The organism is Streptomyces sp. AC602_WCS936, from assembly GCF_019049125.1.
In the GTDB taxonomy this organism is placed as follows: domain Bacteria; phylum Actinomycetota; class Actinomycetes; order Streptomycetales; family Streptomycetaceae; genus Streptomyces.
Genome location: NZ_JAGMUF010000035.1, coordinates 1 through 55,491 on the forward strand (window position 1 = coordinate 1; position 55,491 = coordinate 55,491).

Sequence of the window (55,491 nt, forward strand, 5' to 3'; positions counted from 1 at the left end):
CGGCATCGCCCGCCTGCACAACCTCACACTGACCGGCTGAGAAGCAACAGCACTGGTCGACCGGCATGCCGGAGATCATTTACGGGACAACACTTAGGTCGTGAGGGAGGGACCACGTAGGGTCTCGGAAACCACTCAGGGGCCCGACCCGCTCTCGCGGATCAAGCCCCTGAACTGGTACTTCTCTGTCGGGGTGGCGGGATTTGAACCCACGACCTCTTCGTCCCGAATGAGGTTCGACCATGATCCCCATCTTTGCCGTCTTTAGATGTGCAGGTCAGGGCGTTGTTCTGAGGTGGTGTGGCGGGGCTTCAGCGGGCCTCAAGAGGAAGATCATCTCCCAGGATTCTCCCAGAAGCGGGCTGCCCGTCCACAGAGTGTCTGGGCGCCTTAGGGCAGGTCGTATAGACCCTCTTCATCTTCTTCCAGATCCTCTTCATCAACCAGTTCATCGAACGCTCGCAGTAGTGGGTAACCCACGTCTGGCTCGACTGCGGCGATATAGCATGCCCAGCCCAACAGGCGACGCCGAAACATCTCATCGCCCTCGCCGCCGAACTCTGTCATATAGGCGGCGTAACCAAATTTCGATATCACGTGCAAGATCCATCGCATTTTGCGCTTTACCCTACGTGGAATCCGCGGCCCGTCCGATTCTCCGACATACAAACCGGTAACGTATTGCGGACCGCCGCGGCGCATGAAGACGGTCTTGCGCGTGTTTATCGACCAGCCAGCGTCGTCGAGAATACGAGCGATATCCACCGAGTGGCGGGTAGTGACACCTCCAGAGAATGTCAGATCGTCCACGTAGCGCGTAAAAGAAAGACCCTCCGACCGTGCATACTCAGCGAGGGAGCGGTCCGTGCTCAGGAAAGCCAAATTAGACAAGAGGGGCGACGTACTCAGCCCGATTGGCAGCTTGCCACCGATAGTAACAAGATTGACGGCAAGTTCCGCAGCCTTCTCTTCGTAGCCTTGCTCTCGCAACAAATGTCGTATCGTTGCGGCACCAATGGACGGAAAGAAGTCCTCAAGATCCATGCGCAAGACGCACCTCTTTGCAAGGTGCTGACTGGCATTGCTGATCGTGGAACGTCCGCGAACGAACCCGTGAACATGGTCGGGAGCTTCATACGAGAACCGGCTCGTAAAGCTTCGATGCAGATTCTTGCTAATGGTATTGAATGGCGACTTCAGCTCGAATACTTCTCGTATCCCGCCGTGCTTCTTGCGATGCCTCCGCTGGACATAGAAGATCCCTTCACCTGCAGGAAGATGTGCGGATAGCCATTCCAGATCCTTGACCGACAGGAAGGCTTGCTCCGCCAGGTGATCAACCGAAAAAGCCACTGGTCCCCCTGCGGTGGCACGTCAAGAGGTAGGGCCACACTCCCGTGCAAGGACTATCATGCAACGCACGCGAACTCGCGCACAACGTTGACCGCAGCCCTACCTCGGGCGGTATTATATCACACATCAATGAAGTGGGTCCTTTCGGCTGGAAATGCGGCCGTGCTCGAACGAATAGAGCATAGAAATGGACGGCTCAATCTCGCGGAATCCCCTGTAAGGCCGGCCTTTCGGGTCCAAGGTGCGGCCGGCTTGGAGCCATCTACTTACGGCTGCCATGACATAGTCGATGATGGCGGTAGACATGTAATCGCGCTTGGCGACCATTGCGAGCTTCAATTTTGGCAGCGGTGCTGTTTTGCCGATTGTTTTGTGGGCCTGCTTGGTTACGGTATTCGGTAGTCGGCCAATGATCGACGTCATCTCTTCGCTCTGTTCTATGTAGCAAAGTAGCTCAGATTCATTGCGATGTCGGACCAAAAGATCACTCAACAACTTTATATACATGAACTCGATTCTCTCGGATTCCGTGCCGCCAGGGACGCGCGTTCGATCAGTGACGAGCATGTACGTCTTGAAGAAGGTGGCCCGCATCAGTTCTAGAAATGGAACAGAAACCTCTACCGGATCGTTCGAACTGTGAAAGCCATCCTTGCGGAAGTCTTCGAAACTGCCAAATCCGGTCAAGCTACTCCTTGCGTCTAGGCGTTTGTGCAAATCACGAATTCTCGCCTCAACATCTTCTGCATCCTCACCCAGTTCAACCGCGCCGACAATCAATGGCTGGGAGGCATTTCCGTTTCCTGACTCGTCCATAAAAATTTTCACTAAATAGCCTTTCGTGTGGCCTGCCGCAGCGCCCGCCAAGCTATCCGCACCATCGCGCTTCGAGGGGTAACGGCGTCACCAGGCCATGCTCGGCGTTTCCCGGTCTCACAACCTAAACTTCACCGGATAACCCACACCCTATACGGGGCTGCCTGCGAATTGCATGGCGGAGCAAGTTTGCAAGATTCTGCAGGCGAGACGGTATCTGTGGGGGTAGAGCGATTTAGACCTTGGCCTTGCGCCACGGTGCGGTGGGGTCCGACAGGGTGTCGAGGATCAGCTCGCACCAGGTGACGGCAGCGTTGACCGTGAGTCGGGCGTGGCGCACTCCAAGCCCGGACGGTGCGCTCGCCTGGCCGTGACCGCTGCCGAAGCCCTGGTTGCGTAGTTCGGCGACCCCGACGGCGATGTTCACCGAGCCCGAAAGGATCTTCTTCACGGCCTTGCTGCCGTCCGGTCCGTCAGGTGCCGAGCCGGCGTCAAGCTTCAGCGCTCTCTGGACAGTGCTGATCAGAGCGGGAAGTGCGGCGTTCTTGTCGACGTCGATGCCGAGTTCGTTGAGAGCCGTCTTCGCGGTCGCCTCGATGAGCTGCTTGGCTGCGCCAATGGCACCGTGGGGATCTGTGGTGAGATCTCTGCGGATACGCTCCAGCTCGATCGTGATGCCTGAGGCGTCGCTCAGGCCGCTCAGATCACGGACTAGCACCGGCGGGTTGGACCAAGAGATCCTGCCCTCCCGATCGAGAGCGAAGCCGTCCCGTTCCAGGCGCACCCTGATGTCGTCCAACCACTTCGGTGTGCCCTGATCGCCCGGGTCGCGGTACGCGCGAATAAAGTCCTCGAAGACCAGGAGCGCACGCCGCACCTGGTTAGGGTCTGACCAGTCGACACCTTCCGCGTAGAGCATGAACTCGGTTCGACGCTGGCCCGAGTCCTGGTACTTCAGCTCGTCTGGAGGGACGGGAGCGAACCCGTGGTCTTCCCACAGCTCGGCCACGATGCGAATGGTCAGGTCCGTGGCCAGAGAGCGAAAGGCATTGCGGGTCGCGGGGCTCACCAGATCCCGCCGTGCGGTGACGGTCATAGTCTGAAGATAGGAGCAGACGCTGGCGCCCGTCTCGGTCTTTTCGCAGCGGGACGTCTGTCGCTGACGAACGTCGCCCCCTCTGCTGTTACTGGGCCTACGCCCCTCTGTGGAGTACGAGCCTGAACGCAGCGGCCCGCTTGGCCATCCCCTGCTTCCACGGCGTTGGATCCTCCTCGGCGATCTCCCGCCACAGCACCGCAGATGCGGAACCGAATGCCGTCAGTGCCTCCGGATCGGTGTTCCGCCACGACGGGAAGCGGCCTGCGAACATGATCGCGTCCTCCGCCGGGTGGCCGGCGTCCATGAGCCTCAGCGCCAAGGCGCCTGGATCGATCCACGCCGCACCGCGCGTTGGCCACGCCCAGTCGATGAGGCGAGCCCGCCCGTCGGCGATCAGGACGTTGTGCGGTGCGAAGTCGGTATGCAGCAGGGTGTTGCCACTGAAGTGCTGGAGCGTTCCGGGCGGAGCGTAATCCGCCCAGCGGTCCACCGCGTCCTTGATCTCGATGTCGGCCGGAGCGGTGACCCCTTGCAGTTCGGTGAGCGCGGCTTCTACGAGCACCAAGTCGGCTGAGCCGGGCCTGTAGTCGGCCTGGCGACCGCTCAGAACCTCGTATCCGAGAAGGCTCCATCCACCGACTTCCAGGTGCCAGTACAGGCGGGGACAGGACGTGGGCAGGTGGGGAGCGATCTCCGCCTCGCGGCGCTGTGCTGTGACCTGCGGATGATCACTCGCGATGCCCTTCACGAAAACGCTGCCGCTCTCGGTCTCCAGGACGGAGGCGACACCGGAATTCATGCCGCCGGTCATGGTCACCGCCTGATGCACGGCGCCGGTCTTGTCGGTGACAGCTTGGCGGACGTCGGCGGGGAGCTGATCGAAGGGAATGCGAGACATGGACACGCGCGGTTCCTCATGGGGCTCGGAGACAGGGGAGTGCCGCCCCAGCCAGGGTATGACCGGGGCGGCACTCATGGGATGCGTACGCGAGCGGTGCGGCGCCCGCCTGCGGTGTATCTAGTACGGCTGGTCGTCGCCGGCCGAGCAGCTGCACTCGGCGCCTTCGGCGGCCTCGTCCAGGTCGGTGATGATCTGGATCTCGTCGTCGCGGATGGCCGCGGCTGGCAGGGGCACGGGCAGGGTGCCGACGGCTCCGTCGGTGGGGCGCTGGCCGAGAGTGAGCAGCACCGGTTCGCGCGGCGGGGTGAGGGTTGTGATGGGTGAGGTCATGATCCATAGCCTCCGTGTTGGCAGTAGAGCTCTCGTCGGTCCCCCGCCTCCTGGTAGAGCTTGGCCAGCGGCCGGCAGGTACGGCAGGCGCCGACCTTCGTGCAGCCGGAGCATCCACCGGTGCGGAGCTGTAGGTACTCGGCGATGGCGCCGAGCCGGGTGAGGGCGGAGACGCCCTCGGTCACGAGGTTCACGCTCGGGTCGCGGCCGACCTTGCAGACGGACGCGATGCCGTGCGGGTTGACGTGGAAGAACGTCCGGCCGGCATTGCAGCCGGTGAAGATGCTCCGGGCCTTGACCTGGCCCTCGGCCTGCGTCGCGAGCGGGTTCGCCTCGCCGTCGATCGTCGGCGACATGTTGGTGAAGACCTGGTGCGGGAAGCCGTAGCGCTCGCACAGGGCGGCCATCGCGTCGAGTTCATGGACGTTGTCGTCGGACACGATCACGTTGAGCCGAACCGGCAGCCGGTCCTGGTGGGCCGCGTCCAGGCCCTGGATGAACCGGCCGAACGCGCCGCGGTTGCGGGTGACCTTGTCGTAGGTGCCCGAGGTCGCGCCGTAGACGCTGAGGGTGAGCCGGTAGGGCCGGTGGCGGGCGAACAGCTCGCGGATCGGCTGCTTGCGCAGGGAGGAGCCGTTCGAGGAGACCTGCACCATCATCCCGAGCTGGTGGGCGTATTCGTAGGCGGCGCCGAACTCGCGGTCGATCAGTGCCTCGCCGCCAGTGATCTGAAGCCAGAGCACGCCCGCGTCCCGCATCGTCCGCAGGAGCTGCTGTTTGCCCGTCCAGTCCAGGCCCTCGAAGCGCTTCTCGCCGAGGTAGCAGAACTCGCAGTCGTAGTCGCAGCCGAGGTTGATCTCCCAGGATGCTTTCGCGTACCCGTACGGCGATCGCTCGCGGACGAGGACGGTATCGCCGACCGGCCCGTCAGGCAGCTCGGTGCCCCACGCCTGCCGCGCGGCATCGACAAGCCAGGTCGGCAGAGGGTCTCCCCTGTGGCTCGCGGCGTGCAGCTCCTCGTAGCGGATCCCAGAAATGCGCATGCCGACTGCACGGCCCGGCTGAAGGAGGAGGTGCTGGGCGAGGAACGGGCTGGCTACGAGACGCGTATGTGATGCAGCAGGCGTATCCCGAGCCGAGGTGCCGGTTGCGGTCATGGGATCTCCACAGGGCGGTCATCGTGGTCTGGGCCGGGAGGGCTGATCGGCTGTGCGGCGTCGCCCGCGGTCTTGAAGCAGGACCAGGTGATCTTCCCGAGCGGGGTACGGTCCTTGACTCCCCACTCGTCGGAGAGCGCGGCCACCAACGTCAGGCCCCTCCCGGAGAGATCCGTGGCGGTCGGCTCACGCAAGACAGGTCGTTGGCGACGGCTGTCGTGTACTTCCAGACGTACGCAGCCGTCGTCGATGTCGAGCCGGACGAGGAAGCCGTGTCCGGGGGCGGTGCCGTGGACGACGGCGTTCGTGGCGAGTTCGGAGACGCACAGGCGGATGTCCTCGGTGCGGGTCCGTAGGCCCCAGCCGTCCAGCGTTCGAGTGGCGAACTCCCGTGCCTGACGTACGGACTGGTGTCGAGCGTCGAAGAACTGCTGAAGCGACTCGGGCATGACGTGCCTCATGACTCCCCGCCCAGGACGCGAACTTGTGCCCGGAAGCTGCGGTGGGCGGGCTCGTGACGAAGAGCCGAGGGACGCGTGGTGCGGGGTCGGCGAGCCAGTAGGAGGCGGGCGCCGGTCGTCTCGATCCAGCGAGCGCGTTCGGCCGCGACGTGCTTCGGCCCCAGGTGGGAGAGGGCCGGCGCGACGACGCCATAGACGTCCGGAAGAGCCAGCGCGTCCAGCAGTCCCGTGAACGCGGCGGATCTGGGTTCGGTTGTCACGTATCGGTCCATGAAGACGCCGAAGAGCTGCAGTTCGTGGGTGCGGCAGTAGTCCACCAGCGACGCGCGCAGGGCCGTCTGACGGGCTGCGGAGACGCCGACCAACCGCAGAAAGCCGTATACGAGGGGACCGCTGACCGGGCGATGCTCCGTGAGGGGTTCCATGCTTGCGACCGTCCAGGAGACTCGGTGAAGTGGTGACCTCTTGAGCGTGGCTGTTGCCCAACGTTGTTGGAATCACCGACTGTTCTACTTGCGTTCCACTTCCGACCCACCGGCCGCACGCTTCTGCTTCCATGGCTAGTGGAAGGGAGCGACGCGTGGCGACCGTGCACCACTGGACCGGCCTGGAGGCCAGAGCTCTACGGCTCGCCCTCCGCCTGAGCGTGCGGGCTTTCGCCGAGCGCCTCGGTCTCGCCGTCGCGACCATCTCGAAGTGGGAAAAGCTCCGGTCCGCGACCGAGCCCCGCCCCGACACGCAGGCCATTCTCGACACTGCGCTCGGTCGCGCCGATGCCTCCGTGCACCTGCGCTTCGAAACGCTCCTGTCGGAGATGGCCGGCCCCGGGCAGGTGGCAGCCGGACGCCGGGTGACGGCTGCCGGGCCCAGAGCCTGGGAGTACGAGTCGTGGACCGACGACCTGGACCGTGCTGTCGTCGCCTTGTCCCGGCAGAACTTCACCTTCGCCGACAGCCTGCTGGGCCGATGGCTCAACCGTTTCACGGCCGCCGAACTCGACGACAAGGGCCTGTACCTCTACGCCCGCTCCACCGCGTTACTCGGAGACCTCAAGCGCGATCAGGGCGCCGTGCTCGGACCACTGTCCGCACGCCATTCCTACGCGGGCGCGCGCTCGATCTTCACCCAGCTCGACATTCCCCGTCGCGTCGCCCAGCTCGATCTGTCCCTCGCGGTCGTCGCGGAGATGTCCGGTGACCTGGAGACGTCGGCCCGTACGTACGAGACGCTCGCCGTCGACGACCGGCTCTCTCGCCGTGACCGGGCCAGGGCCCGCCTGTGGGTGGGCACCGCACTCAGCAAGGACGGCAACCATGACTACGCGACCCGCGTGATGCAGGCCGCGACCCGTGAATTCGAAGACCTCACCGAACCCGACGACTGGTCGGTGGCCCATCAGAAGCTCGCCCTGGCCCGCCGGGGCGTCGGAGACCTCACCCAGGCCCTGCACTTCATCGACATCGCCCGGAGCAGTGGGAGCACCGACTCACCGATGCAACGCGTACGACTGGACACCGCTCACGGCCACATCCTGCTGTCCGACGCGGCGACCCGCGAAGATGGGCTACGCGTTCTCGGCCAGGCCGCTCGGACGGCCGCGCAGTACGGCCTCGTGCACCAACTGCGCAGTATCGAGAGCGTCAAGGCCAGCAGTGAGGGGCCGCCCGGGGCCCCGCGAACGGTGATCAGGGAGACGAACGCATGAGTGACAACCAGCAGGTCATCACCGAAGACCAGTGGCACCAGGCCAAGGCGATCTGGGACTACCACCAGATGCACCACCAGGCCCACCCTGCGGACGTGGCGATCGGCCTGGGCAGCCACGACCTGGGGGTGGCCACGCGCGTCGCCGAGTTGTACCACGCGGGTCTCTTCCCCACGCTGGTCTTCACCGGCGGCAATAGCCCGACCACCGCCAAGGTCTTCCCACGCGGCGAAGCGGTCCACTTCCGCGAGCACGCCATCGACCTCGACGTCCCCGCATCAGCGATCCTGCTGGAGCCCCACGCCGCGAACACCGGGCAGAACATCACCCTCGCCCGCGAGGTCCTGGCCGACGCCGGCATCACCCCGAAGAAGGTGCTGCTGGTCTCCAAGCCCTACATGGAACGGCGGTCGTACGCCACCGCCCGCAAGCTGTGGCCCGAGGCCGAGATGGTGTGCGCCTCGGAAACCCTGGAGTTCGACGACTACCTCAAGTCCATCGGCGACGAGAAGCTCGTGGTGGACATGCTCGTCGGCGACCTCCAGCGGGTGATCGAGTATCCGAAGCTCGGGTTCGCCATCGAGCAGGAGGTCCCGGAGGACGTGCATGCCGCGTACGAATCCCTCATCCACGCCGGCTTCACCAGCCGCCTCATCGCTTCCTGAACTCACCTCCCCGGGCAGCCTGTGCGCCATCCACCAGCCCAACTTCATGCCCCGGCTGACCACGCTGGCCAAGCTGTTCGCGGCAGACCACTGGATCGTCCTGGACGACGTGCAGTTCGCCCGCCGCGACTACCAGCATCGCGCCCGCGTCGCCACACTCGACGGCCTCGGCACGAACCGATGGCTGACCATCCCCACTCACCGCCCCTCCGGGCGCGCCACCCTCATCAGAGACACCTTGATCGCCGCCCCTGCCACGGCCCGACGCAGAGCCTCATCGATCCTGCGCCAGCAGTACGGGACCAGCCCCCACTGGCCCGCAATTGACCGCGCCCTTCAGCCAGTCTGGAGTGCGTTCGACACAGAAAGGGTCGCGCCGGTCGCCACGGCCTCGACCCGCGCCCTGCTCGAACTGCTCGGCTGGCGGGGACAGATCTTTACCAGCAGCGCCCTGCCCGCACGCACGGGTCGGTCCGAGCGGCTGGCCGACCTGGCCGACGCCACCGGCGCACGCGCGTACCTGTGCGGCACCGGCGGCATGACCTACCTGGACCCTGCCCCCTTCACCGAGCTGGGCGTAGCCGTCGTCCCGTTTCTCTCGCCGGCCACTGGTCTGTGGGCCTCGGGGCGACAGGTCAGTGCTCTGCGGGCGTTGGCCTTCCGCGGCCCCGACGCTGTGGGAGCTCGTCTCCGGGCTCTCGCGTTCGCCCACGATGCGCTGGGGCGCGCGGCCTGACACCCGCTTCGGGTACGGAAGCGGGTGTGATCAGCGTCGACGTGCCTGTGGCAGCTGTGGCGGCTGTGGCTGCGAGGCCGCGACCGCTGCCGGGCTGACCGATGTGCCTTGCCGCCGTGCCGCGCTCCGCATCCGTGCCACTCGTGCACGGTCGCTCGGAACCGGCCTGGTGCTGAGCCGCTCGATGCGCCAGGTCAGTACCCGTGCAGGGCTGCGGGCGTCGTTGAGCGCCCGTTCGTCGGTGGCCTGCTGCAGTAGCTGCTTCGGATCAGGCCCGGCCTTCTCGGCGGTTGCGAGGGCGGCGGTGAGGGCGTCGAAGGCCGGGTCCTCGACCACCTGCTCGGCGTGGGCAGGCATGGCCTGTCGGATGAGGAGGATGTGCCGTTCCACGATCTGCTGGGGTGGCCGGCGCTGGGCGAGGGCGGTCAGGGGTGCGGTGGCTGTCTGCTCGTAGGCGGCTTGCAGGTGGATCAGGGTCTGGTGGGCTGCGGCCACCTGTTGGTCGTGGTGGCGGAGCTGGTGCCAGCGGGCGGCGGCGATGACGGCGAGGATCGCGGCGTCGAGTTCGTCGCCACAGTCCTCAAGGGCTACACCGGCAAGCGGTGGGGCGAAATCGTCGGCCTGGAAACGGAGTTCGTCCGACGCGACTCCTTCCGTGTCGAGTGGCAGCTGTACGAGCTGGACACCGGCGAGCTGGTGCGCTGCCCGCCCAAGGACGACAGCTATCGCGACATCGACTCGACGGAGTGGCTCTCGGCCCTGGTCTTCAACCACATCGCCCGTACGAAGCCGACACCCTGCCCCTGCCACGGCAGGACGTACGTCTTTCGAGGCCAGGGCGCCGCGCGTACCGGCGGCCACCAGGGCGCGAGGCTCGTCGACGTCGCCCGCCGCGCCGGGGTCTCCACGGGAACGGTCTCCAACGTCCTCAACCGCCCCGACCGCGTACGCGAGGACACCCGAGTTCGAGTCGAACTCGCTGTCGCCGATCTCGGGTTCGTACGCGGCGGCACCACGTTGGAGCACGCGGCCCACTGGCGTCGAAATGGCTTCGCCACCTGGCTGTTCACCCCGGCGGTCTCAGGCTGGTACCCGAAGAAGGCCCCGCAGGAGGCCCGCCCGGTACCAATCCTCGGCGAGCCCTGGCCCGGCATCCCGGCACGAGGCCGAGGGGCAGCTGCTCGGGCGGACGCCTGCTGGCTCCCGATCGCCAAGGGCCTCACGCCGCACGGCCTGCGCCACACGCACCGGACGATGATGGAGGACCTCGGCACCGAGAAGGTCCTCATGGACGAACGCATGGGCCACATCGACGGCTCGGTCTCCGCGCGCTACGCCCACGTCACGCCCGGCATGCGCCGGCGCCTCATGGCTGGTCTGACCGAGCGGTGGGAGGCGGCACTCGATGTCAGGCTTGCGATGTGCCGAACGTCGCCGGTGCGCGTGCTCGATGACTTCCTGCGCGCCCGCGCCATGACCACGGTCTAGTGCCAGATCGTGGCTACGGTTGCTGAAACCGAGCCGTGACCATCCTCAGAGGTGACGACGCATCATCGCGATGCAGGTAGCTCGCGCGGCGATTGATTGGTCCCGCGGGTACGGCACTCCGAGGTTCATCCCCACGTCGGTGGTGATGGGGGGTTGCTGCCAGGCGAGACTCATCTGCGCGCCAGCCTCCGCTCGGGCCGTGGCAACGAGGGCCGCGTAGGGTCCCGCAACGGCCGATGCCTCGATCTGGAGCCACGCTTGGTGGAAGGCCATTCGGGCGAGTAGGCCGCTGACTTCGTCGGTGAGCTGTTGCCGCACGGACGAGGAGGACTCGGGTCGGCGCCGTATGCGGTACGGCATCTCCAGGTACTCCTCGACCGTGGTCAGCGCTTCCGCGAACGTCTTGGCCCGGCGTTCTCTGCGCGCCGCCCGCTGATTGAAGTTGTACGCGAGGTAGGCACCGAAGAGTGCGATGCACGGGACGATCAGCGCGGCCGTCTGGGCCCAGGTCCAGCCGCTGTCCGTCGTTTCTGCCGACGTGATGACCTGCACACGTTGCTCCCCTGCATGCCGTGAGGGGCGTCCTCCACCACCCACTGGCCACCATGCTCACCGCCAGTGAGCCGCCAGTAGTGTTCGAGGAACAAGTGTGTGCGGACTATCTCGATGAGGTCCAGCAACCCTTTCGAACTCGTCCAGCGACGTTCGTCCGGATCGAGCGGGTACCAGAGGCAGAGGGCGTCGTCATGCGAGTACCGGTGCTTCGATGCGGCTCCGGCTTTCGCGTGGACGCGTGGGAAATCCTGGGCTAGTTGGCCGTAGGTCGGATAGGGCGGATCCGCATGGAAGCGGATCCGAACGTCGATTGGGTCGGGCTCGCCTATGACATCGAGCCCGGCGAGCTCGTATGTCAGCGAATCACCGCGGTACGTGTGACGGAGAGCATCACCGAAGTGTCGCCGTGCGTCACGTTCGAGCGGGGCCCACCAGACGGGCTGGGTTGCGTACCAGCGAGGCACGGGCTCAGTCTCCCCAGGCCCGGGTCGGCGTGGCGAGCCCGGTGGCGAGCCCGAGACCGGAGGCGGCTGGCCCACCCGACCGGACCGTTCGCGCAAGGCGGTCGGCTTCTTCTTTTGTGGCGTCAGGCTTCGCGACGAGTTCCGGGAGAACTTGGTGCAGAGCATGCTGGGCCAAGACTGGCCGCCCTTCATTTTCATGCTCGATCGCGAGGTCGATGTACTTCCGGGCGGTGCAGAGCCTCTTGTACACGTCGGCGCGCGCCATATTGAGGGGGATCGGGCCCGCTACTTCGGCCGGGTCGGGCGTCGGGCCCTTGTCGATCTCGTCCGCCGCGTAGGTAAAGAAGGACTGGAGGGCGTTGATCAGCGGCATTGGCTCATCGAGGCAGGTGAGGCATAGAGCCTTGATGTTCCAGGAGCACATGGGCTTGCTGTGGGTGCCATTCCAGTGTTTCAGGAGCCGGACCGTACGGGCGAAGACGACCTTCGTGTCCTCGATGGCCTGCAGCACCATCCGGGTGTGGGCGATCGGATCAGCACGGTCCCACTGCGCTGCGATCTTCGTGTTCGGGATGTACAGGCCGCGTCCCGAAGGGTGAGGAATCGCGGTCATGACGTCCGCCGTGAAGTCGTCCTGGCCCGGGGTGACTGGGTCGCCGAAGCGTACAAGGACGGCGCGACGGCGGCCTTCGACTTCGATGGTGAGCTTGGGGAACTCGTCGTCGAGGTCCTCGTGGATCGCGGCGCGGGCGATCTTCATCAGGGCCAGGGCGCTCTTCTTGTTGGGGCCGTAGGGCACGGCGTTCGTTTCCGTGAGGACGACGCCGAGGTCGACGTCGGTCAGGGGGGTGTTGGCGTCGCCGTGTGCAACGCTGCCGTTGAAGTAGGTGGTGGAGCCAGGGAAGGCTCGGCGTACAGACGCGGCGAGGAGTCTGCGACGGCGCTTGGCCTCGGCGAGCTCCTCGTCGGTCACCTGGATCTTGCGGCGCCCGTCATCGAGGAGCTGCGCAAGAGACTCTTTTTCGACCATCGGTACCTCCTTGGTGGCTGGTGGGAGGCGTAACGTCGGCCTCCCGCTAGCCGTGGCGTTCTACTTCTCCTGGCGGACGCCCTTGAACGGCGTGCCGCCTGACTTCCCACCCATGAAGCGGCCGTTCTCACCTCGCTTCGTCCACGTGCCGGTTCGGGGATTGAGGACCTGGCTCCGACGGGAGACGCTGCCGCGACGGAAGCCCTTGCCGGTGTTCGTAGCCATGTGACCATCACCCTTCGTGATCGAGGCTGGACGATTGCAAGATCCGAATCGATACCGATCTTGCAATTGAGAGGGTAGGGGCACGGTTCGACTTTCGCAAGTGATACCTGATATGCAACCATGCGTCAGAGAGAGGAGGAGATCGTGAGCGAGCGGATTGCAGCAGGACGGTTTGACGCGGTCGCGTTTCACGCAGCCCTGGATCGCACGCGTCAGGAGCGCGGCCTTCTCTGGAAGGACGTAGCTCAGCAAGCCGGTGTAAGCGCTTCGACGTTGACGAGGCTGGCTCAGGGGCGCCGGCCCGATGTGGATGGACTCGCGGCCCTTGTCACATGGGCCAATCTCAGTGCGGATGATTTCGTTCGCCGGACCGACGAGCCGCGCAGTCAGGACACGTTGACCAAGGTAGCTACGCATCTAAGGGGCGATCGCAACCTCACGCCGGAGGCTGCGGAAGCCCTCGAAGCTCTGATCACTGTCGCCTACAACCAGTTGGTGAACGATCAGCCGGAGTAGGGGAGCTCCCTATGTCGTTGCGTCATGGCTTCAAGGCTGAAGCCAACCGCCTCGCGGTGCAGATGCGGAAGGAGTTGGGGCTCCATCCCGCGTCGCCGCTCGCACCCGCCCGACTCGCCGAACACTTGGCGATCCCGGTCAAGACGTTCAGCTCGGCGATAGCCCATGACGCACGGATCGGTCGACTCCTCGCCGGCGAGCGGGAAGCCGTGAGTGCTCTGACCGTACACGCGGGGGCGCGGCGAGAGATCTGGGTGAACGACTCTCACGATCCGGGGCGGCAGAACAGCTCAGCCGATCACGAAATCGCGCATGCGCTCCTGATGCACCCGCCGGGACCTGCGCTCGACCTTCACGGTTGTAGGCACTGGGATGGGGAGATCGAAGAGGAGGCCGACTGGCTGGCAGGCAATCTCCTCATCACCAACGAGGCGGCGTGGTCCATCGCCAGGCGCAGCACCGGCCCTGAGGAAGCAATGCTCCAATACGGAGTTAGTAGGAGCATGTTGACCTGGCGCATGAACATGAGTGGTGCGCGCGGGCGGCGTATCCGATCGGCCAGTTGAATCGATAAGCGTTGGCCCGTTGCGCTGCGCGCAGCCTCTACGGCTTCGCTGCCGGGCACTCTGTGACACGGTCTCCGGAGTGCCCGGTTCGCGGTTGTGCACGTGACCAAGATGCTGTGACCCAGTGATCAAGCTGGCGTGGCTACAGCGGCTTGGGAGACCTCGACCAAGATCTTCTCTCAGATTTCTCCCAAACGATCACCGGAGACGCAGGAAGGGCCTGATCCGGAATCCGGATCAGGCCCCTGACCTGGTGTTTCAGCTGTCGGGGTGGCGGGATTTGAACCCACGACCTCTTCGTCCCGAACGAAGCGCGCTACCAAGCTGCGCCACACCCCGATCGCCGCCGCTCTCGCGGCGACGTCGTTTACTTTAGCCCACCCGGAGCCGGAGACGAAATCCGGTTTTACCAGCGGCGGCGCAGTGGGTTCGGGCGGATGTGGTCCAGGGCCACGAGGAGGACGCCCAGGGCGTAGAGGGAGAGGCCCAGGAGGAGGGCGTTGCCGAGGACGCCCTTGTAGCCGTGCTGGTCGACGTCGAGGAAGGGGTAGAGGTAGCGGTCCTCGGTGCCGGGGAGGAGGAGCTCGCCGCGGGCCAGGGAGAAGGTCAGGTAGGCCAGCGGGTAGAGGAGCCACGCGGCGGCCTGGCGTAGGTGGAGGCGGCCGGGGGTGGTGAGGAGGAGCCAGTCCAGGGCCGCGGCGGCGGGGACGGCCGTGTTGAGGATGTGGGTCGCGGTTGCCTGCCAGCCGGTCCCGGCGGCCGCCGCGTCGGTTGCGAAGGGGCTCGACGCGTTGGTCAGGAGCAGGTGGTGCACGAGGCCGGCGGCGACGACGTAGAGCAGGGCCGCGCCGGTCAGGGCGCCCGACAGGGGGCGGCGGGCGGACCAGGCGCGGCGGGCGGAGGCGAGCATGACCAGGGTCAGCAGGATGCCGCTCTGGAGCGTGAAGTGGCTGACCGCCCGCGTGGCCGGGCCGCCCGTCACCAGTTCGAGCGTCACGCCCGTCAGGGCCAGTAGCGCCGTGAGGAGACGGAAGGCGGCGACCAGGGGGCGGCGTACCGGGGTGAGCACGGCGGTCGCCGGGACGGGGGAGGGGAGCAGGGTGGGCGGGCCCGGGACCGCGGGGAGGTCCGGGATGTCCCTGGGTATCGGGGCTGTCATGGCCTCAAGCTAGGCAGGCCGGACACAACGGGCTATGTGGGTGGGCCGTGTGGGTGACCCTCGCCCTTCCCCCTCCGCCGGCCCGCCCGGGAACCCGCCTCGCTACTCCCGCCCCACCATCGTCAGCAGCGTCGCCTCCGGTGGGCAGGCGAAGCGGACCGGGGTGTAGCGGTTGGTGCCGCAGCCCGCCGAGACGTGGAGGTAGGAGGTGTGGCCCTCGGCCGTGTGCGTGGACAGGCCCTTCACGCGGTCCGTGTCCAGGTCGCAGTTGGTGACCAGGGCGCCGTAGAAGGGGATGCAGAGCTGGCCGCCGTGGGTGTGGCCGGCCAGGACCAGGGGGTAGCCGTCCGCCGTGTAGGAGTCCAGGACGCGCAGGTACGGGGCGTGGACGACGCCCATCGAGAAGTCGGCGGTGCCGGACGGGCCGCCGGCCACCTCCGCGTACCGGTCGCGCTTGATGTGCGGGTCGTCCAGTCCCGTCAGCTCGACGGAGACGCCCTCGACCTTGAGCGTGCCGCGCGTGTTCGTGAGGTTCTGCCAGCCGGCGGCGTCGAAGCCGTCGCGCAGGTCCTCCCACGGGTTGTGGACGGCGCCCGCTGCGGGCGCGTTGCCGTTCAGGCCGTGGCGGCCCTGGGCCTTCTCGATCAGGTACCGGGCGGGATTGCGCAGCTTGGGACCGTAGTAGTCGTTGGAGCCGAAGACGTAGGCGCCCGGGAACTCCATCAGGGGGCCCAGCGCGTCCAGGACCTCCGGGACGCCCTCCGGGTCGGACAGGTTGTCGCCGGTGTTGATCACGAAGTCGGGGCGCAGACCGGCCAGGGAGCGCAGCCAGCGCTGCTTCTTGCGCTGGCCGCCGACCATGTGGATGTCGGAGACCTGGAGCACGCGCAGCGGGCGCATCCCGGAGGGCAGGACGGGGATGGTCACCCGTCGCAGGCGGAAGGAACGGGCCTCGAAGCCCGCCGCGTAGACCAGACCGGCGGCGCCAACCGCCGTGATTCCCAGGGGTACTCCGTATCGCGCGCGCATGTGTCCATCGTGTCAGAAGCGGGGGCGGGAGCGAGGGCGGGAGCGGGGGCGGGAGCCCGCCGGGTGGCTGTTCGCCGGGGCGCCATTAATCGGCAGGCGTCCTTTCCCCGGTACCTGCGACAATCATCACCATGACCACGCTCAAGTCGAAGCTGCAGGACGACCTCAACGCCGCGATCAAGGAGCGCGACGAGCTCCGCTCCTCGACGCTCCGGCTGACGCTCGCCGCGATCACCAAGGAGGAGGTCGCGGGGAAGGAGAAGCGGGAGCTCTCCGACGACGAGGTACAGAAGGTGATCACCCGCGAGGCGAAGAAGCGCCGCGAGGCCGCCGACGCCTTCGCCCAGGGCGGTCGCGCCGAGAGCGCCGAGCGGGAGAAGGCGGAGGGCGAGGTACTCGCCGCCTACCTGCCCAAGCAGCTGTCCGACGACGAGCTGAACGCGATCGTCGCGCAGGCCGTCGAGGAGGCCAGGGCGGCGGGCGCCGAGGGGCCGCGGGCCATGGGCGCCGTCATGAAGATCGTGAACCCGAAGGTGGCCGGGCAGGCCGAGGGCGGCCGGGTCGCCTCGGCTGTCAAGAAGCTGCTGGCGGGCTGAACGCCGGCCGCACTTGGCGGTGGATTGCAAGGAGAAGGCCGGTGGCCCCCACCCGAAAGGTGGGGGCCACCGGCCTTCTCGCGCACGGGGACGACCTCAGTCGCGCCGTCCGCCGATGCCGCCGTTGCCCTGGCCCTGGATGAAGTTGCCCCAGCCGCCGTCGTTGCCGCCGTTGCCCGTGCCGCCGTCGATCAGGCCGCCGATGACGCCGCCGGGGTCGCCGGCACCGGGGTCGCCGTCGCCGTTGCCTCCGTCGTCCCGGTCGCCGTCGTCGTTCCCGCGGCCCTTGTCCTTGTCCTTGTCGGCCGCGTCCGGGATGTGGACGATGTTGAACTCGTCCGCGGGCTTGCCCTCCAGGGCGCCCGACATCATGTCCCGCCAGATCGGTCCGGGAACCGCGCCGCCGAAGACCTTGGCGTGCGGGACACCGCCGATGGTGATGTCGATCATCTTCCGCTCGTGCTTCGGGTCACCGACCCACACGGCGCCGGCCAGGTTCGGCGTGTAGCCCACGAACCAGGCCGCGAAGCGCTCGTCGGTCGTACCGGTCTTGCCCGCGCTGTCGCGGCTGTCGAGGCCGGCCTGCGTACCCGTACCGTCCTCGACGACACCCTGCAGGAGCGTGTTGATGGTGTCGGCCGTGGTCTCCGACATCGCCCGCGAGCAGGTGGACTTCGGGACCTCGAGCGACTTGCTCTTGTTGCCGATCCGCTGGGTGATCGACTCGATGGCGATCGGCGTGCAGTGCATGCCGCGCGAGGCGAAGGTCGCGTACGCGCTCGCCATGGTCAGCGGGGAGACCTCGGTGACGCCGAGGGCGATGGACGGGGTCTGCTCCAGCTTGTTGCCGTTGGCGCGCTCGACGCCCATCTTGTCCGCCATCTGCGTCACCGGGCAGATGCCGATGTCGCTGATCAGCTGTACGTAGTAGGTGTTGACCGAGAGAGCGGTCGCCTCCTTCATGTCGTACGGGCCGACCTCGGTCTCGTTCTCGTTGGCGAGCTTCGAGCCCGCGCTGTTCACCCAGTTCTTGCCGCCGCAGACCGGGACCGGGCTCGGGTACTCCATCTCGTACGGCGACGAGTACGTCTGGGTCGCCGGGGTGCCGCCCTCGAGCGCGGCGGCGGCCACGATCGGCTTGAACGTCGAGCCGGGCTGGTAGCCGGCGCCGCCGCCCATGTCGTTGTTGACCGACAGGTTGAGGGTCGTCTCGCCCTTCTTGATGTCGACGCCGTAGGGGCGCGACTGGCCCATCGCGACGATCTTGCCGGTGCCGGGCTCGACGATGGTGGCCGCGGTCGCCACGTCGTCGCTCGTGTAGACGTGGTCCTTGATCGACTTCTGCACCGACTCCTGGGCCTGCGGGTCGAGGGTGGTGCGGATCGTCAGGCCGCCCTGGTTCCAGATCTTGGCCCGGTCCTCCTTGGTCTTGCCGAAGACCGGGTCGCTCAGGAACACCTCGCGCACGTAGTCGCAGAAGAAGCCCGCGCCCTTGACGGCCGTGATGCAGCCGTTCTTCGGCCGGCTGACCTTCAGCCCGAGGGGCGTCTCCTGTGCCTTGTCGGCCTCCGCCTGGGAGATGTCACCGACCTGGGCCATGCGCGCGAGTACGACGTTGCGCCGCTTGGTGGCCTCGGCCTCGTCGTTGATCGGGTCGTACCGGCTGGGCGACTGGACGATGCCGGCGAGGAGGGCGGCCTCCTGGAGGTTGAGGTCCTTGGCGGACTTGGAGAAGTAGCGCTGGGAGGCGGCCTCGACGCCGTAGGCCTGCTGGCCGAAGAACGTGATGTTCAGGTAGTTCTCGAGGATCTTCTTCTTGCCCAGCTCCTCCTCGACCTGGATGGCGAGCTTCAGCTCGCGGATCTTGCGGCCGATGGTCTGCTGGGTGGCCTGGGCGACCTTCGTCGGGTCGTCGCCGGCCTCCTCCACGAAGACGTTCTTGACGTACTGCTGGGTGAGCGTGGACGCGCCCTCGGAGACCTCGCCGCTGCGCGCGTTCTTGTTGAGCGCGCGCAGGACGCCCTTGAGGTCGATGGCGCCGTGCTCGTAGAAGCGCGAGTCCTCGATCGCGACGATCGCCTTCTGCATGTACGGCGAGATCTCCTTGAGGGGGACCACCGTGCGGTCGCGCGAGTAGACCGTGGCGATGGTGCCGCCCTCGGCGTCGAGGATCGAGGTGCGCTGGCTGAGCGGGGGAGTCTTCAGGTTGGCCGGGAGAGCGTCGAAGCTCTCCACCGACCCCTTGGCGGCCAGCCCCAGCGCGCCCACGGCGGGCAACGCGATGCCGGCCAGCACTGCTCCCGCGAGCACACTGACACCGAGGAACTTGGCGGCCTGCTGCGTTGGTGACAGACCACCGCCCGAGCGCTTCTTTGGCATGGAGGCAGCCTACGTTCTCATTCGCCGGACACGCGTATATGCCTTGGCCTAAGCTGCACTCAACTGTCACAGCAGTGAGGCCACGTATCAATACGTCCGGCGACCCCGAATCGTTCCGGACCCGCTCGACTTTTTTCCGAGAGGCCCCGCTGGGGGGCGCGTTGGTGTGTACCGGCGTGCGTCACGGCGTGGGGAGTGCGTGTCCGAATCCGCCTTGGGTGTCAATCGGTGTCCGTTGTGGCGCAACAAGAATGACCCTTATGCCGGGATAATCACGCATGTCGCCAGCTCACTCCCCCGGGTGATCTGCCGCTTACCCATAGTCCGTTCGGGCCATTCAAGATTGGGCCCGAAGGGGGTGTTGCGCTGTGCCCACCTTCCGTAACGTCCTCAACTGGCGGCGGTGAATATGCCGCTGCCGCCGTGGGGGAGCCTCGATTCGGGAGAGGACGGCGCCGGTATGGGCTGGGTAACCGACTGGAGTGCGCAGGCCGCCTGCCGCACTACCGATCCGGACGAACTGTTCGTTCAAGGAGCAGCGCAGAACAGGGCCAAGGCGGTGTGCACCGGATGCCCGGTGCGGACCGAGTGCCTGGCCGACGCGCTCGACAACCGCGTCGAGTTCGGCGTGTGGGGAGGCATGACGGAACGGGAACGCCGCGCACTGCTGCGCCGGCGGCCCACCGTGACCTCCTGGCGCCGGCTCCTGGAGACGGCGCGGACGGAGTACGAACGAGGGGCCGGCATCGTGCCCCTTGACGACGAAGAGGTCTACGAGAACTACGCGGCCGTGGGCTGAGCGGGGCCGGACGGTCCCCGGCCACGGACACGGGGCCGGATCAGGCGCCGGACACCGGACCGGATCAGGCGCCGGACGCCGGACCGGATCAGGCGCCCGGCTCGGGCAGCTCCGGCTCGCCCGTCGCGAGACGGGCCCCGATGTCCCGCAGCCCCGCGAGGTCGTGCACGTCGCCGGGGAGCGCGGCCACTTCGGTGACCGCCACCTCGGGGTGACGTGCGGTGAAGCGGTCACGCGTGCGCTGCTCGCGGGCGAGCAGGTGCATGCGCTCCGCGTGCAGCCGCAGCAGGCCCGCGGTGAGCCGGTCGACGGACCGCTCCGGTGTGTCCTCCACAGGGTCGGCGGCTTCGGGAGCCTCGGGTTCCTCCGCAGGGGGCTCGGGAGTGTCTGAACTGTCTTGCAAGTCGGGGGAGTTACGAACTCCAGCTTTCCCGTCGTCCTGATCCACAATGCGGGGATCCTCAAGATTTTCCGCGGCGGCGAGCGCCCGCTCGGCCGACAGCCGGTCGGCGCCGCTGCCGTGGACGCGGTTGAGCACCAGACCCGCGAGCGGCATGTCCTCGGCGGCCAGCCGCTCCACGAAGTACGCGGCCTCGCGCAGTGCGTCCCGCTCCGGGGCCGCGACCACCAGGAAAGCCGTCCCGGGCGCCTGGAGCAGCTTGTACGTCGCGTCCGCGCGGGTACGGAAGCCGCCGAACATCGAGTCCATCGCGGCCACGAAGGTCTGCACGTCCTTCAGGAACTGGCCGCCCAGTACCTTCCCCAGGACGCCGGTCATCATCGACATGCCGACGTTCAGGAACTTCATGCCGGCCCGGCCGCCGACCTTCGCCGGGGCCAGCAGGACGCGGATCAGCTTGCCGTCCAGGAAGGAACCGAGGCGCTTGGGGGCGTCCAGGAAGTCCAGCGCCGAGCGGGACGGCGGGGTGTCCACGACGATGAGGTCCCAGTCGTCCCGGGCCCGCAGTTGCCCCAGCTTCTCCATCGCCATGTACTCCTGCGTGCCCGCGAAGCCCGCCGAGAGCGACTGGTAGAAGGGATTGCCCAGGATCGCCGCCGCCCGGTCGGGGTCCGCGTGCGCCTCGACGATCTCGTCGAAGGTCCGCTTCATGTCGAGCATCATGGCGTGCAGCTCACCGCCCGCCGCGTCGTCGACGCCCTTCACCCGGCGCGGGGTGTTGTCCAGTGAGTCGATGCCCATGGACTGGGCGAGCCGCCGGGCCGGGTCGATGGTGAGGACGACCACCTTGCGACCGCGCTCGGCCGCGCGCAGGCCGAGGGCCGCCGCGGTGGTCGTCTTTCCGACCCCGCCCGAGCCGCAGCACACCACGATGCGGGTCTCCGGGTCCGCCAGCAGCGGGTCGATGTCGAGCACCCGCGCGGGGGACAGCTGCCGTGCGCCCTCCTGGTGGCGGGCGCTCTCCTGGTAGCTACCGGCCGGGTCCGGACTCATGCGATCCCCTGCTTCCGCAGCTCGGTGGCCAGTTCGTACAGGCCCGCCAGGTCCATGCCCTCGGCGAGCAGCGGCAGTTCGTGCAGCGGAAGGTCCAGTCCGGTCAGGACGGCCCGCTGCTCCTCCTCCAGGGCGTACCGCTCGGCGTACTCCCCGGCCTGTGCCAGCAGCGGGTCCACCAGCCGCTCGGCGTGCCCGCCGCGCCGCGCCCCGCCGAGCCCGGCGGCGGACAGGGAGCGGGCGAGCGCCGTACGCGGTGTGTCCCGTACGAGGTCCAGCGCGGCGGCGTCCAGCACCGCGGGCCGGACCATGTTGACGACGACCCGCCCCACCGGGAGCCGCGCCGCCCGCAGCTCGGCGATGCCGTCCGCGGTCTCCTGGACCGGCATCTCCTCCAGCAGCGTCACCAGGTGCACGGCGGTCTCCCGCGACTTCAGCACCCGCATCACCGCCTGCGCCTGATTGTGTATCGGGCCGACCTTCGCGAGTCCGGCCACCTCGTCGTTGACGTTGAGGAAGCGGGTGATGCGGCCGGTCGGCGGGGCGTCCATGACGACGTAGTCGTACGCGAACCGCCCGCTCTTGTCCTTGCGCCGCACCGCCTCGCAGGCCTTGCCGGTCAGCAGGACGTCTCTGACCCCGGGCGCGATGGTGGTCGCGAAGTCGATCGCCCCGAGCTTCTTCAGCGCCCGTCCGGCGCTGCCCAGTTTGTAGAACATCTGGAGGTAGTCCAGAAGCGCCAGCTCGGGGTCGATGGCCAGGGCGTACACCTCCCCGCCCCCGGGAGCGACGGCGATCTTCCGCTCCTCATAAGGCAGCGCTTCGGTTTCGAAGAGCTGCGCGATGCCCTGGCGACCCTCGACCTCGACGAGAAGCGCGCGCTTCCCCTCGGTGGCCAGGGCCAGCGCGAGGGCCGCGGCCACCGTGGTCTTGCCGGTTCCGCCCTTGCCGCTGACGACCTGGAGCCTGCTCACGTATTCGAGCGTAACCAGTCCGCCCGCCGAGTACGCCGGAGGCTGTGGACAACGTCGTCCCGGCCGACCGCCGGAGGGGCGGTGGGCAACGGCTAGAGTCGGCCACATGACCAAGTGGGAATACGCAACCGTGCCGCTGCTCGTCCATGCCACGAAGCAGATTCTGGACACCTGGGGCGAGGACGGCTGGGAGCTCGTCCAGGTCGTGCCCGGGCCGAACAACCCCGAGCAGCTCGTGGCCTACCTGAAGCGGGAGAAGCAGGCGTGAGCGCCGTCGAGGCCAAGCTGGCCGAGCTCGGTCTGACGCTGCCCGAGGTCGTCCCGCCGCTGGCCGCCTACCAGCCGGCCGTGCAGTCCGGCCCCTACGTGTACACCTCCGGCCAGCTGCCCATGCTGGACGGCAAGCTTCCGGTCACCGGCAAGGTGGGCGCCGAGGTCACGCCGGACGAGGCCAAGGAGCTGGCGCGCACCTGCGCGCTGAACGCCCTGGCCGCCGTGAAGTCCGTCGCCGGTGACCTCGACCGCGTCGCGCGCGTCGTGAAGGTCGTCGGCTTCGTCGCGTCCGCGTCCGACTTCACCGGCCAGCCGGGCGTGATCAACGGCGCCAGTGAACTCCTCGGCGAGGTGCTGGGCGACAAGGGCGTCCACGCCCGCAGCGCGGTCGGCGTGGCGGTCCTGCCGCTGGACGCGCCGGTCGAGGTCGAGGTGCAGGTGGAGCTGACGCAGGCGTAACGCGCCACCCGCGCGTGACGCAGGCGCAACGGCCACCGCGCGGGTGCGGCGGCCGTTACGGCCACCGCGCGGGCGTGCGGCCCCGGGCGTGTCGCGCGGAGCATGCGGCTCCCGCGGCGCGCCCCCCGGTGCCCGGTGGGACCGAAGCGCGGGCGTGTGTTGCCGGCCCGGCGACAAGGCTCGCCTCCCCGGGTACGCCGCCGCAGGCGTCACGCGCCTCCCGCGCGTGACGCAGGCGTAACGGCCACCGCGCGGGTGCGGCGGCGAGGGCGTGCGGCTTCGCACATATCGGGCGGTCCGTGTGGCTCCTGCGGGGCGCCCCCGTGCCGTGCGGTTCCTGCGGCGTCCCTCCGCGCCGGGTGGGACCGGAAGCGCGGGCGTGTGTTGCCGGCCGGGCAACGAAGCTCGCCTCCCCGGATACGCCGCCGCAGGCGTCACGCGCCTCCCGTGCGTGATGCAGGCGTAGCGGCCACCGCGCGGGTGCGGCGGCGAGGGCGTGCGGCTCCGGGCGTGTCGGGCGGGGTGCGTGGCTCCTGCGGGGTGCCCCCGTGCCGTGCGGTTCCTGCGGCGCTTCTCCGCGCCGGGTGGGGCCGGAAGCGCGGGCGGGCGTTGCCGGGCCGGCAACAAGGCTCGCCTCCCCGGGCGCGCCGCCGCAGGATCGCCTCGGTGCCCCCGCGCGGAGCGGTGCCGGCACCGGACCGACCGCACGTGCCAGGAGGAGCCATGCCGCAGCCGCCCGCGACCGACCGACACCGTCCCGTCCACCGTCTGGTGCCCTCCCCGGCCGGGCGGATCCACCTGGTGGAGCAGGGCAGCGGGCCGCTGGTCCTGCTCGTGCACGGCTTCCCGGAGTCCTGGTACTCCTGGCGCCGCCAGTTGCCCGCGCTCGCCGCCGCCGGCCACCGCGCGGTCGCCGTCGACGTACGCGGCTACGGACGCTCCTCGCGGCCGGAGGCGGTCGAGGCGTACCGGATGCTCGACCTGGTGGCGGACCAGGTCGCCGTGGTGGAGGCCCTCGGGGAGCGGTCCGCGGTGATCGTCGGCCACGACTGGGGCGCGACCGTCGCCGCGCACTGCGCGCTGCTGCGGCCCGACGTGTTCCGCGCGGTGGGCCTGCTGAGCGTTCCGTACACCCCGCCCGGCGGCCCGAAGCCGAGCGAGGTGTTCGCCGGCATGAGCGATCCCGCCGGGCCGTTCGCCGGGCAGGAGTTCTACGTCTCGTACTTCCAGGAGCCCGGCCGCGCCGAGGCGGAGATCGAGCCGGACGTACGCGGCTGGCTCGCCGGTTTCTACGCCGCCCTGTCAGCCGACACCATGCCGGCGCCCGACGCCCCCGACCCGCACTTCGTCGCCCCCGGCGGCAGGCTCCGCGACCGTTTCCCGGCCCACGGGCGGTTGCCCTCCTGGCTGAGCGAGGAGGAGCTGGACGTATACGCGGGGGAGTTCGAGCGCACCGGCCTGACCGGCGCCCTCAACCGCTACCGCAACATGGACCGGGACTGGGCCGACCTGGCCGCTCACCGGGGCGCCCCGATCACCCAGCCGTCCCTCTTCCTGGGCGGCGGCCTCGACGCCTCCACCACCTGGCTGTCCGACGCGATCGAGGCGTACCCCGAGACGCTGCCCGGCCTGACCGCCTCGCACCTGATCGACGGCTGCGGGCACTGGCTCCAGCAGGAGCGCCCCGAGGAGACGAACCGGCTGCTCACCGAGTGGCTGGCCGCCCTCCCCGGCTGACCCGCGCCCGCCCCCGGCCGGCGCACGCCCCGCCCCCGGGGGCCACTCGAACATCCGCCCGTCACCGGATAGCCTCCGGCCATGGCGAACGGTCACGCGAACGAGCAGGCGAACGGCCAGTGGTACCCACCCGAGTGGCCGGACCGCATCCGCGCGCTGGCGGCCGGCACCCTCACGCCGGTCACCCCCAAGCGCGCGGCCACCGTCATGCTCCTGAAGGACACCGGCACCGGCCCGGCTGTCCACATGCTGCGCCGCCGCACCTCCATGGCGTTCGCGGGGGGCGCGTACGCCTATCCGGGTGGCGGTGTCGACCCGCGCGACGACGACCGTGACATCGGCTGGGCGGGCCCCACGCGCGCGTGGTGGGCGGACCGGCTCGGTGTCGACGAGGCGGGCGCCCAGGCGATCGTCTGCGCGGCCGTGCGGGAGACCTTCGAGGAGGCCGGTGTGCTGCTGGCCGGCCCGAGGGGCGACACGGTGGTCGGCGACACGACGGGCGCCGACTGGGAGGCCGACCGGACCGCCCTGGTCGACCGTGAGCTGTCCTTCGCGGAGTTCCTGGACCGCCGGGGCCTCGTCCTGCGCTCCGACCTGCTGGGCGCCTGGGCGCGCTGGATCACCCCGGAGTTCGAGTCCCGCCGCTACGACACGTGGTTCTTCGTCGCCGCCCTGCCCGAGGGGCAGCGCACCCGCAACGCCTCCACGGAGGCCGACCGCACGGTGTGGATCACCCCGGCCGACGCCGCGGCCGGGTACGACAAGGGCGAACTGCTGATGATGCCGCCGACCGTCGCGACCCTGCGCGGTCTGGCGCAGTGCGGTACGGCGGCCGGGGCGCTCGCGTCGGCCCCGGGCCGTGACATGACGCCGGTACTGGCGCGGGCGCGGCTGGTCGGCGGGGAGATCGTGCTCTCCTGGCCGGGACACGACGAGTTCACCAAGCACGTGCCGGGCACAGCACCGGACAAGGCACCGGCGACACCTTCCGAACCGACCCCGGGAGCCCCCGCATGACGAACGCGGCAGCACTGCCCGGCCAGCCGAGGGGCGGCGTCCTCTCGGGGCCCGCCACCGCCCGCGCGGTGAACGTCCTCGCGCCCAACGCCTCCGCGATGACCCTGGACGGCACGAACACCTGGATCCTCGCCGAGCCCGACTCCGACCTGGCCGTCGTCGTCGACCCGGGCCCACTGGACGACACCCACCTGCGGCACGTCGTCGACACGGCCGAGCGGGCGGGCAGGCGCGTCGCCCTCACCCTGCTGACGCACGGTCACCCGGACCACGCGGAGGGCGCCGCGCGCTTCGCCGGGCTGACGGGGACGAACGTACGGGCGCTGGACCCGGCGCTGCGGCTGGGCGACGAGGGGCTGGCCGCCGGGGACGTGATCGAGGTCGGCGGCCTGGAGCTGAGGGTCGTACCCACCCCCGGGCACACGGCGGACTCCCTGTGCTTCCATCTCCCGGCCGACCGGGCGGTCCTGACGGGCGACACCGTCCTGGGGCGCGGTACGACCGTGGTGGCCCACCCTGACGGGCGGCTCGGCGACTACCTGGACTCCCTGCGCCGCCTCAGGTCGCTCACGGCAGACGACGGGGCGCACACGGTGCTCCCGGGGCACGGGCCGGTCCTGGACGACGCCCAGGGCGCCGTCGAGTACTACCTCGCCCATCGCGCCCACCGCCTCGCCCAGGTCGAGACGGCGGTGGAGGACGGTTACCGGACTCCGGCGGAGGTCGTCGCCCGCGTCTACGCGGACGTCGACCGTTCACTGTGGCCGGCGGCGGAGCTGTCGGTGCGGGCGCAGCTGGAGTACCTGGGCGAGCACGGGATCGTCCAGCTGCCCGAGTAGGTCCCCGGGCAGCTGCCAGCTGCCCAGCAGGCCCCCGGGCGCGTCAGCGGGAGCGCTTGGCCAGCCGCTCCACGTCCAGCAGGATCACCGCGCGGGCCTCCAGGCGGAGCCAGCCGCGCTGGGCGAAGTCCGCCAGCGCCTTGTTGACCGTCTCGCGGGACGCGCCGACCAGCTGGGCCAGCTCCTCCTGCGTCAGGTCGTGCACCACGTGGATGCCCTCCTCGGACTGCACGCCGAAGCGGCGGGACAGGTCCAGCAGGGCGCGGGCGACACGGCCGGGGACGTCCGAGAAGACCAGGTCCGACATCGCGTCGTTGGTCTTGCGCAGGCGGCGCGCGACGGCGCGCAGCAGGGCGGTGGCCACCTCCGGACGCACGCTCAGCCAGGGCTGGAGGTCGGGGTGGCCGAGGGCGAGCAGCTTCACCTCGGTCAGCGCGGTGGCGGTCGCCGTGCGCGGGCCCGGGTCGAAGAGCGACAGCTCGCCGATCAGCTCGCTGGGACCGACCACGGCCAGCATGTTCTCGCGGCCGTCGGGGGACGTGCGGTGGAGCTTCACCTTGCCTTCCGTGACCACGTAGAGGCGGTCTCCGGGGTCCCCCTCGTGGAACAGTGAGTCGCCGCGGGCGAGGGTCACCTCACTCATGGAGGCGCGGAGCTCCGCGGATTGCTCGTCGTCGAGCGCCGCGAAGAGCGGGTTGCGCCGCAGAACGTCGTCCACGAGTTCTCTCCTTGTCGACCGGCTCAGAGGATCTTGTTCCCCCGGTGTACCAGGGGTCCGTGGTGCCCATTTTGCCGGACAGTCCAAACAGTGTGATCTGTCACAAGGATGCCGCACTGGTGTCCCGGGGTACGCGGCAGGGGTCCAATTGGGCGCCGATCTTCGAGGTCCGGGGCGGATGTCGGTGGCGGGCCGTAGGCTGGCCGGGTGTCCAAATCGCCGGTGAGAGCACAGGCAGAGGGGGCTGCACGGGTGGGTGTACGTCGCGATTCCGCTGTGGGCGAACAGGGCCCCGATGGCGGTAGGGAAACGGCGAAAGCGACAAAAAAGGCGGCACCTGCCAAGAGGGTGACCGCGGAGAAGGGTGCCGTGAAGAAGTCCGCCGAGAAGAGCGTCAAGAAGCAGGCGGCCGTCAAGAAGCAGGCGCCCGCCAAGAAGCCCCCCGTCGCCCCAAAGAAGGCCACCGCCGCCGTCAAGGGCGTCGCACCGGCGAAGACCGTCGCCGCGAAGCCGGCGCGCGAGGAGTCCCGCACCGCGCTGGTCCGCCGCGCCCGCCGCATCAACCGCGAGCTCGCCGAGGTCTACCCGTACGCCCACCCGGAGCTGGACTTCGAGAACCCCTTCCAGCTGGTCGTGGCCACCGTGCTGTCCGCCCAGACCACCGACCTGCGCGTCAACCAGACGACACCCGCGCTCTTCGCGAAGTACCCGACCCCCGAGGACCTGGCCGCCGCCAACCCCGAGGAGGTCGAGGAGATCCTCCGCCCCACCGGCTTCTTCCGGGCCAAGACCAAGTCGGTCATAGGGCTGTCCAAGGCGTTGGCGGAGGACTTCGGCGGCGAGGTCCCCGGCCGCCTCGAAGACCTCGTCAAACTGCCCGGAGTGGGCCGCAAGACCGCCTTCGTCGTGCTGGGCAACGCCTTCGGCCGCCCCGGCGTCACCGTGGACACCCACTTCCAGCGCCTGGTGCGCCGCTGGCAGTGGACCGCCGAGACCGACCCGGACAAGATCGAGGCCGCCGTCGGCGCGCTCTTCCCGAAGAGCGACTGGACCGACCTCTCCCACCACGTCATCTGGCACGGCCGCCGGATCTGCCACGCCCGCAAGCCCGCCTGCGGCGCCTGCCCGATCGCCCCGCTCTGCCCGGCGTACGGCGAGGGCGAGACGGACCCCGAGAAGGCGAAGAAGCTCCTGAAGTACGAGAAGGGCGGCCTCCCCGGCCAGCGGCTGAACCCGCCGCAGGCGTACCTGGACGCGGGCGGGAAGCCGGCGCCGCCGCTGGGGGCCGGGTGACGGAACGATCTCGGGGGCGTCGGGCGTTGGAATCGGCAGGACGGGGGTGGAGATGACTCGGGCGAGTGACACGCAGGGCGGCACACGCGGCGCCATGCTCAGCACGGAGGGCCTGCCCGGCTGGCTGGACCCGGTGGTGCGGGCCGTCGCGACGGTGCGGCCCACCCAGCTGAGCCGCTTCCTGCCCCCCGAGGACGGCGCCGGACGCCAGTCCGCCGTGCTGATCCTGTTCGGCGAGGGTGAGGGCGGCCGGGGCCCGGAGCTGCTGCTGATGGAGCGGGCCGGCACGCTGCGCTCGCACGCCGGGCAGCCGGCCTTCCCGGGTGGTGCCCTCGATGCCGAGGACGGCGACCCGCTGGGCGAGGGGCCGCTGCGGGCCGCGCTGCGCGAGGCCGAGGAGGAGACCGGCCTCGACCCGTCCGGCGTGCAGCTCTTCGGCGTCCTGCCGAGGCTCTACATCCCGGTCAGCGAGTTCGTCGTCACCCCGGTCCTCGCCTGGTGGCGCGAGCCCACCCCCGTCGGCGTGGTCGATCCGAACGAGACCGCGCGGGTCTTCACCGTCCCCGTGGCCGATCTCACGGACCCCGCCAACCGGGTCACCACCCTCCACCCCAGCGGCCACAAGGGCCCCGCGTTCCTGGTCGAATCGGCGCTCGTCTGGGGGTTCACGGCCGGCATCATCGACCGGTTGCTGCACTTCGCGGGCTGGGAGCGGCCCTGGGACAGGGAGAAGCAGGTCCCGTTGGACTGGCGGTCATGACAGGGTGACCGGTGTGAGCGTAGGACGACGAGGCGGGGCCTGAATCGGTGAACGTGCTGGACATCCTCTTGCTGCTGGCCGCCGTCTGGTTCGCGATCGTCGGCTTCCGCCAGGGTTTCGTCGTCGGCATCCTGTCCGTGATCGGCTTCCTCGGCGGCGGCCTCGTCGCCGTCTATCTGCTGCCGGTGATCTGGGACGCGCTGACGGACAACGCGGAGGTGAGCACGACCGCCGCCGTCGTCGCGGTCGTCGTCGTCATCGTCTGCGCCTCCGTCGGCCAGGCCCTGACCACGCACCTCGGCAACAAGCTGCGGCGCTACATCACCTGGTCCCCGGCCCGCGCCCTGGACGCCACCGGCGGCGCGCTGGTCAACGTGGTGGCGATGCTGCTGGTCGCCTGGCTGATCGGTGCCGCCCTCGCCCAGACGACCATGCCGACGATAGGCAAGGAGGTCCGGCAGTCCCACGTGCTGTCGGGCGTGCAGGAGGTGCTGCCGGACCAGGCCGACACCTGGTTCAACAGCTTCAGCTCCGTCCTCGCGCGCAACGGTTTCCCACAGGTCTTCAGCCCGTTCGCCAACGAGCCGATCACCGAGGTCCAGCCGCCCGATCCCGCGCTGGCGAACAGCCCGGTCGCCGTCCGCGCCAAGCGTTCCATCGTGAAGGTCATGGGCACCGCCCCCGACTGCGGCAAGGTCCTGGAGGGCACCGGCTTCGTCTTCGCCGAGCGCCGCGTCATGACCAACGCCCACGTGGTGGGCGGCGTCGACGAGCCCACGGTGCAGATAGGCGGCGAGGGCAGGAAGTACGACGCGACGGTCGTCCTCTACGACTGGCGGCGCGACATCGCCGTACTGGACGTGCCGGAACTGGACGCGCCCGCGCTGCGGTTCAGCGAGGAGGACGCGGTCCGCGACGACGGCGCGATCGTGGCCGGCTTCCCGGAGAACGGGGCGTACGACGTCCGCGCCGCGCGCGTGCGCGGGCGCATCACGGCCAACGGCCCGGACATCTACCACCGCGACACCGTCGGCCGCGACGTGTACTCGCTGTACGCGACCGTCCGTCAGGGCAACTCCGGCGGCCCGCTGCTGACGCCCGAGGGGGAGGTCTACGGCGTGGTCTTCGCCAAGTCCCTGGACGACGCCCAGACCGGCTACGCGCTCACCGCGGACGAGATCCGCGAGGACATCGTCGAGGGCCGCACCGCCAACCAGCAGGTGGACAGCGACAGCTGCGCGCTCTAGACGTCGGCTTCCGGTTCGGAGCCCGAGGAGGTCGCGGCCGGAGCGCGGGCGTCAGCTGACGCCGCGTGGATGGCGCAGGCGTACGGAGACCCAGCGGGCCCGGCGGCGCAGGATGCGCGGAATGCCCACCCGGAGGTCCGCCGCCGCAAGTTGCGGGGTGCCGCCTCGTCGGTGGGTGCTGCTCACGCCGCTCGTGGAGCGGCCGTCGCGTGCTACGTCACTGTAGTCGTGCGTCCAGCCCATACCTCGACGTGTGCCCCCGCCCGAAGGTCGATAACCGTTCCGGGGGCGTCCAATTGGCCTATGCGCCGGGCAAGTGGCCGTTCATCAGGACAAGCGTTCCGGTTCGGGTACCGGGAGCGTCCGTACGGTCACCGATCGGGTTCGGGGTCCTTCAGCCAATTGATCAGTTCGGTGGAAAAAGCGACCGGGTCCTCTTCGTGCGGGAAGTGCCCGAGTCCGTCGAACAGCCGCCAGCGGTAGGGCGCTTCGACGTACTGCCCGGAACCGGCCGCGCTCCGGGTCCGCATCACCGGGTCCAGCGAGCCGTGCAGGTGCAGCGTCGGCACCCGCACCGGCCGCTTCATGCGGCGGTAGAACTGGATGCCGTCCGGACGGGCGAGCGAGCGCACCAGCCAGCGGTACGGCTCGACGGAGCAGTGGGCCGTGGAGGGGATGCACATGGCACGGCGGTAGGCCGCCACCGCCTCCTCGTCCAGCGGCCGGGGGCCCGACCAGTCGTCGATCAGGCGCCCGACCAGCGCGCCGTCGTCCGCCGTCAGTTGGCGCTCCGGGACCCAGGGGCGCTGGAACCCCCAGATGTAGGAGCCCGCGCGGGTCTGGCGGACGTCCCCGAGCATGGCCGAGCGCCAGCGCCGAGGGTGCGGCATCGAGGAGACCGCGAGCCGTCGTACGAGCTTGGGCCGCATCGCGGCGGCCGTCCAGGCCAGGTAGCCGCCCAGGTCGTGGCCGACCAGCGCGGCGTCCGGCTCGCCGAGGGAGCGGATCACGCCGGTGATGTCGAGGGCGAGACCGGCGGGGTCGTAGCCGCGCGGGGTGCGGTCGCTGCCGCCGACGCCGCGCAGGTCCATGGCGACGGCGCGGAAACCGGCGTCCGCGAGCGCCGTCAGCTGGTGCCGCCAGGTCCACCAGAACTGCGGGAAGCCGTGCAGCAGCAGCACCAGCGGCCCGTCCCCCGCCTCCGCGATGTGGAAGCGGGCGCCGTTGGCGGCGACGTCCCGGTGGGTGACCTCGTGCCCGCCGGGGATGTCGAGGCGTACGACCGAGGCGGGGTTCTGCGCCGACGGGGATGGCTCCATCGGGCTGGCGGCGTCCGTCATGAGGACGAGCGTGCCACAGCCTCGATGGCTTCGGGGGACCGGTCCGCGGGCAGCTCGGGACGCGGGTGCGGCTTGGCGTTCTGCAGCACGCCCGCCGACTGCTTCACCGAGGCGGCGACCTTCTGCGGGCCCTTGCCCTTCTTGGCCTTCTTCGCGAAGACGACGCCGATCAGCGCGAGCAGGCCGGCGACGAGGACGTTCGCCGCGAAGGACAGCAGGAAGCAGACCGCCATGTTCCAGCCGCTCCAGGTCCGGATGCCGTAGGCCAGCGCGAAGCTGAGCATCGGCAGCGAGAACACCAGCAGCAGGCCCGCGAGCGAGAACGCGCCGCCGCTCGTCGCCCCGCGCTTGACGTCCTGCCGCAGCTGGGCCTTGGCCAGTGCGATCTCGTCGTGCACGAGCGCCGACAATTCGGTGGTCGCCGAGGCGAACAGCTGGCCGATGCTGCGTTCGGTGCCGACCGGGCTGCCGTCGGGTGCGCTCATCGCGTCTCTCCCTCTTCCGCTGGCTGATCTGCGTACGGTTCCGTGGCCGTCGGACGCCGCCTGACTACCGCGGGCCCGACCGCGTACGGTCCGTCTTTTGTACCGTCTCGTCAGATCATGCCGGACCGTCGCCCTCATCGCCTGCCCCGCCCGGCACTTCGGCAAGCCGCGCCGCCTCCATCTCCTCGGCGATCCGGCGGTGCTCGGCGGCCTTCTTCTCGTAGACCGCGGCCACCCGCAGGTGGTACGCGGGGTCGTCCTCCTCGTAGATGTCCGGTACGCCGCTGAGGTCCTCGTCGCGCTCCTCGGCCTCGGTCAGCTTGCGGTACTTGGCGTTCCGTATCTTCAGCAACACGGTGGCCAGCAGCGCCGCGACGACCGAGCCGGTCAGGACGGCGGCCTTGACCTCGTCGGTCAGCGCCGCGTCGCCCTCGAAGGCCAGCTCGCCGATCAGCAGCGACACGGTGAAGCCGATGCCGGCCAGCGTGGCCACCGCGAACACGTCGGCCCACTCGAGGTCGTCGCTGAGCGAGGCCCGGGTGAAGCGCGCCGTCAGCCAGGTGCCGCCGAAGATGCCCAGCGTCTTGCCGACGACGAGCCCGAGGACCACGCCCAGGGTCTCCGGCTTGGTGAACACGTCGGCCAGCGCCCCGCCCGAGATCGACACGCCCGCGCTGAACAGCGCGAACAGCGGCACGGCCAGACCCGCCGACAGGGGGCGGACCAGGTGCTCGATGTGCTCGCCGGGGGAGTGCCGCTCGCCCTCGCGGGTGTGGCAGCGCAGCATCAGGCCCATCGCGACGCCGGCGATGGTGGCGTGGACGCCGCTGTTGTACATCAGCCCCCAGACGACGAGGCCGAGCGGGACGTACACGTACCAGCCGCGCACCCCCTTGCGCAGCAGCAGCCAGAAGACGGCGAGGCCGACGACGGCGCCGCCGAGCGCGGCGAAGTTCAGGCTGTCGGTGAAGAAGACCGCGATGATCAGGATCGCGAAGAGGTCGTCGACGACGGCGAGGGTCAGCAGGAAGGCGCGCAGGGAGCTCGGCAGGGAGGTGCCGATGACAGCGAGCACGGCGAGCGCGAAGGCGATGTCGGTGGCGGTGGGCACGGCCCATCCGGCCAGAGAGCCGCCCCCGGCGGCGTTGGTGACCGTGTAGACGAGCGCCGGTACTGCCATGCCGCACAGCGCCGCGACCACGGGGAGCGCGGCGGCCTTCGGGTCCTTCAGGTCTCCTGCGACCAGCTCGCGCTTGAGCTCGATACCGGCGACGAAGAAGAAGATCGCGAGCAGTCCGTCGGCGGCCCAGTGCGCGACCGACAGGTCCAGGCCGAGGGACCCGATCCCGAAGTGGAAGTCGCTGACGCTCTCGTAGCTGTCGCTGAGCGCCGGTATGTTCGCCCACACCAGTGCGGCGATCGCGGCGACGAGCAGCAGCACGCCGCCGACGGTCTCGGTGCGCAGCGCTTCGGCGACGTAGTTCCGCTCGGGGAGGGACAGCCGTCCGAAGGCTTTGCGGGGTGTGCGGGGCGCGGTCACGGGGAGGTCCTCCGGTCGATGGGCAGCACGGACACGCTTGCCGACCAGACTTCCCGGCACACCATGAGGATCTTGTTGAGCTTCTTACGCGTTCCTTAGCCTACCTAAACTGCCGTGGTGCTGCCGGGTGACCTTCGTGACGGTACGCAACCGGACGAAGCGCATGAAAAGGGCACCCGGCTGGTCTTGCGCCGGGTGCCCTTCACGTGGGTGTCTCAGTCCTCGCTGGGCGCCGCGGGGAGCTTCGACTGGATGAGGTCCATCACGGTGGAGTCCGCCAGCGTCGTGACGTCACCGACCTGACGGTTCTCCGCCACGTCGCGCAGCAGGCGGCGCATGATCTTGCCGGAGCGGGTCTTGGGCAGCTCGCCCACCGGCAGGATGCGCTTGGGCTTGGCGATCGGGCCGAGCGTGGCGCCTACGTGGTTGCGCAGCTCCGTGACCAGGTCCTCGGACTCCGCCGCCGCGCCGCGCAGGATCACGAAGGCCACGATGGCCTGCCCGGTCGTCTCGTCGGCCGCGCCGACCACGGCCGCCTCGGCGACGGACGGGTGGGAGACGAGGGCCGACTCGACCTCGGTGGTGGAGATGTTGTGGCCGGAGACCAGCATCACGTCGTCGACGCGGCCGAGCAGCCAGATGTCGCCGTCGTCGTCCTTCTTGGCGCCGTCGCCCGCGAAGTACTTGCCCTCGAAGCGCGACCAGTACGTGTCGATGAACCGCTGGTCGTCGCCCCAGATGGTGCGCAGCATCGACGGCCACGGCTCGGTGAGGACCAGGTAGCCGCCCCCGCCGTTCGGCACCTCGTTCGCCTCGTCGTCGACGACGGTGGCCGAGATGCCGGGCAGCGCGCGCTGGGCGGAGCCCGGCTTGGCGTGGGTGACGCCCGGCAGCGGCGTGATCATCATGGCGCCGGTCTCGGTCTGCCACCAGGTGTCGACGACCGGTGTGGCGTCCGCACCGATGTTCTTGCGGTACCAGATCCACGCCTCGGGGTTGATCGGCTCGCCGACCGAGCCGAGGACCCGCAGCGAGGACAGGTCGAACTTCGCGGGGATGTCGTCGCCCCACTTCATGAACGTCCGGATCGCGGTGGGGGCGGTGTAGAGGATCGAGACCTTGTACTTCTGCACGATCTCCCAGAAGCGGCCCTGGTGCGGGGTGTCCGGGGTGCCCTCGTACATGACCTGCGTCGCGCCGTTGGCGAGTGGGCCGTAGACGATGTACGAGTGGCCGGTGACCCAGCCGACGTCGGCGGTGCACCAGTAGACGTCGGTCTCCGGCTTGAGGTCGAAGACGGCCCAGTGCGTGTACGCCGTCTGCGTGAGGTAGCCGCCGGAGGTGTGCAGGATGCCCTTCGGCTTACCCGTCGTACCGGACGTGTACAGGATGAACAGCGGGTGCTCGGCGTCGAACGCCTCCGGCGTGTGCTCGGCGGACTGCCGCTCGACGGTCTCGTGCCACCACTTGTCGCGGGAGTCGTCCCACGCCACGTCCTGGCCGGTGCGGCGCACGACGAGGACGTGCTCCACGGTGCCGGCGCGCTCCACGGCCTCGTCGACGGCGGGCTTGAGGGCGGAGGGCTTGCCGCGCCGGTAGCCGCCGTCGGAGGTGATGACGACCTTGGCGTCGGCGTCCTGGATACGGGTCGCGAGCGCGTCCGAGGAGAAGCCGCCGAAGACCACCGAGTGGGCGGCGCCGATCCGGGCGCAGGCCAGCATCGCGATCGCCGTCTCCGGGATCATCGGCATGTAGACGGCGACCCGGTCGCCCTTCTGCACGCCGAGTTCCAGCAGGGCGTTGGCGGCCTTGGAGACCTCGTCCTTGAGCTGGGCGTAGGTGATGGCGCGGCTGTCGCCGGGCTCGCCCTCGAAGTGGATGGCGACACGGTCGCCGTTGCCGGCCTCGACGTGGCGGTCGACGCAGTTGTGGGCGACGTTGAGCTTGCCGTCCTTGAACCACTTGGCGAACGGCGGGTTCGACCAGTCGAGGGTCTCGGTCGGCTCCTCGGCCCAGCTCAGCCGGCGGGCCTGCTCGGCCCAGAAGCCGAGCCGGTCGGCCTTGGCCTGTTCGTACGCCTCCGCCGTGACGTTGGCGTTCGCGGCCAGGTCGGCGGGGGGCGCGAACCTGCGCTCTTCCTTGAGCAGGTTGGCCAAGGATTCGTTGCTCACGACATCTCCCATTCTCAGGGTTGTCCGTTGTGTCCCAGGCCACAGCTCATCAGACCCGGGGGGCCGATGACAAGGGTCGACGGGCAACTGGTTTAGACCTGTGTGGCGGTCCGCTGTCCTCGTGGCCAGTGGTCATCAGTACCCACGGACGCCGACGGCGCGGGGTTCAGCGTCTGTTACGACGCTCACACTCCCCGCGCCTCGGCCCCTGTGCCGCTCAGGCGGTCAGGTCGGTCTCCAGGACCAGCTCGAACACGCCGTCCCCGGCGTCGCCCGGGTCCGGGGAGAGCAGGTACGCCTGGGCCTCGCCCACGTGGAAGTACATGCCGTGCAGCTCCAGGTCCCCGGCTCTCAGGGCCCGGGCCACCGCGTCGTGGGCCCGCAGGTGCTCCAGCTGCTGGACCACGTTGGCCAGGCACAGCCGCTCGGCCGCGTCGGCGGGCGGGCGTCCGGCCAGCAGGGGCCGGGTCTCGGTGCCCTCCGGCGGGCCTCCCGGCTCTCCGGGGAGCCGCTCCAGACTCGGCAGCCCGTGCCGCAGCCACCGCTTGAGCGGCGTCTGCGCCCCGCCGGTGTCGGTGCTGAGCAGCGCCTGCATGGCCCCGCACCCGGAGTGCCCGCACACGGTGATGGACCGCACCTTCAGCACGTCCACCGCGTACTCGATCGCGGCGGCCACCGAGTCGTCGCCGCTCTCCTCGCCGGGCAGCGGGACGAGATTGCCCACATTGCGCACGACGAAGAGGTCACCGGGACCGCTGGAGGTGATCATCGAGGTGACCACCCGCGAGTCGGCGCAGGTCAGGAAGAGCTGGGAGGGCTGCTGTCCCTCACGGGCCAGCCGGGCCAGCTCGCCGCGCACCAAGGGCGCGGTGTTGCGCTGGAACGCGCTGATGCCACGCGCCAGCTCCCGTCCGCTGAGCCCGCCGGGGGTGCCCGCGACGACCGGACCGGTGTGTTCGCCCGGTGCGACGGTCCCGTTGGGTCCGTGCCCGTCCGTCCCGCGCTGTGCGTTCTCGCTGTTCCGTGCGCTCTGTGCGCTCTCCTTGCTCTGTCCGCGCGATTCGCCGGTAGCGGGCGCGGTGTCGGCGTCCGTGCCGGTCCGGTCGCGCCGGTCGGTGCCGGGCGGGGGCGTCGGCTGTGGTGGCTCGCACTGGTGGTTGCGCCAGGGGGTCCAGGGGCGGCAGCGGCAACCGTCCGTGTCGGCCGGTTCGGAGATGCGGGTGCCCGGGCGGCGGCCGGTGATGTCGACGCGGCCTCCCTGCGCGGTGTGCGTCTTCTGCCAGTCCTGCAAGGTCTCGTACGCCGCGTGGTCCATGAACGACCCGTCCAGCTCCACGACGGTGTCCGAGCCCTGGGGCACCTGGTGCAGGACCCGGCTGAGCCGCGGCACCGCGAGGAACGTCAACTGGCCCCGCACGTGCACGTGGTGGACCCCTGCCGTCTCGTCGTGCCTGATCCGGGTGCGGGTCAGGCGGTGCAGGGCGACGCCGACGGCCACGGCGATGCCCAGCGCGACGCCCTCCAGGACGCCGAAGAACACCACGCCGCCGGTGGTGACGGCGTAGACCAGCACCTCGCGGTGGCGGGTCACCGTGCGGATGTGGTTCAGCGACACCATCTTCAGGCCGACGGCCATGACCAGGGCGGCGAGCGAGGCGAGCGGGATGAGCTCCAGGGCCGGGACCAGCAGCAGCGTGGCGATCAGTACGAGAAGGCCGTGCAGCATCGTGGAGTTCCGGCTGACGGCGCCGGCGGACACGTTCGCGGTGCTGCGTACGGCCACACCGGCGATGGGCAGTCCGCCGAGCGAGCCGGAGAGGATGTTGCCGGCGCCCTGGCCGAGCAGCTCGCGGTCGAGGTTGGAGCGCTTGACCCGGCCGGTCAGGCCCGGCCGGGCGGCGACCAGCTTGTCCACGGCGACCGCGCCGAGCAGCGACTGCACACTGCACACCAGCGTGGTCGTGAGCACGGCGGCGAGAAGGCCGAGCACCGGTCCGTCGGGCAGCGTCGCCAGGGCGTGGCTGCTCCAGGAGGGCAGGTCCACCTTGGGCAGGCGGAGCCCGGCCAGCGCCGCGACCGCGGTGGCGCCGGCGACGGCGATGAGGGCGGCGGGGAGCTTGCCCAGCAGCCGGCCGGCCCGGCCGGGGACGCGCGGCCAGAGCAGCAGCAGGGTCAGCGTCAGTACGCTCGCCGCCAGGTCGGCGGGGCGCAGGTTCGCCAACTGGGCGGGCAGCGCGAGCAGGTTGTCCGGCACGGAGCTCTGCGGGGTACCGCCGAGGACGATGTGCAGCTGGGCGACGGCGATGGTGACGCCGATGCCGGCGAGCATGCCGTGCACGATGGCGGGGCTCACGGCGAGCGCGGAGCGTGCCACGCGCAGGCAGCCGAGGCCGAGTTGGGCGATACCGGCGAGCACGGTGATGGCGCAGGTCGTGCGCCATCCGTACTGCTGGATGAGGTCGGCGGTGACCACGGTGAGCCCGGCGGCGGGTCCGCTGACCTGGAGGGGGCAGCCGCCGAGCCGTCCGACGACGATCCCGCCCACCGCGGCGGCGACGAGGCCGGCCTGGAGGGGGGCGCCGGTGGCGAGGGCGATGCCCAGGGAGAGGGGCAGGGCGATCAGGAAGACCGCGATCGAGGCCGACACGTCGGCGCCCGCGACGCGGAAGCGCCGGGGGCCGCCGGACGGCGGACTGTGGGGTGGGTGGATGTGTTCGGTCCGGGCCGAATCGGCGCGGGCGGGGACGCAGGACGACATGTTTCCCGTCTCCTACAGCGGCGGGATGCCGAGCGCCCGGCGGACGCTCGGTGCGTACGTGATGAGCGCTTGCGTACGTGATGAGCGCTGGTGAACGCGCTGGCGATTGCGCTCAGTAAATAGATCGTAATTCAGAGTAAAGACGAGGCATAGACTTTTCGCGCAAATGGAGTAATGCGCCGCTCAAGTGAGTGAATCAATGCATTTCATCGGCTTGTCGTACTAATTCCCTCTCGCATACGTGCCACCTTGACGGCGCTGATGCCACGTCCCCGGCTCAGCACCCGATTCACCCGACATCGCCGTCGTCGGCGTTGGCCCGAGAGAAGGAAGAAGGTGGGCGGAACATGGCCGCCACCCACAGGATCGCCGCGCGCACCGTGGTCGCCGCCGCGGTCTGCGCCGCGTCGCTCGCCGGTTGCGCGATCGGCAGCGGCACCGGTTCCGGTGAAGGGACGCAGGGTCCGGAGAAGGAGAAGGGGAAAGCGGCGCCGGCGCCCAAGAACGCGGTCCGCCTGATCGGCGACGGTTCCACCGCGTACACCGGGGCCCAGCCGCACCTGCCCCGGCCCGAGCGGCTCAAGCCCGGCCAGAAGCCGCCGCAGTTCGTGGTGTTCTCCTGGGACGGCGCGGGCGAGGACAGCCAGAAGCTGTTCTCCCACTTCCGTGAAGTGGCCAAGGAGAACGACGCGACGATGACGTACTTCCTGAGCGGCGTGTACATGCTGCCGAAGGAGAAGCGGGACCTGTACCGGCCGCCGCAGCATTCCCCGGGCCGCTCGGACATCGGCTTCAACGACGAGCAGGGCATCGCCGACACCGTCAAGCAACTGCGGCTGGCGTGGCTGGAGGGCAACGAGATCGGCACCCACTTCAACGGACACTTCTGCGGCCCCGGCGGCGGGGTCGGCGAGTGGTCCGTCGAGGAGTGGAAGGACGAGATCAGGCAGGCCAAGCAGTTCGTGAAGACCTGGAAGACCAACACCGGGATGAAGAACGCGGCGCCGCTGCCCTTCGACTACGACAAGGAACTGATCGGCGCCCGCACTCCCTGCCTGGAGGGCCAGGAGAACTTCGTGAAGGCCGCCAGTGACATGGGCTTCCGCTACGACAGCAGCGGCGTGAACAACCAGGTCTGGCCGGAGAAGAAGCAGGGCCTGTGGGACCTGTCGATGCAGCTCGTGCCCTTCCCCGGGCACACCTTCGAGCAGCTCACCATGGACTACAACTTCATGGTCAACCAGTCGGGCACCACCACCCAGGGCGATCCGGCCAAGCACGAGCTCTGGGGCGACCAGATGCGCGACGGCCTGCTCCAGGGCTTCCAGCGGGCCTACGACGGCAACCGCGCCCCGCTGATCATCGGCAACCACTTCGAGTCCTGGAACGGCGGCACCTACATGCGCGCCGTCGAGGAGGTCATCGAGACGGTGTGCACCAAGGACGAGGTGCGCTGCGTCTCCTTCCGGCAGCTCGCGGACTGGCTGGACGCCCAGGACCCGAAGGTGCTCAAGAAGCTGCGCACCCTGGGCGTCGGCGAGGCTCCGGAGAAGGGCTGGGCGTCCTTCCTGTCGGCCCAGCCCGCGCCGGCTCCGAAGGGTGTGCCCGGAGCCCCGGCCGCCAAGCGGTAACCGTCGGGCGGGGCGGGCGTACGCCGGCTCAAGCGCCGGCACCGTCGGGTGCCGGTGTCACGCCGGGGCGGCGACCGTCTCGCCGAGCACGAAGCCGGGGTCGACCTGCGCCGCCAGGTCGGCCCCGGTGCGCTCGTTGCCCCAGCTGCGGGCGTTCTTCAGGTGGAAGTGGACCATCTGGCGCGTGTAGCGCTCCCAGTCCCGCGACTTGTACGTCGCGTCGGCGGCCGTGCGCAGTGTGCGCAGCGCGCGGTGGTTGGCCTCCTCCAGGAGCTCGAAGCGGGGCGGCCGGCCCTTCTCCATGGCACGCACCCAGTCCGAGTGGCCGACGGTCGTCAACAGGTCGTCCCCGGCCTCTTCGCGGAGGAAGTCGAGGTCGTCCGGCCCCTGCACCTTGTTGCCGACGACCTTCAGGGTGACGCCGAAGTCGCGGGCGTACTCCTTGTACTGGCGGTAGACGGAGACTCCCTTCCGGGTCGGCTCGGCGACGAGGAACGTGATGTCGAAGCGGGTGAACATGCCGGAGGCGAAAGAGTCCGAGCCCGCGGTCATGTCGACCACGACGTACTCGTCACGGCCGTCGACCAGGTGGTTCAGGCACAGCTCCACCGCTCCCGTCTTGGAGTGGTAGCAGGCGACTCCGAGGTCGGCCTCCGTGAAAGGCCCGGTGACCATCAAACGGACGGCCCCGGCGTCGAGTTCCACCGGCCGGGCGCAGGCGTCGTAGACCGGGTTGTCCTCGCACACCCGCAGCAGGCGCGAGCCCTCGCCGGGCGGTGTGGTCTTGATCATCGTCCCCGCGGAGGCGATCCGCGGGTTGGTGCCGCGCAGATGGTCCTTGATCAGCGGCAGGTGCTCGCCCATCGCGGGCAGCCCTGCGGCCTCCGTCTCGTCGAGGCCCAGCGCGGCCCCCAGGTGCTGGTTGATGTCGGCGTCGACGGCGACGACGGGTGCACCGGTGACGGCGAGATGGCGGATGAACAGGGAGGACAGGGTGGTCTTGCCGCTGCCGCCCTTCCCGACGAAAGCAATTTTCATGTTCACCAAGAGTAGTGTCGCTCTGGCTGTGCGTGACGCGGAGGTCTGGGTGTACGTGAAGAAGACCACTCATTCGTGGGGTGGGGCCGGGGGGTGCGTAATGTCGTACTCATGAGTACGACAGGCGCGACCGCCGACCCGCTCGCGGCCCTGGGTGAACTGCCCGGCGTGGCCGAGTCCGTGGAGTCCATCCGCAAGGCCGTGGACCGGGTCTACGGCCACCGGATCATGCGGCGCCGCAGCAACGAGATCACCTCGGAGGCGGCACTGCGCGGCGCCCGGGGCTCGGCGGCGCTGTCCGGGGCGGACTGGGCCCTTGAGGAGGTGCGCCGGCGCACCGACTTCAGCGTCGACGACGAGGCGCGTGCCGTGGGCGCGGCCCTGCGGCTGACCGCCGAGGCGGGGCAGCTGCTGTCCATCTGGCGCCAGTCGCCGCTGCGGGTACTGGCCCGGCTGCACCTGGTGGCGGCGGCAGACAAGGCCGACCAGGTGGGACGGCCCCGCCAGGAGGGCGAGCCGGTGGACGAACCCCTCGTCGAGCTGCCCCTGCCGGGCGCCCGCGAGGCGCACGGGCGGCTGGAGGGCCTGGCCGGGCTGGTCATGGCGGGCGGTGCCGCGCCGGCGCTGGTGACGGCGGCCGTCGTGCACGGCGAGCTGCTGGCGCTGCGGCCCTTCACCTCGCACAACGGCCTGGTCGCACGCGCGGCCGAGCGCATCGTCCTGGTCGGCAGCGGTCTCGACCCGAAGTCGGTCTGCGCCGCCGAGGTCGGCCACGCCGAGCTGGGGCGCGCGGCCTACCTGGCGGCGCTCGACGGTTACGTGTCCGGGACGCCGGAGGGCATGGCCGCCTGGATCGCCCACTGCGGCCGGGCGGTCGAGCTGGGCGCACGCGAGTCGACGGCGGTGTGCGAGGCGCTGCAGCGCGGCGCGGCGTGAAGATGCGGCGGTACGAGAATTCGTACCGCCGCTGGCATGACCACCGGGTTACCAAGCGTCCTCGATATGTTGCCCATCAGGTCGGGAGCTTTGCCCGTCACCTGGTGCGGCTGGCCCGTAATCGACGGGTCGACGTCGCGTGGGTGCTCGATGTCCATGCTCGGTCCGTGGGGCCAAATGCGTTCTTAAGGTGATCCTTTCGGATGTCCTTGGTCTCGCGGGCCGTTGAGTCCTTTGTACTCCTGCGCCGGAGCAAGCGGAAGTGCCCACCGCACTTCTTTACTTTTGCACTCATACGCGAGTGAAAGGGCGGATCGAGGGAGGGCTCAGGCCGCCGTCGCGGACCGGCGCCGGCTCGCGTACCAGACGAGGCCCGCGGTGGCCGCCGCGGCACCTATCGCGGCGGCGGCGACCAGCGCCGGCCGCGGCGGTACGGAGAGCCCCCGGACGCGCTGCTTCAGCCGTACCGGACGGTGGAAATCGAGGATCGGCCACTCGCGTGCGAGAGCCTCCCGGCGCAGCGCCCGGTCCGGGTTCACCGCGTGGGGGAGTCCTACGGACTCGAGCATCGGCAGGTCGGTCGCCGAGTCGCTGTAGGCGTAGCAGCGGCTCAGGTCGTACCCCTCGGACTCGGCCAGCTCGCGGATCGCCTCCGCCTTGGTGGGGCCGTACGCGTAGTACTCCACCTCCCCGGTGAAGCGGCCGTCGTCGCCGACGACCATGCGGGTCGCCACCACCCGGTCCGCGCCGAGCAGCTCACCGATGGGTTCGACGACCTCGGCGCCCGACGTGGAGACGATCACGACGTCGCGGCCGGCGGTGTGGTGCTCCTCGATCAGCGAGGCGGCCTCGTCGTAGATGATCGGGTCGATCAGGTCGTGCAGGGTCTCGGCGACGAGCTCCTTGACCAGCCGGACGTCCCAGCCCCGGCAGAGGGCGGAGAGGTACTTGCGCATCCGCTCCATCTGGTCGTGGTCGGCTCCGCCCGCGAGGAAGACGAACTGGGCATATGCGGTACGCAGCACGGCCCTGCGGTTGATCAGCCCGCCTTGGTAGAAGGACTTGCTGAACGTGAGTGTGCTGGACTTCGCAATGACCGTCTTGTCCAGGTCGAAGAAGGCCGCCGTGCGGGGCATGGAGTGCGCCATGGAGTGGGGCGAAGAGTGGTTTTCCACGACCCCGAGCATAGGCGCAGCCCATTCGGCGTAAGGTGGGGCGCGTGGGTTTGCCTGAGAGGCCTCTCGGGTACACCATGGAAGTCACGGATCGTTCGCGACCGTGCTAACCCGGTCCGACTCCTCCCCCCCCGAGTCGGCCGTGGAGACGACCCCCGCTCTCCCCCCCGGCGGGGGTCGTCGCATGTCCGGATGGGTTTTTCTCCCTCCGGTCGACCCCGAGCCCGTGCGGTGGCGGTGCCGGAGAGAGTGGATTGTCATGGCCATGACTGACTGCGGAGCGTAGTCGTCGGACTGCTCTGCGGGCGTCGCACACGAGGTGGATCGATGCGGGGCGGGCTCACCGGTTTGAGTGACGGCGATATTCACATCCATCGAGTTGTCCACAGTTTTTGACCAAGATCCACACGATTTCCCGGATCGCTGCACCGTGATTCCCACGCGTCCGGGCCGCGCCGAGTTCCATGGCCGGTTCCCTTTGCCGGACGCGTATGGCCGGCCGGTTCTTCACCGGTTCTCAACCGGTTCTTCGGTCGGCCGGAACGCGGGGCCGCAGGGGCCGCGCGAGTTACGGGACACCGGCCGCGGCCCGAAGCCGCGGCGAAGGGGGACGCAGACCATGACCGGGACCATCACCCATGACCCGCCGTACTCCGCCGGAGGCAGGCAGGGCGGGCCGCTGATCCTCACCGAGGACACCGATCTCCTCGACGACCTGCTGCGCCTGTGCGCGGCGGCCGGCGCGACACCGGAAGTGCACCACTCGGTGCCAGCGACGCCCGTGTCGACCTCGGGAGCCACTGGGTCCTTGGGGGCCCCGGGGCCTTCCGGGGCCCGGTGGCCGGGCGGTTGGGAGGCCGCTCCACTCGTCCTCGTCGGCGACGATGCCGCGCGGCGGGTGCGCGGGGTCGTGAGGAGACGGGGAGTGGTCCTGGTGAGCCGGGATCAGGACGATCCCGGAGTGTGGCAGCGGGCCGTCGAGATCGGCGCCGACCACGTCCTGGTGCTCCCCGACGGCGAACAGTGGCTCGTCGACCGCATCGCGGACGTCGTCGAGGGCGTCGGCCGACCCGCGCTCACCGTGGGCGTCATCGGGGGCCGGGGTGGCGCCGGGGCGTCCACGCTGGCCTGCGCGCTCGCCGTCACCTCCGCGCGAGAGGGGCTGCGCAGCCTCCTGGTGGACGCGGATCCGCTGGGCGGCGGCCTCGACGTCCTCCTCGGCGGCGAGACGGCGGAGGGGTTGAGGTGGCCCGCGTTCGCGGCCTCGCGTGGACGGGTCGGCGGCGGCGCCCTGGAGGCGTCGCTGCCCGAGCTGCATTCGCTTCGATTGCTCAGCTGGGACCGCGGCGACTGCGTCGCGGTGCCGCCCCAGGCCGTACGTGCCGTGCTCGCCGCGGCCCGGCGCAGGGGCGGCACGGTCGTCGTGGACCTGCCGCGCAGGATCGACGACGGTGTCGCGGAGGTTCTCGCCCAGCTCGACGTCGGGCTTCTCGTCGTCCCGGCCGAGCTGCGGGCCGTCGCGGCGGCCGGCCGGGTGGCGGCCGCGGTCGGCATGGTGCTGCGCGATCTGCGCGTCGTGACACGGGGGCCGTACGACTCGGGCCTCGACGACCGCGAGGTGGCCCGGCTGCTCGGACTGCCGCTGGCCGGCGAGGTGCCCGTCGAGTCCGGCCTTCTGCGCGCCACCGACGGCAAGCGCCCTCCCGGCGCCTCCGCCCGTGGACCGCTGGCGCGCTTCTGCCGGGCGTTCTGGGAGCGGGCGTTGGTGGAGACGGGGGGTGGAGCTGCGTGAAGGCGTCAGTGGGGCGTGAGGAGGCCGTGCGGCGGCCGAACGGGCGGGGTGGTGTTCCGGGCTGGGCCGTCCGCGTGGCCCCTGGGGCGGTGCCGGTGTCCCGGGCGGCTGCGGGGACGACGGTCGGCGTAGGGCCTGGGCCGGAGGCGGCCGCGGGTCGGACCGCCAGGCTCGGCTCGGAGTGGCCCCGGGGGGTGGCTCCGGGGGTTGTTGGAAGGCGGTCTCAGGGGGCGGCCCCGGGGGTCGTCGGGGGACGGTCTCAAGGGGTGACTCCGGGGTTCGTCGGGGGACGGTCTCAGGGGGCGGCCCCGGGGTTCGTCGGGGGACGGTCTCAAGAGGTGACTCCGGGGGTCGTCGGGGAGCGGTTTCGGGGGACGGCCTCAGGACTTGCTCCGGGAGCGGGAGCGGGAGCGGGAGCGGGAGCGGGAGCGCGAGCGGTTCCGGGACCGGCTTCGGGGCTTGCTTTCGGCCTGCGCGCAGGGCGGTCCCCGGGGACGGCCGCCGACGGGGCGGCGGCAGCCGTCGCCCCGGCAGCCGTGGGCCCCGTTCCCGGCCCGGCTTCCGAGATGCTCGACGGGGTGCGGCGGTGGCTCGCCGAGAGCGGGGCGGAGCCCACGCCCGCGCGTGTGGCGCAGGCCCTGCGGGAGCAGGGACGGGTGCTCGGCGACGCCGAGATCCTCGCGGCCGCCGGACAGCTGCGCTCGGAGCTCGTCGGCAGTGGGCCACTGGAACCACTGCTCGCCGACCCGTCGGTGACCGACGTACTGGTGTCCGCCCCGGACCGGGTCTGGGTGGACCGGGGCGGCGGCCTGGAGCTGACGTCGGTCTCCTTCCCGGACGCCGGTGCGGTACGGCGGCTTGCGCAGCGCCTCGCCACGGTCGCCGGTCGCAGGCTGGACGACGCCCGGCCCTGGGTGGACGCACGGCTGCCGGACGGCACCCGGCTGCACGCGGTGCTGCCCCCGGTCGCCGTCGGCTGCACCTGCCTGTCGCTCCGGGTGGTACGGCCGCGTGCGTTCACGCTCGACGAACTGGCGGCCGCCGGTACCGTGCCGCCCGGCGGTGACCGCGTGCTGCGCGCGCTGTTGCGGGCACGGCTGTCCTTCCTCGTCAGCGGCGGCACCGGAAGCGGCAAGACGACGCTGCTGAGCGCGCTGCTGGGCCTGGTCCGGCCGGACGAGCGCATCGTGTTGGCCGAGGACTCGGCGGAGCTGCGGCCCGACCATCCGCACGTCGTCCACCTGGAGACCAGACCCGCCAACCAGGAGGCCGCGGGCCTGGTCACCTTGGAAGACCTGGTGCGGCAGGCGCTGCGCATGCGACCGGACCGGCTGGTCGTCGGCGAGGTGCGCGGCCCCGAGGTGGCCCATCTCCTGGCGGCGCTGAACACCGGCCACAGCGGCTGCGGGACGGTGCACGCCAACGCCGCCGCCGATGTACCGGCCCGGCTCGAAGCCCTCGGCACGGCCGCAGGGCTGGACCGCGCGGCGCTGCACAGCCAGTTGGCGGCGGCTCTCTCGGTGGTCCTGCACCTGGCCCGGGACCGGGCGGGACGGCGCCGGATCGCCGAGGTGCACGTACTGGAGCGCGACCCGTCGGGGCTGGTGCGGACGGTGCCGGCGTTGCGGTGGGAAGCGGAGGCCTTCGCGGCCGAGCGCGGTTGGGAGCGGTTGCGGGAGTTGCTGCGCGGAGAGGGGCTCGGGCGCGAGCACCTGGATCGGAGGAGCACGGGTGACGGTGATGAGTGACCTGTCGGCGGTCGTGGCCCTGGGGAGCCTCGGGGCGGCGGCATGGCTGGCGGGGAGCGGGTGGCACGCCGGGGTGCGGCGCGCGCGGCTGGTGTTCGCCGGTGGCGCGACGGTGGGCACCGGGCCGCCGCCACCGGGGCGTCGGCTGACGGACGTGGTGCTGCGTGTCCGTGGCCGGCTGAGGCCCGAGTGGTGGGCGCTGGTGGCCGGGCTGGTGCTGGCCGTGCTGGGCGACTCGGTGCTGCCGGTCGTCGCGGGGGCGGCCGGAGTGCCGTTGCTGCGGCGCACGCGGCTCGCCGGCCGGGCGAGTCGGGCCCGGGAGCACCGGCGGGACGGGGTGATCGCCCTGTGCGGGTCCCTCGCCGGGGAGGTGCGGGCGGGACGGCAGCCGGGCGAGGCGCTGCTGTGCGCCGCGCACGACTCCGGAGGGCTCGGCGACGGGCAGGCCGCGGTGCTGGCGGCGGCGCGCTTCGGCGGGGACGTGCCGGGGGCCCTGACGGCGGCGGCGCGACAACCGGGGGTGGAGGGGTTACGGGGCCTCGCGGCGTGCTGGCGGGTCGCCGCCGATCAGGGCGCCGGACTGGCGGCCGGTCTCGACCGGCTCGAAGGCGCCCTGCGCGCCGAACGGGACCAGCGTGCCGACCTGCGGGCCCAGTTGGCGGGCGCGCGAGCCACAGCCGTGATGCTCGCCGGCCTGCCGGTCTTCGGCCTCCTGCTCGGCGCCGCCCTCGGTTCCGACCCGCTGCACGTACTGCTGCACACCGGGGCCGGGCTGGGCTGCCTGCTGGCCGGTGGAGTCCTGGAGTGCCTGGGCGTGTGGTGGGTGACGCGGATCGTACGGAAGGCGGAGGCGGCGTCGTGACCGGGGACGTTTTCCACAGGCTGGGGGCGGTGCTGGGGGCGGTGATGGGGGCGTTGCTGATCGTCGGCTGGCTGGCGCACGGATGCGCGGCCTCACGGAGGGCACGGACCGCGCGCAGACGGCTCGCCGTGCTCCTGGCCCCGCCGGCGGTGCGCGCCGGCCCAGGACGCGCCGAGGTGCTGGGCGCCGTGCGTGACCGGCTGCCGCTGGTGGCCGCGGTGGGGGCCGGTTGGGCCCTGGTCGGGGGCGTCGCCGGTGTGGTGACGGGCTTGGCGGGCGCGGTGGTGCTGTGGCGCCTGCACGCTCGGCGGGCGGCCACCGGTACCGCCGCGGAACAGACCCGTGCCGCCGAGGCCGCTCGCCAACTGCCCCTGGCGGCCGACCTGCTGGCGGCGTGTGTCGCGGCCGGTGCCGGACCGGTCGCCGCGGCCCACGCGGTGGGCGAGGCCCTCGGCGGGCCCGTGGGGGACGCGCTGGGCCGTGGCGCGGCGGAGGTGCGGCTCGGCGGTGAGCCGGGCGGTGCCTGGCGGGGACTCGCCGCGCTCCCGGGCGCCGCTCCCCTGGCACGACTGCTGGAACGGGCCGATGTGTCCGGGCTCCCCGCGGCCGGCCCCGTCGCCCGGCTGGCCACCCAGGCCCGTACCGACTGGGCCCGCACCACGGCGGCACGGGCCCGCCGGGCGGCCGTCATGGTCACGGCGCCGGTGGGGCTGTGCTTCCTGCCCGCGTTCATCGCGGTGGGCGTACTGCCGGTGGTGATCGGGCTCGCGGGCGGGGTGCTGGGAGGCGGGGGAGGTGGTGGCTGACGGGAGGAGCGGGCCGGCGTGGGCCGGCGCATGACGGTCCGATGGACCAGAAAGCGAACCAGCAGTAAGCGAACAACGGGAAAGAACCTCACGGGGGTTGTGATGTATCAGGTGGTACGGGCGCGGCTGAGTGCTCTGATGCGTGCGATGCGGCCGGCACGGAGCAGGCGGGCCGGCGCGCGGGACGCGGGAATGGTCACGTCCGAGTACGCGATGGGGATCGTCGCGGCGGTGGCCTTCGCCGTGGTCCTCTACAAGGTGGTGACGAGCGGGGCGGTCAGCGCGGAACTGCAGGGCATCGTGAAGCAGGCACTCGATGCGCGGATGTGAACGGCGCCCGAGGGCACGGTCCCGCGACTCGGACCGGGGTTTCGTGACGGCGGAGACCGCCGTGGTGCTGCCCGTGCTGGTCGTGTTCGCGATGGCGCTGGCGTGGGGGCTGCTCGTGGTGGCCGCGCAGATCCAGTGTGTGGACGCGGCCCGGACGGGCGCCCGCGCGGCGGCCCGCCAGGACCCGGCCGACGCGGTCGCCGAAGTCACCCGGGAGGCGGCACCGCGCGGAGCGCGGGTCACGGTCAGCCGGGAGGGGGACCGGGTCCGTGTGGTCGTGGTGGCCGAGCCACCGGCGCTGCACGGGCTGCCCTTCGAGGTACGGGAGGAGGCCGTGGCGTCGGTGGAGCGGACGGCGGGAGGCGAGCCGTGAGGATGCGGGCCGGGAACGCCGACCAGGGCTCCGCCACTGTCTGGAGCGTCGGTGCCGTCGCCGTTCTGTGCCTGGTGTTCGGCGTCGTGCTGGCCCTGGGCCAGGCGGTGGTGGCCCGGCACCGTGCGGCCGGCGGCGCCGATCTGGCGGCGCTCGCGGCGGCGGAGCACTGGGACCGGGGCGGTACGGCGGCGTGTGCCCGGGCGGCACGGATCGCGGCGGCCCAGGGGGCGCGGTTGGTGAGTTGCGTGCTCACGGGGCAGGTCTCGGACGTGACGGTGGCATCGGGCCGGGGCCCGTTCACGGCGGAGGTCCGGGCGAGGGCGGGCCCGGCGGTGGCGGTTCCCCCCGGCGGGGATCGCGGCGCCGGAGGCCCGGTCGGCGGGGGTTGAGGCGTTGGAACTCCCGTCGGAAGAGCCGCCCCCATGAGGGTGGCCCTCGTGAGGCTACCGGCGGGCATCACGGGCCGGATTTCCCGCCTCCGCCTCCGCCCGCCCCGCCTCGAACGGGCCTGCTCCCCCTCCCGCCGCACGGTCCGCAACCCCGTCCGCGGCACCGTCCACCGTCCCGTCCGCGGCTCCCCGCAGGAGCACCGTCAGGAGCCGTACGGCCCCCCGCTTGTGCAGCGGTTCGTTGCCGTTGCCGCACTTGGGGGACTGGATGCAGGACGGGCAGCCGGCGTCGCACTCGCAGGAGGCGATGGCCTCCCGGGTGGCGGCGAGCCAGTCGCGGGCCGTGTGGAAGGCCCGCTCGGCGAAGCCCGCCCCGCCCGGGTGGCCGTCGTACACGAAGACCGTCGGCAGCAGTGTGTCCGGGTGCAGGGGGACGGACACGCCGCCGATGTCCCAGCGGTCGCAGGTCGCGAAGAGGGGCAGCATGCCGATCGAGGCGTGCTCGGCGGCGTGCAGGGCCCCGCCGAGGATCTCCGGGTTGATCCGGGCGGCGTCCAGCTGGTCCTCGGTGATCGTCCACCACACCGCCCGCGTACGCAGCGTCCGGGGAGGCAGGTCGAGCTTCGTCTCGCCCAGGACTTCGCCGGTGATGAGCCGGCGGCGCAGGAAGGAGACCACCTGGTTGGTGACCTCGACGGAGCCGTAGCACAGGCGCCCGTCGCCCCAGGGGACCTCGGTGTCGGTCTCCAGGACCGAGATCGCCGTCGTGTCACGGGCGACCGTCGAGTACGCGGGCGTGGCCTGCTCGACCAGCGCGACGGAGTCCTCCAGGTCCAGGGACCGGACGAGATAGGTCCGCCCCTGGTGGAGGTGGACGGCGCCCTCGTGGACGGTCGTGTGGGCGGCCCCGGCGTCCACCGTGCCCAGCAGTCGGCCCGTGCCGGACTCGACGACCTGGACCGGCCGTCCGCCCTCGCCGCGGATGTCGGTGAGGTCGGCGGCCCGCTCCCGGCGCGTCCAGTGCCAGGCCCTGGTCCGGCGGCGCAGCAGCTTCGCCGCCTCCAGCTGGGGAAGCAGCTCCTCGCAGGCGGGGCCGAACAGCGGCAGGTCCTCGTCGGTCAGGGGCAGCTCGGCCGCCGCCGCGCACAGGTGCGGGGCGAGGACGTACGGGTTGTCCGGGTCGAGGACCGTGGACTCCACGGGCTGGTCGAACAGGGCCTCGGGATGGTGGACGAGGAAGGTGTCCAGCGGGTCGTCCCGGGCGACCAGCACCGCCAGCGCCCCCTGCCCGGCCCGCCCCGCCCGGCCCGCCTGCTGCCACAGCGACGCACGGGTGCCCGGATAACCGGCGATCACCACGGCGTCCAGGCCTGAGATGTCGAGCCCGAGTTCGAGGGCGTTGGTCGCGGCCAGGCTGAGGAGTTCGCCGGAGTGCAGGGCGCGTTCCAGCGCGCGGCGCTCCTCGGGGAGGTAGCCGCCGCGGTAGGCGGCCACGCGCCCGGCCAGCGAGCGGTCGACCTCGGCCAGACGCTCCTGCGCGATCACCGAGATCAGCTCGGCGCCGCGCCGGGACCGCACGAAGGTGATCGAGCGCATGCCCTGCACGGTGAGGTCGGTGAGCAGATCGGCGGCCTCGGCGGTGGCGGTGCGGCGGACCGGCGCGCCCTTCTCGCCCTCCAGCTCGGTCAGCGGCGGCTCCCAGAGGGCGAACACCAGTTCACCGCGCGGTGAGGCGTCGTCGGCGACCTCGACGACCGGCAGCCCGGTGAGCCGGCGGGCCGCCACGGAGGGTTCGGCGGCGGTGGCGGAGGCGAGCAGGAAGACCGGCGACGCGCCGTAGCGGGCACACAGCCGGCGCAATCTTCGCAGCACCTGGGCGACATGGGAGCCGAAGACGCCCCGGTAGGTGTGGCACTCGTCGATGACGACGAACTTCAGCGCCTTCAGGAAGGAGGACCAGCGGGGGTGGGACGGCAGGATGCCGCGATGCAGCATGTCCGGGTTGGTCAGCACGTAGGTGCCGTACTGGCGGATCCACTCGCGTTCCTCGAACGGCGTGTCGCCGTCGTACACCGCGGCTCGAACGGACGTGCCCAGCGGTCGGACGAGTTCCTTCACGGACCGGCACTGGTCGGCGGCCAGCGCCTTCGTCGGCGCCAGGTACAGGGCGGTGGCGCCCCGCCCGTTCGGCGCCTCGGAGCCGTCCAGCAGCGTCGACAGGACGGGCACCAGGTACGCCAGGGACTTGCCGGACGCGGTGCCCGTGGCGACGACCACCGAATCGCCGTCGAGGGCGTGCTCGGCGGCGCGTGCCTGGTGGGCCCAGGGGTGTTCGATTCCGGCCGCGCGCACGGCCGCGACGACCTCCGGGCGAATCCGGTCCGGCCAGACGGCATGACGACCCGCACGCGGGGGCAAGTGCTCCGTATGAGTGATGCGCGCAGCCCGGCTCGGTCCCGCGGCGAGCCGGCCCAGGACCATGCCCGGTTCGGGCCGGGAGCCGGGCTCCGCCGGGGGTCGATCGGGTCGGTGATTCTTGGCCATCGGCACCGAGTCTGTCACTGGCGTGACGGACAATGGGACCAAGGCGTCGTGCACGCCTGCCGGTAAGTGATTGAATGCCATCGCGGCTGGCGAACCGTCCTGGGGGCTTCAAGCCGAGGTGTCCCGAGGGACGACCGCTCGATAGCAAGGTGCTGGAGGATCCGTGGACCTGTCCCTGTCGACCCGTACCGTCGGCGATCGTACGGTCGTCGAGGTCGGTGGCGAAATTGACGTATACACCGCGCCCAAGCTGCGTGAGCAGCTGGTCGAGCTCGTGAACGACGGGAGTTTCCACCTCGTCGTCGACATGGAGGGCGTGGACTTCCTCGACTCCACCGGGCTCGGCGTACTGGTCGGCGGACTGAAGCGGGTGCGTGCCCATGAGGGCTCGCTGCGCCTGGTCTGCAACCAGGAGCGTATTCTCAAGATCTTCCGTATCACCGGCCTGACCAAGGTGTTTCCCATTCACACCTCGGTCGAGGAAGCGGTGGCGGCCACCGACTGACGACCGGTCCCGGGCCCGCGGGCCCGGGACCAGTAGAACGACGGAGGTCCGGGCTGTCGGCGGCCCGGACCCCCGACAGCACGCCCGTAGTTCCGAGGGGGATGCATGGCCACCGTCGAACTCCGCTTCAGCGCGCTGCCCGAGCATGTCCGCACCGCCCGTCTGGTGGCGGCCGCGGTGGCACGCAGGGCCGGAGTGGACGAGGCCGTCCTCGACGAGGTCAGGCTCGCCGTCGGCGAGGCCTGCACCCGGGCTGTGGGCCTGCATCAGCACGTCGGCATCACGGCGCCGGTCAAGGTGTCGCTGATCGAGGAGGAGAAGCAGTTCTCCATCGAGGTCGGTGATGAGGCGCCGCACGCCGTGGCCGGGGCGTCGGCCCCGGGTTCCGCCGTCGACGAGGCGGAGGCCGAGGAGGACGAGATGGGCCTCGCGGTCATCAGCGGACTCGTCGACGACGTGGAGGTCACGGCGGGCGAGGACGGCGGACTGATCCGCATGACCTGGCCGACCGCGCCGGCGGTACTGCCGCCGGTCTGACCCACCCGCGCATCACCCGAAGGGCCCCACCTGGTGGGGCCCTTCGTCGTGTGCGCACTTACATTGGGTTCGTGCGGCCGTTAAGTGAATTTATTCACGATCAATCGCACGAAAATCGATCACAAAGAGGATCGCGATCGATCACAAAGGGGATCACGGAATTAATGCCGGAGGGGCATTACTACTTGCCTCGTCCTTCTGGTTGACAGGTCGATTCCATTTGTCGTGCACTGTTTTGATCAGGTTCCGGTACCTACAATCCCGTCCACATCTTGAGCTCAGCCCAAGCGTCAAGGAGGACGAATGGCGGAGCTTTCCACCCCTCATCAGTTGGGCGATCCCTCCACCCTCGCGGCCGCCGTGCTGACCGACGGAAACCGTGTCCTGGTCGCGGTCATCGCGGTCGTGGCACTGGCCGCGCTGGTGCTCGCGGGCGTCCTGGTGCGCCAGGTGCTCGCGGCGGGCGAGGGAACCGACAGCATGAAGAAGATCGCGGCGGCCGTCCAGGAAGGCGCGAACGCCTATCTGGCCAGGCAGCTTCGCACGCTCGGCGTATTCGCCGTCGTCGTGTTCTTCCTCCTCATGCTGCTGCCCGCGGACGACTGGAATCAACGTGCCGGGCGATCGATCTTCTTCCTGATCGGCGCGGCTTTCTCGGCGGCCACCGGCTATATCGGCATGTGGCTCGCCGTACGCAGCAATGTGCGCGTCGCCGCGGCGGCGCGGGAAGCGACACCGGCCCCCGGCGAACCGGAAAAGGATCTCACCGTCGTCTCGCACAAAGCGACCAAGATCGCTTTCCGTACGGGCGGCGTCGTCGGCATGTTCACGGTGGGGCTCGGCCTGCTGGGCGCCTGCTGCGTGGTGCTGGTCTACGCGGCCGACGCGCCGAAGGTCCTGGAGGGATTCGGCCTCGGTGCCGCGCTGATCGCGATGTTCATGCGCGTCGGCGGCGGCATCTTCACCAAGGCCGCCGACGTCGGCGCCGACCTGGTCGGCAAGGTCGAGCAGGGCATCCCGGAGGACGACCCGCGCAACGCCGCGACCATCGCCGACAACGTGGGCGACAACGTCGGCGACTGCGCGGGCATGGCGGCCGACCTCTTCGAGTCGTACGCGGTGACCCTGGTGGCCGCGCTGATCCTCGGCAAGGTGGCCTTCGGCGACTCGGGGCTGGCGTTCCCGCTGCTGGTGCCGGCGATCGGCGTGCTCACCGCCATGATCGGCATCTTCGCGGTGGCGCCGAGGCGGTCCGACCGCAGCGGCATGAGCGCGATCAACCGGGGATTCTTCATCTCCGCCGTGATCTCGCTGGTGCTGGTGGCGGTGGCCGTCTTCGTCTACCTGCCCGGGAAGTACTCCGAGCTGGACGGCGTCACCGACGCGGCGATCGCCACCAAGGACGGCGACCCGCGGATCCTCGCGCTCGTCGCGGTGGCGATCGGCATCGTGCTCGCCGCCCTCATCCAGCAGCTCACCGGCTACTTCACCGAGACCGCCCGACGCCCCGTCAAGGACGTCGGCAAGAGCTCCCTCACGGGGCCCGCCACCGTCGTCCTGGCCGGGATCTCCCTCGGCCTCGAATCCGCCGTCTACACCGCCCTGTTGATCGGCCTCGGCGTCTACGGGGCGTTCCTGCTGGGCGGCACCTCCATCATGCTGGCGCTGTTCGCCGTGGCGCTGGCCGGCACCGGCCTGCTCACCACGGTCGGCGTCATCGTCGCCATGG

Annotated in this window: 52 protein-coding genes, 1 tRNA gene and 3 pseudogenes (1 of these 56 only partly in view); 28 read left to right on the plus strand and 28 right to left on the minus strand. The window is 70.3% G+C overall.

Features of this window, described 5'->3' with window-relative positions:
• Positions 1 to 390 precede the first annotated feature (390 nt).
• The 8 genes from KUM03_RS13250 to KUM03_RS13285 form a co-directional block, all read right to left on the minus strand.
• Entirely contained in the window at positions 391 to 1,353 is a 963-nt protein-coding gene (locus tag KUM03_RS13250) for a reverse transcriptase family protein (RefSeq protein ID WP_217247424.1), read from the minus strand.
• A gap of 126 nt (positions 1,354 to 1,479) precedes the next feature.
• Positions 1,480 to 2,220 carry a hypothetical protein gene (locus tag KUM03_RS13255; protein WP_217247427.1) on the minus strand — a complete coding sequence of 247 codons (741 nt, stop codon included), beginning with the start codon at positions 2,218 to 2,220 and terminating at the stop codon, positions 1,480 to 1,482.
• 184 nt (positions 2,221 to 2,404) lie between these two features.
• The gene (locus KUM03_RS13260) at positions 2,405 to 3,265 is read right to left on the minus strand and encodes an abortive infection family protein (RefSeq protein ID WP_217247429.1); all 861 of its coding nucleotides are present in this window, start codon (positions 3,263 to 3,265) and stop codon (positions 2,405 to 2,407) included.
• A gap of 97 nt (positions 3,266 to 3,362) precedes the next feature.
• Positions 3,363 to 4,166, minus strand: coding sequence for an aminoglycoside phosphotransferase (locus KUM03_RS13265; RefSeq protein ID WP_254399301.1), 804 nt, complete (start codon positions 4,164 to 4,166; stop codon positions 3,363 to 3,365).
• A gap of 120 nt (positions 4,167 to 4,286) precedes the next feature.
• Positions 4,287 to 4,499, minus strand: coding sequence for a hypothetical protein (locus KUM03_RS13270; RefSeq protein WP_217247444.1), 213 nt, complete (start codon positions 4,497 to 4,499; stop codon positions 4,287 to 4,289).
• Complete coding sequence (locus KUM03_RS13275; protein ID WP_217247446.1) at positions 4,496 to 5,656, minus strand: radical SAM protein; 1,161 nt, start codon at positions 5,654 to 5,656, stop codon at positions 4,496 to 4,498. Before KUM03_RS13275 ends, KUM03_RS13270 begins: the two co-directional genes overlap by 4 nt.
• Positions 5,653 to 6,105 carry an ATP-binding protein gene (locus KUM03_RS13280; protein WP_217247448.1) on the minus strand — a complete coding sequence of 151 codons (453 nt, stop codon included), beginning with the start codon at positions 6,103 to 6,105 and terminating at the stop codon, positions 5,653 to 5,655. The genes KUM03_RS13275 and KUM03_RS13280 overlap by 4 nt, the downstream gene beginning before the upstream one ends.
• An 8-nt stretch (positions 6,106 to 6,113) precedes the next feature.
• Entirely contained in the window at positions 6,114 to 6,542 is a 429-nt protein-coding gene (locus KUM03_RS13285; RefSeq protein WP_217247450.1) for a hypothetical protein, read from the minus strand.
• A gap of 155 nt (positions 6,543 to 6,697) precedes the next feature.
• Here KUM03_RS13285 and KUM03_RS13290 point away from each other — a divergent pair, with 155 nt between their 5' ends.
• From KUM03_RS13290 to KUM03_RS13300, 3 genes are read left to right on the plus strand one after another with little or no spacing between them, the layout of a single operon-like run.
• Complete coding sequence (locus KUM03_RS13290; protein ID WP_217247452.1) at positions 6,698 to 7,822, plus strand: helix-turn-helix domain-containing protein; 1,125 nt, start codon at positions 6,698 to 6,700, stop codon at positions 7,820 to 7,822.
• A complete protein-coding gene (locus tag KUM03_RS13295; RefSeq protein ID WP_217247454.1) occupies positions 7,819 to 8,487 on the plus strand; it encodes a YdcF family protein in 669 nt (222 codons plus the stop codon). Before KUM03_RS13290 ends, KUM03_RS13295 begins: the two co-directional genes overlap by 4 nt.
• A 46-nt stretch (positions 8,488 to 8,533) precedes the next feature.
• The gene (locus KUM03_RS13300; protein WP_217247455.1) at positions 8,534 to 9,223 is read left to right on the plus strand and encodes a WbqC family protein; all 690 of its coding nucleotides are present in this window, start codon (positions 8,534 to 8,536) and stop codon (positions 9,221 to 9,223) included.
• Positions 9,224 to 9,253: 30 nt separating this feature from the next.
• Here the strand turns inward: KUM03_RS13300 and KUM03_RS13305 are convergent.
• Positions 9,254 to 9,787 (minus strand): annotated as a pseudogene (locus KUM03_RS13305) (mobilization protein); the annotation flags it as partial.
• Here KUM03_RS13305 and KUM03_RS13310 point away from each other — a divergent pair.
• A pseudogene (locus KUM03_RS13310) lies at positions 9,776 to 10,711 on the plus strand (LacI family DNA-binding transcriptional regulator); the annotation flags it as partial. The pseudogenes KUM03_RS13305 and KUM03_RS13310 sit on opposite strands and share 12 nt — an antisense overlap.
• A gap of 45 nt (positions 10,712 to 10,756) precedes the next feature.
• On the opposite strand, the gene KUM03_RS13315 reads toward KUM03_RS13310, so the two are convergent.
• The 3 genes from KUM03_RS13315 to KUM03_RS13325 all read right to left on the minus strand — a co-directional run bounded on the left by KUM03_RS13315 (position 10,757) and on the right by KUM03_RS13325 (position 12,985).
• Complete coding sequence (locus KUM03_RS13315) at positions 10,757 to 11,263, minus strand: hypothetical protein (RefSeq protein ID WP_217247457.1); 507 nt, start codon at positions 11,261 to 11,263, stop codon at positions 10,757 to 10,759.
• A gap of 471 nt (positions 11,264 to 11,734) precedes the next feature.
• Positions 11,735 to 12,760: a hypothetical protein gene (locus tag KUM03_RS13320; RefSeq protein WP_217247459.1), complete on the minus strand. Its 1,026-nt coding sequence runs from the start codon at positions 12,758 to 12,760 to the stop codon at positions 11,735 to 11,737.
• Between the two features lie 60 nt (positions 12,761 to 12,820).
• Positions 12,821 to 12,985, minus strand: coding sequence for a hypothetical protein (locus tag KUM03_RS13325; protein ID WP_217247467.1), 165 nt, complete (start codon positions 12,983 to 12,985; stop codon positions 12,821 to 12,823).
• Positions 12,986 to 13,129: 144 nt separating this feature from the next.
• On the opposite strand from KUM03_RS13325, the gene KUM03_RS13330 reads away from it, so the two are divergent.
• Both KUM03_RS13330 and KUM03_RS13335 read left to right on the plus strand, forming a co-directional pair.
• Complete coding sequence (locus tag KUM03_RS13330) at positions 13,130 to 13,501, plus strand: helix-turn-helix domain-containing protein (RefSeq protein ID WP_308406316.1); 372 nt, start codon at positions 13,130 to 13,132, stop codon at positions 13,499 to 13,501.
• Positions 13,502 to 13,512: 11 nt separating this feature from the next.
• Positions 13,513 to 14,067: an ImmA/IrrE family metallo-endopeptidase gene (locus KUM03_RS13335; protein ID WP_217247471.1), complete on the plus strand. Its 555-nt coding sequence runs from the start codon at positions 13,513 to 13,515 to the stop codon at positions 14,065 to 14,067.
• A gap of 265 nt (positions 14,068 to 14,332) precedes the next feature.
• Here the strand turns inward: KUM03_RS13335 and KUM03_RS13340 are convergent.
• From KUM03_RS13340 to KUM03_RS13350, 3 genes and pseudogenes are all read right to left on the minus strand, one after another.
• Positions 14,333 to 14,406: transfer RNA gene (locus KUM03_RS13340), tRNA-Pro, on the minus strand.
• Positions 14,407 to 14,439: 33 nt separating this feature from the next.
• Positions 14,440 to 15,226: pseudogene (locus KUM03_RS13345) on the minus strand (Pr6Pr family membrane protein).
• Between the two features lie 102 nt (positions 15,227 to 15,328).
• Entirely contained in the window at positions 15,329 to 16,255 is a 927-nt protein-coding gene (locus tag KUM03_RS13350; protein ID WP_217247481.1) for a metallophosphoesterase, read from the minus strand.
• Positions 16,256 to 16,386: 131 nt separating this feature from the next.
• Between KUM03_RS13350 and KUM03_RS13355 the strand changes: the two genes are divergently transcribed.
• On the plus strand, positions 16,387 to 16,851 hold the full coding sequence (locus tag KUM03_RS13355; protein ID WP_217247489.1) for a GatB/YqeY domain-containing protein: 465 nt from the start codon (positions 16,387 to 16,389) through the stop codon (positions 16,849 to 16,851).
• Between the two features lie 96 nt (positions 16,852 to 16,947).
• Here KUM03_RS13355 and KUM03_RS13360 read toward each other — a convergent pair whose 3' ends face one another.
• Positions 16,948 to 19,230: a transglycosylase domain-containing protein gene (locus tag KUM03_RS13360; protein WP_217247492.1), complete on the minus strand. Its 2,283-nt coding sequence runs from the start codon at positions 19,228 to 19,230 to the stop codon at positions 16,948 to 16,950.
• 460 nt (positions 19,231 to 19,690) lie between these two features.
• Between KUM03_RS13360 and wblA the strand changes: the two genes are divergently transcribed.
• The gene (gene wblA, locus KUM03_RS13365) at positions 19,691 to 20,029 is read left to right on the plus strand and encodes a transcriptional regulator WblA (protein ID WP_019329806.1); all 339 of its coding nucleotides are present in this window, start codon (positions 19,691 to 19,693) and stop codon (positions 20,027 to 20,029) included.
• Between the two features lie 88 nt (positions 20,030 to 20,117).
• Here wblA and KUM03_RS13370 read toward each other — a convergent pair whose 3' ends face one another.
• Together KUM03_RS13370 and KUM03_RS13375 are read right to left on the minus strand one after the other, a co-directional pair.
• Positions 20,118 to 21,482, minus strand: coding sequence for an ArsA family ATPase (locus KUM03_RS13370; RefSeq protein WP_217247499.1), 1,365 nt, complete (start codon positions 21,480 to 21,482; stop codon positions 20,118 to 20,120).
• Positions 21,479 to 22,456 carry an ArsA-related P-loop ATPase gene (locus tag KUM03_RS13375; RefSeq protein ID WP_217247501.1) on the minus strand — a complete coding sequence of 326 codons (978 nt, stop codon included), beginning with the start codon at positions 22,454 to 22,456 and terminating at the stop codon, positions 21,479 to 21,481. The genes KUM03_RS13370 and KUM03_RS13375 overlap by 4 nt, the downstream gene beginning before the upstream one ends.
• A gap of 106 nt (positions 22,457 to 22,562) precedes the next feature.
• On the opposite strand from KUM03_RS13375, the gene KUM03_RS13380 reads away from it, so the two are divergent.
• The 5 genes from KUM03_RS13380 to KUM03_RS13400 all read left to right on the plus strand — a co-directional run bounded on the left by KUM03_RS13380 (position 22,563) and on the right by KUM03_RS13400 (position 26,781).
• Positions 22,563 to 22,724 carry a DUF4177 domain-containing protein gene (locus KUM03_RS13380; RefSeq protein ID WP_003975360.1) on the plus strand — a complete coding sequence of 54 codons (162 nt, stop codon included), beginning with the start codon at positions 22,563 to 22,565 and terminating at the stop codon, positions 22,722 to 22,724.
• The gene (locus KUM03_RS13385; RefSeq protein ID WP_073726585.1) at positions 22,721 to 23,188 is read left to right on the plus strand and encodes a RidA family protein; all 468 of its coding nucleotides are present in this window, start codon (positions 22,721 to 22,723) and stop codon (positions 23,186 to 23,188) included. Before KUM03_RS13380 ends, KUM03_RS13385 begins: the two co-directional genes overlap by 4 nt.
• Before the next feature lie 723 nt (positions 23,189 to 23,911).
• Positions 23,912 to 24,925, plus strand: coding sequence for an alpha/beta fold hydrolase (locus KUM03_RS13390; RefSeq protein ID WP_217247509.1), 1,014 nt, complete (start codon positions 23,912 to 23,914; stop codon positions 24,923 to 24,925).
• Between the two features lie 81 nt (positions 24,926 to 25,006).
• Entirely contained in the window at positions 25,007 to 25,942 is a 936-nt protein-coding gene (locus KUM03_RS13395) for an NUDIX domain-containing protein (RefSeq protein WP_217247511.1), read from the plus strand.
• Positions 25,939 to 26,781 (plus strand): MBL fold metallo-hydrolase, encoded by an 843-nt coding sequence (locus KUM03_RS13400; RefSeq protein WP_217247513.1) that lies wholly within the window; start codon positions 25,939 to 25,941, stop codon positions 26,779 to 26,781. Before KUM03_RS13395 ends, KUM03_RS13400 begins: the two co-directional genes overlap by 4 nt.
• Before the next feature lie 43 nt (positions 26,782 to 26,824).
• Here the strand turns inward: KUM03_RS13400 and KUM03_RS13405 are convergent, their stop codons facing one another.
• The gene (locus KUM03_RS13405; protein WP_217247519.1) at positions 26,825 to 27,499 is read right to left on the minus strand and encodes a Crp/Fnr family transcriptional regulator; all 675 of its coding nucleotides are present in this window, start codon (positions 27,497 to 27,499) and stop codon (positions 26,825 to 26,827) included.
• Positions 27,500 to 27,775: 276 nt separating this feature from the next.
• Between KUM03_RS13405 and nth the strand changes: the two genes are divergently transcribed.
• From nth to KUM03_RS13420, 3 genes are read left to right on the plus strand one after another with little or no spacing between them, the layout of a single operon-like run.
• The gene (gene nth, locus KUM03_RS13410; RefSeq protein WP_308406317.1) at positions 27,776 to 28,792 is read left to right on the plus strand and encodes an endonuclease III; all 1,017 of its coding nucleotides are present in this window, start codon (positions 27,776 to 27,778) and stop codon (positions 28,790 to 28,792) included.
• Positions 28,793 to 28,844: 52 nt separating this feature from the next.
• On the plus strand, positions 28,845 to 29,552 hold the full coding sequence (locus tag KUM03_RS13415) for a CoA pyrophosphatase (RefSeq protein ID WP_217247521.1): 708 nt from the start codon (positions 28,845 to 28,847) through the stop codon (positions 29,550 to 29,552).
• A gap of 47 nt (positions 29,553 to 29,599) precedes the next feature.
• Positions 29,600 to 30,799 (plus strand): MarP family serine protease, encoded by a 1,200-nt coding sequence (locus KUM03_RS13420; protein ID WP_217247527.1) that lies wholly within the window; start codon positions 29,600 to 29,602, stop codon positions 30,797 to 30,799.
• 51 nt (positions 30,800 to 30,850) lie between these two features.
• Here KUM03_RS13420 and KUM03_RS13425 read toward each other — a convergent pair whose 3' ends face one another.
• The 6 genes from KUM03_RS13425 to KUM03_RS13450 form a co-directional block, all read right to left on the minus strand.
• Positions 30,851 to 31,042 carry a hypothetical protein gene (locus tag KUM03_RS13425; protein WP_217247529.1) on the minus strand — a complete coding sequence of 64 codons (192 nt, stop codon included), beginning with the start codon at positions 31,040 to 31,042 and terminating at the stop codon, positions 30,851 to 30,853.
• A gap of 128 nt (positions 31,043 to 31,170) precedes the next feature.
• Positions 31,171 to 32,139 (minus strand): alpha/beta fold hydrolase, encoded by a 969-nt coding sequence (locus tag KUM03_RS13430; protein ID WP_217247537.1) that lies wholly within the window; start codon positions 32,137 to 32,139, stop codon positions 31,171 to 31,173.
• The gene (locus tag KUM03_RS13435) at positions 32,136 to 32,624 is read right to left on the minus strand and encodes a phage holin family protein (RefSeq protein ID WP_073726602.1); all 489 of its coding nucleotides are present in this window, start codon (positions 32,622 to 32,624) and stop codon (positions 32,136 to 32,138) included. Before KUM03_RS13435 ends, KUM03_RS13430 begins: the two co-directional genes overlap by 4 nt.
• A gap of 115 nt (positions 32,625 to 32,739) precedes the next feature.
• Complete coding sequence (gene nhaA, locus KUM03_RS13440; RefSeq protein WP_217247539.1) at positions 32,740 to 34,164, minus strand: Na+/H+ antiporter NhaA; 1,425 nt, start codon at positions 34,162 to 34,164, stop codon at positions 32,740 to 32,742.
• 215 nt (positions 34,165 to 34,379) lie between these two features.
• A complete protein-coding gene (acs, locus tag KUM03_RS13445) occupies positions 34,380 to 36,335 on the minus strand; it encodes an acetate--CoA ligase (RefSeq protein ID WP_217247541.1) in 1,956 nt (651 codons plus the stop codon).
• Positions 36,336 to 36,552: 217 nt separating this feature from the next.
• Complete coding sequence (locus KUM03_RS13450) at positions 36,553 to 39,093, minus strand: SulP family inorganic anion transporter (protein WP_217247543.1); 2,541 nt, start codon at positions 39,091 to 39,093, stop codon at positions 36,553 to 36,555.
• A 347-nt stretch (positions 39,094 to 39,440) separates the two neighbouring features.
• Between KUM03_RS13450 and KUM03_RS13455 the strand changes: the two genes are divergently transcribed.
• Entirely contained in the window at positions 39,441 to 40,724 is a 1,284-nt protein-coding gene (locus KUM03_RS13455; protein WP_217247551.1) for a hypothetical protein, read from the plus strand.
• Between the two features lie 57 nt (positions 40,725 to 40,781).
• On the opposite strand, the gene KUM03_RS13460 is transcribed toward KUM03_RS13455, so the two are convergent.
• The gene (locus tag KUM03_RS13460; protein ID WP_217247559.1) at positions 40,782 to 41,762 is read right to left on the minus strand and encodes an ATP-binding protein; all 981 of its coding nucleotides are present in this window, start codon (positions 41,760 to 41,762) and stop codon (positions 40,782 to 40,784) included.
• A gap of 111 nt (positions 41,763 to 41,873) precedes the next feature.
• Between KUM03_RS13460 and KUM03_RS13465 the strand changes: the two genes are divergently transcribed.
• On the plus strand, positions 41,874 to 42,698 hold the full coding sequence (locus KUM03_RS13465) for an oxidoreductase (RefSeq protein WP_217247582.1): 825 nt from the start codon (positions 41,874 to 41,876) through the stop codon (positions 42,696 to 42,698).
• 326 nt (positions 42,699 to 43,024) lie between these two features.
• Here the strand turns inward: KUM03_RS13465 and KUM03_RS13470 are convergent, their stop codons facing one another.
• Positions 43,025 to 43,885: an HAD family phosphatase gene (locus tag KUM03_RS13470; RefSeq protein ID WP_217247584.1), complete on the minus strand. Its 861-nt coding sequence runs from the start codon at positions 43,883 to 43,885 to the stop codon at positions 43,025 to 43,027.
• Between the two features lie 607 nt (positions 43,886 to 44,492).
• Between KUM03_RS13470 and ssd the strand changes: the two genes are divergently transcribed.
• From ssd to KUM03_RS13505, 7 genes are all read left to right on the plus strand, one after another.
• Positions 44,493 to 45,665: a septum site-determining protein Ssd gene (gene ssd, locus KUM03_RS13475; protein ID WP_217247592.1), complete on the plus strand. Its 1,173-nt coding sequence runs from the start codon at positions 44,493 to 44,495 to the stop codon at positions 45,663 to 45,665.
• Positions 45,666 to 46,231: 566 nt separating this feature from the next.
• Positions 46,232 to 47,413, plus strand: a complete 1,182-nt coding sequence (locus KUM03_RS13480; protein ID WP_217247601.1) for a TadA family conjugal transfer-associated ATPase — start codon at positions 46,232 to 46,234, stop codon at positions 47,411 to 47,413.
• Positions 47,406 to 48,275 (plus strand): type II secretion system F family protein, encoded by an 870-nt coding sequence (locus tag KUM03_RS13485; protein WP_217247621.1) that lies wholly within the window; start codon positions 47,406 to 47,408, stop codon positions 48,273 to 48,275. Before KUM03_RS13480 ends, KUM03_RS13485 begins: the two co-directional genes overlap by 8 nt.
• Positions 48,272 to 49,081 (plus strand): type II secretion system F family protein, encoded by an 810-nt coding sequence (locus KUM03_RS13490; protein WP_217247623.1) that lies wholly within the window; start codon positions 48,272 to 48,274, stop codon positions 49,079 to 49,081. The genes KUM03_RS13485 and KUM03_RS13490 overlap by 4 nt, the downstream gene beginning before the upstream one ends.
• Before the next feature lie 102 nt (positions 49,082 to 49,183).
• Entirely contained in the window at positions 49,184 to 49,411 is a 228-nt protein-coding gene (locus KUM03_RS13495; protein WP_217247637.1) for a DUF4244 domain-containing protein, read from the plus strand.
• A complete protein-coding gene (locus tag KUM03_RS13500) occupies positions 49,398 to 49,784 on the plus strand; it encodes a TadE family type IV pilus minor pilin (RefSeq protein ID WP_217247639.1) in 387 nt (128 codons plus the stop codon). Before KUM03_RS13495 ends, KUM03_RS13500 begins: the two co-directional genes overlap by 14 nt.
• 2 nt (positions 49,785 to 49,786) lie before the next feature.
• Positions 49,787 to 50,176, plus strand: a complete 390-nt coding sequence (locus KUM03_RS13505) for an Rv3654c family TadE-like protein (protein ID WP_217248056.1) — start codon at positions 49,787 to 49,789, stop codon at positions 50,174 to 50,176.
• A 54-nt stretch (positions 50,177 to 50,230) separates the two neighbouring features.
• Here KUM03_RS13505 and KUM03_RS13510 read toward each other — a convergent pair whose 3' ends face one another.
• Positions 50,231 to 52,801 carry a DEAD/DEAH box helicase gene (locus KUM03_RS13510; protein ID WP_217247640.1) on the minus strand — a complete coding sequence of 857 codons (2,571 nt, stop codon included), beginning with the start codon at positions 52,799 to 52,801 and terminating at the stop codon, positions 50,231 to 50,233.
• An 82-nt stretch (positions 52,802 to 52,883) separates the two neighbouring features.
• On the opposite strand from KUM03_RS13510, the gene bldG reads away from it, so the two are divergent.
• The 3 genes from bldG to KUM03_RS13525 form a co-directional block, all read left to right on the plus strand.
• The gene (bldG, locus tag KUM03_RS13515) at positions 52,884 to 53,225 is read left to right on the plus strand and encodes an anti-sigma factor antagonist BldG (RefSeq protein WP_003975386.1); all 342 of its coding nucleotides are present in this window, start codon (positions 52,884 to 52,886) and stop codon (positions 53,223 to 53,225) included.
• A gap of 105 nt (positions 53,226 to 53,330) precedes the next feature.
• The gene (locus tag KUM03_RS13520) at positions 53,331 to 53,762 is read left to right on the plus strand and encodes an ATP-binding protein (RefSeq protein WP_217247642.1); all 432 of its coding nucleotides are present in this window, start codon (positions 53,331 to 53,333) and stop codon (positions 53,760 to 53,762) included.
• A gap of 303 nt (positions 53,763 to 54,065) precedes the next feature.
• Positions 54,066 to 55,491, plus strand: the 5' portion of a protein-coding gene (locus KUM03_RS13525; RefSeq protein ID WP_217247651.1) for a sodium-translocating pyrophosphatase. Its footprint extends 980 nt past the window's final position; 1,426 of the gene's 2,406 nt are visible here — the first part of the coding sequence; it begins with the start codon at positions 54,066 to 54,068; the stop codon falls past the right edge of the window.

Coding starts and splice junctions, on each gene's coding strand:
- KUM03_RS13390 (WP_217247509.1), top strand. CDS start 23,912: ATGCCGCAGCCGCCCGCGACCGACCGACACCGTCCCGTCCACCGTCTG.
- KUM03_RS13425 (WP_217247529.1), bottom strand. CDS start 31,042: ATGGGCTGGACGCACGACTACAGTGACGTAGCACGCGACGGCCGCTCC.
- KUM03_RS13400 (WP_217247513.1), top strand. CDS start 25,939: ATGACGAACGCGGCAGCACTGCCCGGCCAGCCGAGGGGCGGCGTCCTC.
- KUM03_RS13465 (WP_217247582.1), top strand. CDS start 41,874: ATGAGTACGACAGGCGCGACCGCCGACCCGCTCGCGGCCCTGGGTGAA.
- KUM03_RS13300 (WP_217247455.1), top strand. CDS start 8,534: ATGCCCCGGCTGACCACGCTGGCCAAGCTGTTCGCGGCAGACCACTGG.
- KUM03_RS13500 (WP_217247639.1), top strand. CDS start 49,398: ATGCGCGGATGTGAACGGCGCCCGAGGGCACGGTCCCGCGACTCGGAC.
- KUM03_RS13460 (WP_217247559.1), bottom strand. CDS start 41,762: ATGAAAATTGCTTTCGTCGGGAAGGGCGGCAGCGGCAAGACCACCCTG.
- KUM03_RS13285 (WP_217247450.1), bottom strand. CDS start 6,542: ATGGAACCCCTCACGGAGCATCGCCCGGTCAGCGGTCCCCTCGTATAC.
- KUM03_RS13415 (WP_217247521.1), top strand. CDS start 28,845: ATGACTCGGGCGAGTGACACGCAGGGCGGCACACGCGGCGCCATGCTC.
- KUM03_RS13370 (WP_217247499.1), bottom strand. CDS start 21,482: ATGAGTCCGGACCCGGCCGGTAGCTACCAGGAGAGCGCCCGCCACCAG.
- KUM03_RS13505 (WP_217248056.1), top strand. CDS start 49,787: ATGCGGGCCGGGAACGCCGACCAGGGCTCCGCCACTGTCTGGAGCGTC.
- ssd (WP_217247592.1), top strand. CDS start 44,493: ATGACCGGGACCATCACCCATGACCCGCCGTACTCCGCCGGAGGCAGG.
- KUM03_RS13495 (WP_217247637.1), top strand. CDS start 49,184: ATGTATCAGGTGGTACGGGCGCGGCTGAGTGCTCTGATGCGTGCGATG.
- KUM03_RS13480 (WP_217247601.1), top strand. CDS start 46,232: ATGCTCGACGGGGTGCGGCGGTGGCTCGCCGAGAGCGGGGCGGAGCCC.
- KUM03_RS13270 (WP_217247444.1), bottom strand. CDS start 4,499: ATGACCTCACCCATCACAACCCTCACCCCGCCGCGCGAACCGGTGCTG.
- KUM03_RS13520 (WP_217247642.1), top strand. CDS start 53,331: ATGGCCACCGTCGAACTCCGCTTCAGCGCGCTGCCCGAGCATGTCCGC.
- KUM03_RS13260 (WP_217247429.1), bottom strand. CDS start 3,265: ATGACCGTCACCGCACGGCGGGATCTGGTGAGCCCCGCGACCCGCAAT.
- KUM03_RS13295 (WP_217247454.1), top strand. CDS start 7,819: ATGAGTGACAACCAGCAGGTCATCACCGAAGACCAGTGGCACCAGGCC.
- KUM03_RS13350 (WP_217247481.1), bottom strand. CDS start 16,255: ATGCGCGCGCGATACGGAGTACCCCTGGGAATCACGGCGGTTGGCGCC.
- KUM03_RS13355 (WP_217247489.1), top strand. CDS start 16,387: ATGACCACGCTCAAGTCGAAGCTGCAGGACGACCTCAACGCCGCGATC.
- KUM03_RS13325 (WP_217247467.1), bottom strand. CDS start 12,985: ATGGCTACGAACACCGGCAAGGGCTTCCGTCGCGGCAGCGTCTCCCGT.
- KUM03_RS13320 (WP_217247459.1), bottom strand. CDS start 12,760: ATGGTCGAAAAAGAGTCTCTTGCGCAGCTCCTCGATGACGGGCGCCGC.
- KUM03_RS13485 (WP_217247621.1), top strand. CDS start 47,406: ATGAGTGACCTGTCGGCGGTCGTGGCCCTGGGGAGCCTCGGGGCGGCG.
- KUM03_RS13435 (WP_073726602.1), bottom strand. CDS start 32,624: ATGAGCGCACCCGACGGCAGCCCGGTCGGCACCGAACGCAGCATCGGC.
- KUM03_RS13280 (WP_217247448.1), bottom strand. CDS start 6,105: ATGCCCGAGTCGCTTCAGCAGTTCTTCGACGCTCGACACCAGTCCGTA.
- wblA (WP_019329806.1), top strand. CDS start 19,691: ATGGGCTGGGTAACCGACTGGAGTGCGCAGGCCGCCTGCCGCACTACC.
- KUM03_RS13510 (WP_217247640.1), bottom strand. CDS start 52,801: ATGGCATTCAATCACTTACCGGCAGGCGTGCACGACGCCTTGGTCCCA.
- KUM03_RS13395 (WP_217247511.1), top strand. CDS start 25,007: ATGGCGAACGGTCACGCGAACGAGCAGGCGAACGGCCAGTGGTACCCA.
- KUM03_RS13430 (WP_217247537.1), bottom strand. CDS start 32,139: ATGACGGACGCCGCCAGCCCGATGGAGCCATCCCCGTCGGCGCAGAAC.
- KUM03_RS13470 (WP_217247584.1), bottom strand. CDS start 43,885: ATGCTCGGGGTCGTGGAAAACCACTCTTCGCCCCACTCCATGGCGCAC.
- KUM03_RS13360 (WP_217247492.1), bottom strand. CDS start 19,230: ATGCCAAAGAAGCGCTCGGGCGGTGGTCTGTCACCAACGCAGCAGGCC.
- KUM03_RS13455 (WP_217247551.1), top strand. CDS start 39,441: ATGGCCGCCACCCACAGGATCGCCGCGCGCACCGTGGTCGCCGCCGCG.
- KUM03_RS13265 (WP_254399301.1), bottom strand. CDS start 4,166: ATGTCTCGCATTCCCTTCGATCAGCTCCCCGCCGACGTCCGCCAAGCT.
- KUM03_RS13275 (WP_217247446.1), bottom strand. CDS start 5,656: ATGACCGCAACCGGCACCTCGGCTCGGGATACGCCTGCTGCATCACAT.
- KUM03_RS13450 (WP_217247543.1), bottom strand. CDS start 39,093: ATGTCGTCCTGCGTCCCCGCCCGCGCCGATTCGGCCCGGACCGAACAC.
- KUM03_RS13335 (WP_217247471.1), top strand. CDS start 13,513: ATGTCGTTGCGTCATGGCTTCAAGGCTGAAGCCAACCGCCTCGCGGTG.
- KUM03_RS13380 (WP_003975360.1), top strand. CDS start 22,563: ATGACCAAGTGGGAATACGCAACCGTGCCGCTGCTCGTCCATGCCACG.